The sequence below is a fragment of the Gloeomargarita sp. SKYB120 genome, assembly GCA_025062155.1.
Taxonomy (GTDB): domain Bacteria; phylum Cyanobacteriota; class Cyanobacteriia; order Gloeomargaritales; family Gloeomargaritaceae; genus Gloeomargarita.
On the sequence record JANXAM010000013.1, the window covers coordinates 5,179 to 60,363 of the forward strand.

The 55,185-nt window shown below is 57.8% G+C and carries 56 protein-coding genes, 1 tRNA gene and 2 pseudogenes; 33 read left to right on the plus strand and 26 right to left on the minus strand.

Annotated elements, in window-relative coordinates; genetic code table 11:
* From NZ705_06275 to NZ705_06285, 3 genes and pseudogenes are all read right to left on the minus strand, one after another.
* A pseudogene (locus NZ705_06275) lies at positions 1 to 645 on the minus strand (sulfite exporter TauE/SafE family protein).
* Entirely contained in the window at positions 633 to 1,196 is a 564-nt protein-coding gene (locus tag NZ705_06280) for a rhodanese-like domain-containing protein (GenBank protein MCS7292566.1), read from the minus strand. Before NZ705_06280 ends, NZ705_06275 begins: the two are co-directional and overlap by 13 nt.
* A gap of 13 nt (positions 1,197 to 1,209) precedes the next feature.
* Positions 1,210 to 1,902: an MBL fold metallo-hydrolase gene (locus NZ705_06285; GenBank protein MCS7292567.1), complete on the minus strand. Its 693-nt coding sequence runs from the start codon at positions 1,900 to 1,902 to the stop codon at positions 1,210 to 1,212.
* Positions 1,903 to 2,012: 110 nt separating this feature from the next.
* On the opposite strand from NZ705_06285, the gene NZ705_06290 reads away from it, so the two are divergent.
* Positions 2,013 to 2,363 carry a metalloregulator ArsR/SmtB family transcription factor gene (locus NZ705_06290; GenBank protein ID MCS7292568.1) on the plus strand — a complete coding sequence of 117 codons (351 nt, stop codon included), beginning with the start codon at positions 2,013 to 2,015 and terminating at the stop codon, positions 2,361 to 2,363.
* Here NZ705_06290 and pth read toward each other — a convergent pair.
* Both pth and nrdJ read right to left on the minus strand, forming a co-directional pair.
* On the minus strand, positions 2,356 to 2,925 hold the full coding sequence (gene pth, locus NZ705_06295; protein ID MCS7292569.1) for an aminoacyl-tRNA hydrolase: 570 nt from the start codon (positions 2,923 to 2,925) through the stop codon (positions 2,356 to 2,358). The two genes, NZ705_06290 and pth, sit on opposite strands and share 8 nt — an antisense overlap.
* Positions 2,926 to 2,930: 5 nt before the next feature.
* Positions 2,931 to 5,216 carry a ribonucleoside-triphosphate reductase, adenosylcobalamin-dependent gene (gene nrdJ / locus NZ705_06300; GenBank protein MCS7292570.1) on the minus strand — a complete coding sequence of 762 codons (2,286 nt, stop codon included), beginning with the start codon at positions 5,214 to 5,216 and terminating at the stop codon, positions 2,931 to 2,933.
* 156 nt (positions 5,217 to 5,372) lie between these two features.
* Here nrdJ and NZ705_06305 point away from each other — a divergent pair, with 156 nt between their 5' ends.
* The 7 genes from NZ705_06305 (at position 5,373) to NZ705_06335 (ending at position 10,149) form a co-directional block, all read left to right on the plus strand.
* Entirely contained in the window at positions 5,373 to 5,579 is a 207-nt protein-coding gene (locus NZ705_06305; GenBank protein ID MCS7292571.1) for a hypothetical protein, read from the plus strand.
* Between the two features lie 40 nt (positions 5,580 to 5,619).
* Positions 5,620 to 6,243 carry a DUF3318 domain-containing protein gene (locus NZ705_06310; GenBank protein MCS7292572.1) on the plus strand — a complete coding sequence of 208 codons (624 nt, stop codon included), beginning with the start codon at positions 5,620 to 5,622 and terminating at the stop codon, positions 6,241 to 6,243.
* Between the two features lie 104 nt (positions 6,244 to 6,347).
* Positions 6,348 to 7,103 carry a response regulator transcription factor gene (locus NZ705_06315; GenBank protein MCS7292573.1) on the plus strand — a complete coding sequence of 252 codons (756 nt, stop codon included), beginning with the start codon at positions 6,348 to 6,350 and terminating at the stop codon, positions 7,101 to 7,103.
* Positions 7,104 to 7,134: 31 nt separating this feature from the next.
* Entirely contained in the window at positions 7,135 to 7,698 is a 564-nt protein-coding gene (locus tag NZ705_06320) for a photosystem I assembly protein Ycf4 (protein ID MCS7292574.1), read from the plus strand.
* Positions 7,699 to 7,796: 98 nt separating this feature from the next.
* On the plus strand, positions 7,797 to 8,417 hold the full coding sequence (locus NZ705_06325; GenBank protein MCS7292575.1) for a peptidylprolyl isomerase: 621 nt from the start codon (positions 7,797 to 7,799) through the stop codon (positions 8,415 to 8,417).
* Positions 8,418 to 8,422: 5 nt separating this feature from the next.
* A complete protein-coding gene (locus tag NZ705_06330) occupies positions 8,423 to 8,758 on the plus strand; it encodes a hypothetical protein (GenBank protein ID MCS7292576.1) in 336 nt (111 codons plus the stop codon).
* A 41-nt stretch (positions 8,759 to 8,799) separates the two neighbouring features.
* The gene (locus tag NZ705_06335) at positions 8,800 to 10,149 is read left to right on the plus strand and encodes an LCP family protein (GenBank protein ID MCS7292577.1); all 1,350 of its coding nucleotides are present in this window, start codon (positions 8,800 to 8,802) and stop codon (positions 10,147 to 10,149) included.
* Here the strand turns inward: NZ705_06335 and NZ705_06340 are convergent.
* Genes NZ705_06340 through NZ705_06350 form a run of 3 tightly spaced genes read right to left on the minus strand, consistent with a single transcriptional unit; the run spans position 10,146 to position 13,153 of the window.
* Complete coding sequence (locus NZ705_06340) at positions 10,146 to 10,562, minus strand: tetratricopeptide repeat protein (GenBank protein ID MCS7292578.1); 417 nt, start codon at positions 10,560 to 10,562, stop codon at positions 10,146 to 10,148. The two genes, NZ705_06335 and NZ705_06340, sit on opposite strands and share 4 nt — an antisense overlap.
* A gap of 39 nt (positions 10,563 to 10,601) precedes the next feature.
* Entirely contained in the window at positions 10,602 to 11,711 is a 1,110-nt protein-coding gene (locus NZ705_06345) for a CO2 hydration protein (protein MCS7292579.1), read from the minus strand.
* Positions 11,708 to 13,153, minus strand: a complete 1,446-nt coding sequence (locus NZ705_06350) for an NADH-quinone oxidoreductase subunit M (GenBank protein ID MCS7292580.1) — start codon at positions 13,151 to 13,153, stop codon at positions 11,708 to 11,710. Before NZ705_06350 ends, NZ705_06345 begins: the two co-directional genes overlap by 4 nt.
* Positions 13,154 to 13,200: 47 nt before the next feature.
* Between NZ705_06350 and NZ705_06355 the strand changes: the two genes are divergently transcribed.
* Entirely contained in the window at positions 13,201 to 14,493 is a 1,293-nt protein-coding gene (locus NZ705_06355; GenBank protein MCS7292581.1) for a hypothetical protein, read from the plus strand.
* Here the strand turns inward: NZ705_06355 and NZ705_06360 are convergent.
* Both NZ705_06360 and NZ705_06365 read right to left on the minus strand, forming a co-directional pair.
* Positions 14,471 to 15,694, minus strand: coding sequence for an ABC transporter substrate-binding protein (locus tag NZ705_06360; protein ID MCS7292582.1), 1,224 nt, complete (start codon positions 15,692 to 15,694; stop codon positions 14,471 to 14,473). The genes NZ705_06355 and NZ705_06360 overlap by 23 nt on opposite strands.
* Before the next feature lie 44 nt (positions 15,695 to 15,738).
* A complete protein-coding gene (locus tag NZ705_06365; protein ID MCS7292583.1) occupies positions 15,739 to 16,668 on the minus strand; it encodes a hypothetical protein in 930 nt (309 codons plus the stop codon).
* 85 nt (positions 16,669 to 16,753) lie between these two features.
* On the opposite strand from NZ705_06365, the gene NZ705_06370 reads away from it, so the two are divergent.
* Positions 16,754 to 17,980 carry a hypothetical protein gene (locus NZ705_06370; GenBank protein ID MCS7292584.1) on the plus strand — a complete coding sequence of 409 codons (1,227 nt, stop codon included), beginning with the start codon at positions 16,754 to 16,756 and terminating at the stop codon, positions 17,978 to 17,980.
* Here the strand turns inward: NZ705_06370 and gatC are convergent.
* Genes gatC through rsmH form a run of 6 tightly spaced genes read right to left on the minus strand, consistent with a single transcriptional unit; the run spans position 17,966 to position 23,364 of the window.
* Positions 17,966 to 18,259 (minus strand): Asp-tRNA(Asn)/Glu-tRNA(Gln) amidotransferase subunit GatC, encoded by a 294-nt coding sequence (gene gatC, locus NZ705_06375; GenBank protein MCS7292585.1) that lies wholly within the window; start codon positions 18,257 to 18,259, stop codon positions 17,966 to 17,968. The genes NZ705_06370 and gatC overlap by 15 nt on opposite strands.
* A gap of 1 nt (position 18,260) precedes the next feature.
* Complete coding sequence (locus NZ705_06380) at positions 18,261 to 18,779, minus strand: photosystem I assembly protein Ycf3 (GenBank protein MCS7292586.1); 519 nt, start codon at positions 18,777 to 18,779, stop codon at positions 18,261 to 18,263.
* A 5-nt stretch (positions 18,780 to 18,784) separates the two neighbouring features.
* Complete coding sequence (locus tag NZ705_06385; GenBank protein ID MCS7292587.1) at positions 18,785 to 20,125, minus strand: glycosyltransferase family 2 protein; 1,341 nt, start codon at positions 20,123 to 20,125, stop codon at positions 18,785 to 18,787.
* Positions 20,126 to 20,151: 26 nt separating this feature from the next.
* Complete coding sequence (locus NZ705_06390) at positions 20,152 to 21,333, minus strand: glycosyltransferase family 61 protein (protein MCS7292588.1); 1,182 nt, start codon at positions 21,331 to 21,333, stop codon at positions 20,152 to 20,154.
* Positions 21,330 to 22,478 carry a citrate synthase gene (locus tag NZ705_06395; protein ID MCS7292589.1) on the minus strand — a complete coding sequence of 383 codons (1,149 nt, stop codon included), beginning with the start codon at positions 22,476 to 22,478 and terminating at the stop codon, positions 21,330 to 21,332. The genes NZ705_06390 and NZ705_06395 overlap by 4 nt, the downstream gene beginning before the upstream one ends.
* 40 nt (positions 22,479 to 22,518) lie before the next feature.
* Positions 22,519 to 23,364: a 16S rRNA (cytosine(1402)-N(4))-methyltransferase RsmH gene (gene rsmH, locus NZ705_06400; protein MCS7292590.1), complete on the minus strand. Its 846-nt coding sequence runs from the start codon at positions 23,362 to 23,364 to the stop codon at positions 22,519 to 22,521.
* Between the two features lie 73 nt (positions 23,365 to 23,437).
* Between rsmH and NZ705_06405 the strand changes: the two genes are divergently transcribed.
* From NZ705_06405 to NZ705_06425, 5 genes are all read left to right on the plus strand, one after another.
* Complete coding sequence (locus tag NZ705_06405) at positions 23,438 to 23,776, plus strand: P-II family nitrogen regulator (GenBank protein ID MCS7292591.1); 339 nt, start codon at positions 23,438 to 23,440, stop codon at positions 23,774 to 23,776.
* Positions 23,773 to 25,266: a hypothetical protein gene (locus NZ705_06410; GenBank protein MCS7292592.1), complete on the plus strand. Its 1,494-nt coding sequence runs from the start codon at positions 23,773 to 23,775 to the stop codon at positions 25,264 to 25,266. The genes NZ705_06405 and NZ705_06410 overlap by 4 nt, the downstream gene beginning before the upstream one ends.
* A 40-nt stretch (positions 25,267 to 25,306) precedes the next feature.
* A complete protein-coding gene (locus NZ705_06415; protein ID MCS7292593.1) occupies positions 25,307 to 26,602 on the plus strand; it encodes an efflux RND transporter periplasmic adaptor subunit in 1,296 nt (431 codons plus the stop codon).
* A complete protein-coding gene (locus NZ705_06420) occupies positions 26,602 to 27,861 on the plus strand; it encodes an ABC transporter permease (protein MCS7292594.1) in 1,260 nt (419 codons plus the stop codon). The genes NZ705_06415 and NZ705_06420 overlap by 1 nt, the downstream gene beginning before the upstream one ends.
* A 174-nt stretch (positions 27,862 to 28,035) precedes the next feature.
* Positions 28,036 to 29,688, plus strand: coding sequence for a hypothetical protein (locus tag NZ705_06425; GenBank protein MCS7292595.1), 1,653 nt, complete (start codon positions 28,036 to 28,038; stop codon positions 29,686 to 29,688).
* A 13-nt stretch (positions 29,689 to 29,701) separates the two neighbouring features.
* Here the strand turns inward: NZ705_06425 and NZ705_06430 are convergent, their stop codons facing one another.
* From NZ705_06430 to NZ705_06445, 4 genes are all read right to left on the minus strand, one after another.
* On the minus strand, positions 29,702 to 30,514 hold the full coding sequence (locus NZ705_06430) for a thiazole synthase (protein ID MCS7292596.1): 813 nt from the start codon (positions 30,512 to 30,514) through the stop codon (positions 29,702 to 29,704).
* Between the two features lie 37 nt (positions 30,515 to 30,551).
* Positions 30,552 to 31,352, minus strand: a complete 801-nt coding sequence (gene pstB / locus NZ705_06435) for a phosphate ABC transporter ATP-binding protein PstB (protein ID MCS7292597.1) — start codon at positions 31,350 to 31,352, stop codon at positions 30,552 to 30,554.
* A 117-nt stretch (positions 31,353 to 31,469) separates the two neighbouring features.
* Positions 31,470 to 31,958, minus strand: coding sequence for a hypothetical protein (locus NZ705_06440; protein ID MCS7292598.1), 489 nt, complete (start codon positions 31,956 to 31,958; stop codon positions 31,470 to 31,472).
* 2 nt (positions 31,959 to 31,960) lie between these two features.
* Positions 31,961 to 33,022, minus strand: a complete 1,062-nt coding sequence (locus NZ705_06445; protein MCS7292599.1) for a ParM/StbA family protein — start codon at positions 33,020 to 33,022, stop codon at positions 31,961 to 31,963.
* A 71-nt stretch (positions 33,023 to 33,093) separates the two neighbouring features.
* Here NZ705_06445 and NZ705_06450 point away from each other — a divergent pair, with 71 nt between their 5' ends.
* From NZ705_06450 to asnB, 6 genes are all read left to right on the plus strand, one after another.
* Complete coding sequence (locus tag NZ705_06450) at positions 33,094 to 33,513, plus strand: ATP-binding protein (GenBank protein ID MCS7292600.1); 420 nt, start codon at positions 33,094 to 33,096, stop codon at positions 33,511 to 33,513.
* Positions 33,453 to 34,157 (plus strand): cofactor assembly of complex C subunit B, encoded by a 705-nt coding sequence (locus tag NZ705_06455; protein ID MCS7292601.1) that lies wholly within the window; start codon positions 33,453 to 33,455, stop codon positions 34,155 to 34,157. Before NZ705_06450 ends, NZ705_06455 begins: the two co-directional genes overlap by 61 nt.
* The gene (locus NZ705_06460) at positions 34,154 to 34,558 is read left to right on the plus strand and encodes a hypothetical protein (GenBank protein MCS7292602.1); all 405 of its coding nucleotides are present in this window, start codon (positions 34,154 to 34,156) and stop codon (positions 34,556 to 34,558) included. The genes NZ705_06455 and NZ705_06460 overlap by 4 nt, the downstream gene beginning before the upstream one ends.
* Positions 34,559 to 34,633: 75 nt before the next feature.
* Positions 34,634 to 35,692 carry an N-acetyl-gamma-glutamyl-phosphate reductase gene (argC, locus tag NZ705_06465; protein ID MCS7292603.1) on the plus strand — a complete coding sequence of 353 codons (1,059 nt, stop codon included), beginning with the start codon at positions 34,634 to 34,636 and terminating at the stop codon, positions 35,690 to 35,692.
* Positions 35,692 to 37,287, plus strand: coding sequence for a glycosyltransferase family 39 protein (locus NZ705_06470; GenBank protein MCS7292604.1), 1,596 nt, complete (start codon positions 35,692 to 35,694; stop codon positions 37,285 to 37,287). The genes argC and NZ705_06470 overlap by 1 nt, the downstream gene beginning before the upstream one ends.
* On the plus strand, positions 37,288 to 39,210 hold the full coding sequence (asnB, locus tag NZ705_06475; protein ID MCS7292605.1) for an asparagine synthase (glutamine-hydrolyzing): 1,923 nt from the start codon (positions 37,288 to 37,290) through the stop codon (positions 39,208 to 39,210).
* Here asnB and NZ705_06480 read toward each other — a convergent pair.
* Complete coding sequence (locus tag NZ705_06480; GenBank protein MCS7292606.1) at positions 39,185 to 40,768, minus strand: TolC family protein; 1,584 nt, start codon at positions 40,766 to 40,768, stop codon at positions 39,185 to 39,187. The two genes, asnB and NZ705_06480, sit on opposite strands and share 26 nt — an antisense overlap.
* A gap of 61 nt (positions 40,769 to 40,829) precedes the next feature.
* Positions 40,830 to 42,230 (minus strand): serine/threonine-protein kinase, encoded by a 1,401-nt coding sequence (locus tag NZ705_06485; protein MCS7292607.1) that lies wholly within the window; start codon positions 42,228 to 42,230, stop codon positions 40,830 to 40,832.
* 238 nt (positions 42,231 to 42,468) lie between these two features.
* Here NZ705_06485 and NZ705_06490 point away from each other — a divergent pair, with 238 nt between their 5' ends.
* Both NZ705_06490 and NZ705_06495 read left to right on the plus strand, forming a co-directional pair.
* Complete coding sequence (locus tag NZ705_06490) at positions 42,469 to 42,996, plus strand: DUF2808 domain-containing protein (GenBank protein ID MCS7292608.1); 528 nt, start codon at positions 42,469 to 42,471, stop codon at positions 42,994 to 42,996.
* Positions 42,997 to 43,051: 55 nt separating this feature from the next.
* On the plus strand, positions 43,052 to 44,323 hold the full coding sequence (locus tag NZ705_06495; GenBank protein MCS7292609.1) for a valine--pyruvate transaminase: 1,272 nt from the start codon (positions 43,052 to 43,054) through the stop codon (positions 44,321 to 44,323).
* On the opposite strand, the gene NZ705_06500 is transcribed toward NZ705_06495, so the two are convergent.
* Entirely contained in the window at positions 44,313 to 44,780 is a 468-nt protein-coding gene (locus NZ705_06500; GenBank protein ID MCS7292610.1) for a L,D-transpeptidase, read from the minus strand. The genes NZ705_06495 and NZ705_06500 overlap by 11 nt on opposite strands.
* A gap of 35 nt (positions 44,781 to 44,815) precedes the next feature.
* Between NZ705_06500 and NZ705_06505 the strand changes: the two genes are divergently transcribed.
* Positions 44,816 to 45,136, plus strand: a complete 321-nt coding sequence (locus NZ705_06505) for a phasin family protein (GenBank protein MCS7292611.1) — start codon at positions 44,816 to 44,818, stop codon at positions 45,134 to 45,136.
* Here the strand turns inward: NZ705_06505 and NZ705_06510 are convergent.
* A complete protein-coding gene (locus NZ705_06510) occupies positions 45,133 to 46,251 on the minus strand; it encodes a response regulator (protein ID MCS7292612.1) in 1,119 nt (372 codons plus the stop codon). The genes NZ705_06505 and NZ705_06510 overlap by 4 nt on opposite strands.
* A 401-nt stretch (positions 46,252 to 46,652) precedes the next feature.
* On the opposite strand from NZ705_06510, the gene NZ705_06515 reads away from it, so the two are divergent.
* Both NZ705_06515 and NZ705_06520 read left to right on the plus strand, forming a co-directional pair.
* Complete coding sequence (locus tag NZ705_06515) at positions 46,653 to 47,540, plus strand: pentapeptide repeat-containing protein (protein MCS7292613.1); 888 nt, start codon at positions 46,653 to 46,655, stop codon at positions 47,538 to 47,540.
* A gap of 45 nt (positions 47,541 to 47,585) precedes the next feature.
* Entirely contained in the window at positions 47,586 to 47,723 is a 138-nt protein-coding gene (locus tag NZ705_06520; GenBank protein ID MCS7292614.1) for a photosystem II reaction center protein K, read from the plus strand.
* Here NZ705_06520 and eno read toward each other — a convergent pair.
* Positions 47,720 to 49,018 (minus strand): phosphopyruvate hydratase, encoded by a 1,299-nt coding sequence (gene eno, locus NZ705_06525; protein MCS7292615.1) that lies wholly within the window; start codon positions 49,016 to 49,018, stop codon positions 47,720 to 47,722. The two genes, NZ705_06520 and eno, sit on opposite strands and share 4 nt — an antisense overlap.
* Before the next feature lie 102 nt (positions 49,019 to 49,120).
* On the opposite strand from eno, the gene NZ705_06530 reads away from it, so the two are divergent.
* The 7 genes and pseudogenes from NZ705_06530 (at position 49,121) to NZ705_06560 (ending at position 54,814) form a co-directional block, all read left to right on the plus strand.
* A tRNA-Pro gene (locus tag NZ705_06530) sits at positions 49,121 to 49,194 on the plus strand.
* 18 nt (positions 49,195 to 49,212) lie between these two features.
* Positions 49,213 to 49,791 (plus strand): Uma2 family endonuclease, encoded by a 579-nt coding sequence (locus NZ705_06535; protein MCS7292616.1) that lies wholly within the window; start codon positions 49,213 to 49,215, stop codon positions 49,789 to 49,791.
* The gene (locus NZ705_06540; protein ID MCS7292617.1) at positions 49,788 to 50,219 is read left to right on the plus strand and encodes a DUF29 domain-containing protein; all 432 of its coding nucleotides are present in this window, start codon (positions 49,788 to 49,790) and stop codon (positions 50,217 to 50,219) included. Before NZ705_06535 ends, NZ705_06540 begins: the two co-directional genes overlap by 4 nt.
* 161 nt (positions 50,220 to 50,380) lie before the next feature.
* Entirely contained in the window at positions 50,381 to 51,271 is an 891-nt protein-coding gene (locus NZ705_06545; protein ID MCS7292618.1) for a cytochrome c oxidase subunit II, read from the plus strand.
* Positions 51,272 to 51,299: 28 nt separating this feature from the next.
* Positions 51,300 to 52,949, plus strand: a complete 1,650-nt coding sequence (gene ctaD, locus NZ705_06550; protein MCS7292619.1) for a cytochrome c oxidase subunit I — start codon at positions 51,300 to 51,302, stop codon at positions 52,947 to 52,949.
* Between the two features lie 52 nt (positions 52,950 to 53,001).
* Positions 53,002 to 53,559, plus strand: a pseudogene (locus tag NZ705_06555) (heme-copper oxidase subunit III).
* A gap of 55 nt (positions 53,560 to 53,614) precedes the next feature.
* Positions 53,615 to 54,814, plus strand: a complete 1,200-nt coding sequence (locus tag NZ705_06560; GenBank protein ID MCS7292620.1) for an NAD(P)/FAD-dependent oxidoreductase — start codon at positions 53,615 to 53,617, stop codon at positions 54,812 to 54,814.
* Between the two features lie 7 nt (positions 54,815 to 54,821).
* Here NZ705_06560 and NZ705_06565 read toward each other — a convergent pair.
* On the minus strand, positions 54,822 to 55,185 hold a 364-nt coding region (locus NZ705_06565), incomplete at its 5' end, for a WecB/TagA/CpsF family glycosyltransferase (protein ID MCS7292621.1).

Consider the following 55,185-nt stretch of genomic DNA (forward strand, 5'->3'; position numbering starts at 1 on the left):
CAAAAGCGTGAAATTGACCGTCAAATGCCAGTCCAGATGCACATGCCCTAGATAACCCGCTAAACCGGCTAGGGAATTAGCCGCAATGATTAACAACGACGTGCCAATCGCCTGTTTTACGGGGATGTTGGCCAGTAACACTAACGCCGGCACAATGGCAAAACCACCGCCCACACCTACCAGCCCAGTTAGCATACCCACCAGCAACCCTTCCGTCGGCAACCACAACCAGCAGTAGGGACAAACGGGCGGGACATAGGGGCCGGTGAGTTCCGGAGCAGGAGGGCGACGCCGGATCATCAACCCTGCCGCCACCAGCATTGCCACGGCAAAGAGGGTCGTCTGAACCGTATCGGTGATAAACGGCAAGGTAGCTAAGCGCGCGCCCCCGTAGGCTCCCACCATTGTCGCACCGCCAAACGCCACCCCGGCCCGCCAGGTGACATTACCCCGGCGCATGTGGGGAATTGCTCCCAGCAGGCTCACAGCACCGACAACTACCAGGGTCATGGGGACAGCGACTTTAGGAGCAATGCCCACCACGTACAGCAGTACCGGTAAGGCCAGTACCGAACCGCCGCCCCCGAGTAACCCCAGGCTTAGGCCAAAGAGTATCGCTAGGGCATAGCCGACTAGGACTGCCACGATTGACCTGCTCGCTTGTTATAGGGCAACTGCGCCAGGAGCATCCCTAGCGCACAGGTGTTGGTCACCCCAGCGAACACCAGCCCTGCTCCCACAAACCCGCTGAGCAGCAGGAACCAGGGCGAGACCGTAGCCCCCAGAATTGTCCCCAGCAAAACTAGCGAACCGGCCACAATCTGCACCTGGCGGAACAAGCTAATGGGGGCTTTGGGGTTACGCTCCACAGGATAGCCCTGTTGTTTCCAGGCCATGATGCCGCCCTGCAAATGGGTCACCTGCGCACACCCCGCCGCCAGTAACTGCTGCGCCGCCCGGTAGGAACGATTCCCTGACCGGCAATACAGCACCAAAACCTTATCATCGGGGCATTTGATTTCAGCGGGATTGAACTTGGACAGGGGATGGCAAATCGCCCCTGGAATCCGCTCCTCGGCGTACTCCACTGGTTCCCGCACATCCACCAGCCACACCCGCCCAGCGTCCCATTCCGCCTTCAGGGTGGCCGCATCCCAGCACTGAATTCCTGGTGTAGTCGTTTGCACTTGCGTCATGGCGTGCACCTCCCTACACACTCACCAAACCGCAACGTTCATTCGCCGGCACCGCCTCGGCAATCTTTTTCGGGTCCGGCAGGTTCAAGCTGTTCATGAGAGCAATGAACTCGTCGCGCGACTTCCCAGCCAGGCGCGAGTTCCAGCGTTTTTCTTCACCAATGGTAGAAACCGTGTGACCCCGGTAGTCATGCCCTGGATACACCAGCGTTTCCTCCGGCAAGGTAAATAGGCGCTCGGTAATCGCATCGTAGAGCAATCCTGGGTTGCCGCTTTGGAAGTCCGTCCGCCCACAGCCCCGGATAAGCAGGGAATCGCCCGTGAGCAGGTGCGTGCCGTTGACCAAGTAGGCCATGTGGCTGTCGGTGTGCCCCAAAGTGGCAATCGCTTGAATCGTCACTTTCCCCACCTGGAGTACCTCTCCATCGGCGATGAACCGGTCGGCACACTCGGCTTTGGACCCCACCGGCACCACTGTCTGGCAACCCGTGATTTCCCGTAACTTGCCCGCGCCGGTGATGTGGTCAGCGTGGACATGGGTCTCGATGGCATAGCGCAGAGTCAGCCCTAGCTCCCGCAACAACTGCACATCCCGCTCCACCTGCTCCAACACTGAGTCCACCAGCGCCGCCTCTTTCGTATCCGGGTCGGCAATTAGGTAACTGTAGGTCCAGCTCTCCCGGTCGTATAACTGCCGAAATAACACCGCTTTTGCCCTCCCTTCCGTCTTTATCATAAATTGTATAACTATATAATAATTTATGCAAGCCACAGATGGGTTATGCTGAGGTTAAGGAAGCGATGGCGGGGCAGTGTATGGCAACGATGTCGGTGGCGGTCCTGGAGCAAGTGGCCGACTACTTCAAAGTGTTATCGGAAGTGAGCCGGCTGCAGGTGCTCTGTGCGCTCAAGGACGGTCCTAAAAACGTATCGGAGATCATGGCGGCGACGGGATTGGGGCAAGCGAATGTGTCCAAGCACCTAAAAATTCTCACCCAGGCGGGGATGGTGCAACGGCAACCCCAGGGAGTACAGGTGTACTACCGGATCAGCGACCCGATTATCCTGCCCATGTGCGAGTTGGTGTGCCAAGGGTTGCAAAACCGGTTGCAGGCGCAACTCCAGACCTTCGAGGGGGAGAATAAAGGCGCATTGCAGTTTAGGTAATGACCAGGGCGTTGCCGATATTCATCGCCTGGTCCAGTCCTTCCCGCAACGCCAGCTCAACAACGCGCACCACTTCGTTTAGGAGGCGGGGCAAAAGCGCCTGCTGTTCAGGGCTGAAGGGTTCCAATACGTAGTGGGCGCTCTCTCCCACCACTGGACGACCGATGCCGATGCGCAACCGGGGAAATTCTTGGGTCCCTAGGTGAGCAATGATGGATTTCATCCCGTTGTGCCCGCCGGCAGAACCCTGTTTACGCAGGCGCAACCGGCCAAAGGGCAAGTCCAAGTCGTCGTAAATAACTAGGATTTCGCGGGGAGTGAACTTGAACCAGCGACAGACCGCCTGAACCGCCTGGCCAGAGTGATTCATATAAGTATTCGGCTTCAGCAGCACAATCCCTTGGCCTTCGGCGACCCAACCGTGCCACTGGGATTTTTCCCGCCACGCCAATCCCCACCGGCCCGCCAAGGCGTCCACCGCCATAAATCCCACGTTGTGTCGTGTGCGCTCGTACTTGGCCCCTGGATTCCCCAAGCCCACCATCAAGCGCAAGGGGGACATGGTTTCTAGGTCGCTGGTGGCTGACTAGGTGTCTCGCAGGTCATCCCTTCGCAGGCGGCCACCTCCGGCGTCAAGGGCACCTGGGGTTGGTCGTACTGGCGCAACAACGCCCCGAAGTCATCCGATTTGCGTCGTTGGAGCACCTGTTGCATCAGCGCTTCGTAGCGTTCTTTGCTGATCGGTTCAAAGGGCAACCGGGGAAAGGTTTGCAGCGCATCGAACCGGGCCAACAATGCGGCGCTGATATAGCCCTCATCGTGCTGAATTGCCTGGTAAATCCGGTCGGCGAGTTGCTCAATCTCATGCTCGCGAAACTCAATCGTCGCCGATGTGTTGTGGGTAGTGTAATGGCGCTGGACATTCATGTAGAAATCGAATTGGGCTAGGGCGCTGAATTGACTGATGTCCACCCCCGCCTCGTCGGCAATGTCCGCCCAGGAGACCGCCACCGGAATTTCCACCAGCCATTCGGTGCAGCGCGGGTCAAAGGGGTCATTGAGTAAGTGCCCCTGCTCGTCCTTATCGGCTTGACCTGGCACCACGCTATAGCCGTAATCCATGCAGGCCAGGGCCACCGGGTCATTTTTGGCAAAGGTGATGCGACGGATGTAGCGCTGGGCTTTGGGGGGATGCCACCCCGGCGACGCATTGGTGAGCAAACTTTTCGTACCCGCCGGTTGCACTGTGGTGCAGCGATTGGGCCGCCGTAACCCATGCCGGTCGCAGTAGTCCCACACCACCCGATGCACAACTTCTTTCCAAAACGTGAGATAGTCGGCCTCCTTCTGGCGCAAAATCAAGCCTAGTTCGCTATCCGGTCGTCCCGCCGCCCACCACTGGAGCCATTCCTTGCCAAAGGCATGCACAAAGAAATCAAACAACCCTGTAAACGACACCCCCACAATCGGGTCAATCTCTCGCGAGTATTGAAAACGCGGCTCCACAAACCGGTGGTGCAACAGGGCGGCTACTGTTAGAGCGCCAGCGGTAAAGGCTTTTTCCTGCTCTTCAAAGTTATGGGGATCAATCCGGTTTAAGTGAATTTCAGATAGGTTACAGTGAAAATCAGCACCGATAATTTCGCCGCAGTTATGCACAACCAACCCATTGGCATCAAAACGATTAGCGCCTGGAACAGAGCAGTCGTAAACCAGCTCCTCCCCATCTGGAACCAAGGCCATGACGGTTGCCGTAAATCGCTCACGGTTCAGGTGCCGTTGGTGGCGTTCAAGTAACGTGGCTAAACGAGTTGCTTTGTCGGGGTCACGAAACCCAATCAACCGCTGAAACTCCTGCAAATTGTCACCGCTAATGACCAGTTCGTGTTGCGCCCGACAGGGATAGGCAACCAGTTGTCGTTGGGAATTAGGCAATAAACGGGTATGGGCTGGACGCCGGTTGATGGAGAGCGTTGAAACAATGCCCAACCGGAGCAACATGCGCTGCACCGCCCGCAACCGTTCCAGGTCGCTGTGGGCTAACCGCACGCTGACCCCTTTGGTCTGGTCGCCTTGGACACTGCCATCAGCATCAAAAAATCCCCCTAGAAAGCCCCGGTAGAATTCATAACTGGCGCGTTCAATGGCTGGTGTAATAATTTTGCGGCCTTCACCTAATCCGTAAGATGCAGCCAGATGGAATAAACGAGCGCTTCCTACTTCACTGTAGCGGTTCTGGGGATGATTTCGTAAAATTTGGCTGGAAAAATCAGGGAAAACTGATTGACAAAGGGCTTGGGCAAACTCAGCCATCATGACTTGGTGTTCGCCCCAGTAACGCCAATGGCCTCGCCGTCCATGACTGGGTACATATTCCGACAAACAACCATCGCCCATCAAATTGCCTAGTAACCAGCCCTCGGTCCAGGTACCTATGCCCGACCAAGGCAACATCCCCCGGTGGTTGTGCAAGCAGATGAGGTCACCCGGCTGAAGATGCGCTGCTGCAACCCATGCACAGTCCTGGCGTTGCGTCGTTTGCCGAATGACCTTGAGCACAGGGTGGTTGGCGGTCAAGCGCAGGCAGTAACCCTCCCACGTGTGGAGCCGAAACACAGGTTGCATCCCACTGCAGAAGAAACCCGCCGGTGTCGTTTGGAACAGCTTCCCATGCACATACGTCCCATGCGGCTGACCGATGAGTTCCTTGACCTGTCGCGCTCCCCACTCGGTCTGCACCCAAGTATCGGCGGTGACGCAGGGATTCAAGCCATAGCGGCTCATGCGGTGGTCGAGTTCCGCCTCCAGGGCGCTTTCGGTCATGGAAAGGGAACGTTCAGGCGCTTGGGTCATCGTCGCGTCCTAGGCAAGTCCAAAGTCATGATATAGCTAAACCACCTTTAGAGAGCAAACTTAACAACAGAGCTTCGCCCTGCGACCGAGGGGACACCCCGCTACCGAGCGATTTGGTCTAAGATAAGAGTATCGGGGATGTGCAAGATGACCGGGATGCCCACCCTGCGAATCCTGCTGAGTGACCAGGTGTTGGAACCGGAAGTGATTTGTCAGAGTTGCCCGCTGGCCAGCCAGAGGGGAACACCCCGATGGTCAGGGGGACGGTTGGGATGCGGTTATCCGGCGCAGCGAGGAGAAGCCCAGGAACCGCTGGCCTTTGAATGCGCGATGGGATTTCGAGTGGTAGCCCTTCGCTCCTAGACAAAACTAAGATAGGCAGGGGAGAACGCGAGGGACTGTTATGCCGACAAGTGCCGCTACCGATGCCTACCAAGGTGAATTTCGCCGCCTGCAGGGCCTATTGCCAATGGAAATGCGCGGCTGGGTCACCATTGTGCCCAGTACAGCCATGAATCCGCCGGTAATCACCAGCGAAGAAGTGGACAAGGACCAGGTGGAGATTCAAATTGACCCGGTGCGGTGGGACCAACTGGCAATTGACCAGCGGAATTTGCTCTTCTGGCACGAGGTGGCCCGCATCCAGAGCGATACTTTGCCCAAAGAAGGCTGGGAAATGGCAGCCCTAGCGATTGGCCTGGGGGGAACGGTCGGGGAATTGTGGGTGCAAGACACGCTGTTGCTGTTGCTATCCCTGGGACTGACGGGGTTTGCGGGGTATCGGCTGTGGCGGCGACACCAGAAACAAAACGCTTTGAAGTGGGCGATTCAGGCCGATGAACGGGCGATTCAACTGGCAGTGCAACACGGCTATACCCTCCCAGCCGCCTATAAAAGCTTGGGGAGCGCCCTGAAACTGCTGGCGGAACAGACCCCCAACAAGGGGTTGCGCCGTCGCTACGAAGCCCGTCTCGATGCCCTCAAACGGAGCGCCCAACGGGCCAAGCAGAGCCGTTCCCGCGAATAAGTTGCGCCCCTTGACAACGCCCTATAATAATGGGTAGGCCTACTCATCAATATGGGGAACGCCCTTGCCTACTATAGAAAAGTTGTTTTTATTGCTGTTTTATTATGCCACGCATTTTGGTGATTGATGACGACGCCGCCATTACAGAATTGGTGAAAGTGAATTTAGAATTGGCGGGTTATGATGTCAGCGAAGCCAACGATGGTGTAAAGGGACAGGCGCTCGCCATCCAATTGCTGCCGGATTTGATCATGCTGGATTTGATGTTGCCGCGGGTGGACGGGTTAACGCTATGCCAGCGCCTGCGGCGGGACGAGCGCACCAGCCACATCCCCATCCTGATGTTGACGGCCTTGAGTCAAACCCAGGACAAGGTGGAAGGGTTTAACGCGGGCGCCGACGACTACCTGACCAAACCCTTTGAGGTGCAGGAGATGCTGGCGCGGGTGCGGGCCTTGTTGCGGCGGGCGGACCGGGCACCCCAGGCAGCCCCTGGGGAAATTCTCAGCTACGGCCCGTTGACCCTGATCCCGGAGCGCTTTGAGGCGATTTGGTTTGACAAGACGATTAAACTGACCCATCTAGAGTTTGACCTGCTCCATTGCCTGTTGCAACGGCACGGGCAAACGGTGGCCCCCAGCGACATCTTGCGGGAGGTGTGGGGCTACGACCCGGACGACGACATCGAGACAATCCGGGTACATGTGCGGCATTTGCGCACCAAACTGGAACCGGACCCCCGCCATCCCAAGTACATCAAAACGGTGTACGGGGCGGGCTATTGCCTGGAGCTGCCGCCGGTGGATGGGAAATTGCCCACAGGCCGGAGTCAAACGACGACGTCTCCTTCCCAGAGCTGATAGGATCAAACCAGCGAGTGCCTTTGGGTTTATGGCGACGGAGACGGTGACGCCAACTCGTTACCGGGAATCTGTTCAGGGTGCGCGTCGCCTGAGCAACTACTGGTGGGCAACGGTGACGGGCTTGGGTGGTCTGGGATTTCTGCTGGCTGGGATTTCCAGCTATACCCGGGTGAATTTGTTGCCCTTTGCTGACCCCACCCAGTTGCTGTTTATCCCCCAGGGCATCGTGATGGGCGCTTATGGCGTGGCGGGTTTACTCCTGAGCGGGTTTTTGTGGTTGTTGATTGTCTGGGATGTGGGCGGTGGGTACAACGAATTTGACAAGGAAACCCAACGGGTGACGATTTTCCGGTGGGGCTGGCCAGGAAGAAACCGGCGGGTGGAGCTGGTGTATGACCTGGCGGAGGTGCAGGCCATCCGGGTGATGGTCCGGGATAACTTCCTCAATCCCCGGCGGGCTTTGTATCTGCGGCTGCGAGGTAAGCGGGATATCCCTTTGACGCCGGCGGGACGACCCCTGGCTCTGGGGGAACTGGAGGAACGGGCGGCGCGATTGGCGCGATTTTTGGGTGTGCCAGTAGAGGGATTGTGATGGGACGCGTTGTGTGGCTGGCATTTGTGCTATTGTGGCTGGTGGGTTGCCAGGCCAACGCCGACAGCCTGAATCCATCTCGCCCGGAGCCTGGAGCGATGACATCTTCCCGGTGCAACATCCCCCCCGAACTGGTGCAACCATTGCGCGGCTATCCCTGTCTTAACGGCAAAGCGGTTGTGGAACTGGTGGTCAACGGCCAGACGATCCTGCTGGAGGTAAATGGGGAAGACGCGCCAGTGACAGCGGGGAATTTTGTGGACTTGGTACAGCGCGGGTTTTACGACAACTTGACGTTTCACCGCGTCGTGCGGGAGCCCCAACCGTTTGTGGTTCAAGGTGGCGACCCCAAGGGCAACGGCACTGGCGGGTTTGTGGACCCCCAGACCAAGCGGGAGCGGGTCATTCCCTTGGAGATCAAGCCGGAAGGGGCCACCCAGGCCTTGTATGGGCGCACGTTCCCGGAGCAGAACATCCAGCAAGCCCCCAAGTTGCGCCACCGGCGGGGTGCCCTAGCGATGGCCCGTTCCCAAAATCCCAATTCCGCCTCTTCCCAGTTCTACATCACCCTTGCCGAGACCAGCTTCCTGGATGGGAACTATGCAGTTTTTGGTTACGTGACCAAGGGGATGGAGGTGGTGGACCGGATCAGGCAGGGAGACCGGATCACCCGAGCGCGGGTGGTGCAGGGTGCTGAGCATTTGACCACGATCCAGTGATCGCGATGGAAACCCCCTCGCGCTGGCGGTTGCTCGTGTACCTGTTGCCGGTGGTGGGTCTTGTGCCGGCGCTGTGGAACCTGGCAACCAATCGCCCACGTTCGCGGCGGGAACGGGAATTGAGCCGTAGCGTCGTGACTCTTACCGGCTTGTGGCTGGTCGCCTACGGGTTGTTGGGAACCGCCGCCCAGCAGGAGTCGTTGGCGCTGCCCGCCTTGGTGGTGAACAGCTTCGTGACGTCGGGCTACTTCGTCTTGCAGGTGTGGTTGACGCTCCGGGTCTGGCGAGGCGAATCCCCGTCCTTGCCGTGGCTAGGGCGTTTGGCTCGCCGTTTACCCTAGGGGCGATGTACGCTAATCTAAATGAAGCGCTGAGGTGACCTGTGTCTGTGACGCCCACACCCACTCGAATTGCTCCGGCGCGAGTACGGGCGCGACATTGGCCGCGATGGAGTCTGGCCCTGTTTATCCTACTCGGGGTCAGTTCAGCGGCGGTGGGCGGTGGGCTGGCCTGGTTTTTGCACAGTACTCCCCTGCAACAGCGGTGGTTGAGCCAGGAAGAAGCCAAAACCTTTTTTGGGGAACCCATTGCCGGGGGATTTTGGGGCGTGCCGGAACTACGCCGCCCGGTGAATATCTTGTTTTTGGGGATCAAGGTGCTGGCGTTGGACCCCCAGGCGGGTTACCAGAAGCGGGTCAACGATTTTGAGGGGCTAACGGACACGATGATGCTGTGGCGGTTTGACCCGGATAGGGGAACGGTGACCGTCCTTTCCCTGCCCCGCGATACCCAAGTGCTGATTAAAAATGACCCCTACAGCAAGTTGAACGAAGCCAACGCCAAAGGAGGGCCGGCGCTAGCCGCCGAAACCGTCAGCGGCCTGTTGGGAGGAGTGGTCATTGACCGCTACGTGCGGGTCAACCCTATGGCGATTGAAGCGCTGGTGGATGCCGTGGGGGGCATTACCATTAATGTCCCCAAAGATATGAAATATCAAGACGACAGTCAGCACCTGTACATCCATCTCAAGGCGGGACCTCAGAAACTGAACGGCAAGCAGGCGCTGCATTTTCTTCTGTATCGCCAGGACGGGCTAGGGGATATTGGCCGGATTCAGCGGCAACAGATGTTCATGCGGGCCTTTCAGGAGCAAGCGTTGAACCCCCAGACTGTAACCCGCTTGCCCCAAATATTCAGCGCCATCAAGCAGTACGTAGATACCAACCTGACGGGCGAAGAACTGGTTGCCCTGGTGCGGTTTGCCCAGCAGACGCCGCGGGAAAAATTTCACATGATGCTGTTGCCGGGCCAGTTTGGGACACCAGGGCGCTTGTCCGGCTACTGGATTCCCGACCCCATCCGGATCCGGCAGATGGCGGTGCAACATTTTGGTTTGCCGGCAGATACGACCTGGCGCGGGGAACTCCAGCTTGCCCAGATGGAGGTGGTGTTGCAGGACAGCACGGGTGAGCAAGGAGCCGTTCCGGCGGTGACCGAGCATCTCCTGAAGGCCGGATTCCGGCGTTTGTACCGCGAGGTACCCTGGCACGAGACGTTAAACCAGACAGTGATTATTGCCCAGCAGGGGAATGTGCAGGCGGCGCAAGCGGTACGCGACGCCCTTGGATTTGGCGAAGTTCGGGTGGACAGCACCGGCGTGCTCAACTCCGATGTCACGGTGCGGATTGGACGGGATTGGCGGTTCCATTTGAGCAGGGCTACTTCCCTCTAACCCGGATTGTCAGTGGGTGGGGTCTGTTCCGCCTGTTGACGTGCAGCGCAACTCTGCAGGACTTTGGTGTCTTTGGTAACTTCCGCCGCCCGGCACAAGTCGGCATTGCCCTGATCCGGCTTCCCCATCCCGAAGTAGGCAATGGCCCGGTGGCGCAAGAGCACGGGGTTATCCGGCTTGCCCTCCAATGCCTTGGTCAAATCCCGCACGGCCTCCCGGTATTCCCCCAACTTCAGATAGGCAATGCCCCGTTGTTCGTAGGCCTCCAGGTAATCGGGGCGCAGGCGAATCACCTCATTTAGCTTGGTCACCGCCTCCTGGGGACGGCCCTGCTTGAGCGCTCGCACGCCTTCTTCGTAGATTTTGTTGGCATTGGGGGCGCAACTACTGCTCAGCAACAGGATTGCTATCAACCCTCCCCACAGGCACCATCTCCTCACGTTTCCACCTCCTCATTGCACCGCCAACAACCGGGATTCCGCTAGCCGCTGTAACCAAGGCTCCAGATAGCGCTCGTTGGCCGCCCGTTCCCGCGGGTCTGTACTCGTCAAGGGATAGGGCGCTAGCGCTTGCATCGCCGCTGTCGTCACGCAGAACATGGCCTTTTGAAAACTCACACAAATTTTAACCCGCAGGTCGCCCAAGCCCCGGGGTGTTTGTCGGTAGCGCGCTAGCAGGTAATCCGGTAAATAATGGCGCATATCTTGCATGAGTAAGGTGGGGGGAATGCCCGCGCCGCCAATGGGTAACGGGTCCGCGTACAAAGCGCCGTAGTTAAAGTCCGCTTGGTCGGCGGGAATTTGGTACGCCTGGGCGTTGTAGGACACAGTGCCCATGAAGGGAAACGACCGGAAAAATACTGCTTCCACGTAGGGCACCGCCGCCGCCGTGAGAAAGTTCAATCTAGCGCTTTCAGGAACCAAGGGATAGGCTTCTCCCCGGATTTTAACCGCATAAGTAATCGGCTGGGATGCGGCGTTGACTAACCCCGTGCGAATGTGGTCCACCACAGCAGCAATGGAGGCAATTTCACCCCGGTCGTAACGGTCAGATAAATGTAGAAATAGGGGACTCATTACCCGCCAAAACTGCCCTAGTACGCTGGTGTAAACCATTTGTTTGACCTGTTCCGGGAGAAAGGTGGGAAAAAGGGCGTGCAGGATTCGTAAAAGCCAGTTCCCCTGGATTTTGGCTCGAATAGCGCGCTCAGCGTTTTGGGCAAATTCGGGCGAATCTAAGTAGGCATCCAAGGGGGGACTCCCATGCCACAACATCGCCCGCATGCAGTATTCGGAAAATTCATAGTTAATCCGGTCGTGGTTCCAGTGGCGCCACAGTTTTTGCCAGGTGATTTCCCCGTTGAAGTATTTGAAAAAGGGAAAAATCACGAGGAACTGGTCCTGGGCCATGTAAAGCAAGTTTTCCCAGTAATACTTCAGGACCACGCCGTAGCTTTTGAGAATGCCCACCACTTCCACCACATTTTCCGGCGTATCTGGCAACAGCGCCTCGCCCTTGAGCAAGCGTTCTTTGACCGTTTCCAACGGCGTTGCCAGTTTCATCCCAGCCCCCAATGACTCACTGTCACTTCACTCCAGCGAACCAACCAGCTTGGTTGCAACCCCAACATCACCACTAGCCCGGCCAAGACCACGGCTGGCAGGCGTTGGCCCCAGGTAACCGGCGGCAGTTCCGCCAAAGCAGGGGTCAATCGCCCAAAAAACGCCCGGTTCACCAGCAGTAAAAAATACACCGACGTCAGGGCAGTTCCCAGCATCGCCAGCACTGTTGGCACCGGAAACACCGGAAAACTGCCGCGAAACACCATGAACTCGCTAATGAAACCGACCATCCCCGGAATGCCACTGCTAGCCATCACCGCCAGGATCATCAAACTGCCCACTACCGGCAAGCCCCGCTCAGGCGTGAGCAACCCCTGCAATTTCGCCAAATCCCGTGTGCCCGTGACCCGATAGACCACCCCCACCAGGAAAAACAATAGCGCCGCAATCAACCCATGGCTTACCATCTGGGCCACCGCCGCCACCAGGGACAAGGGGGTTGCCGCCGCTGCCGCCAGCAAGACATAGCCCATGTGCCCAATCGAGCTAAAGGCCACCACCCGTTTCATATCCTGCTGCCCAATCGCCATCAACGAGCCGTACAAGACGCTCACCACTGCCCAGACCGCCAGCACCGGCGCTAGCACCCGCCACCCCTCTGGCAGCAACTGCACCCCAAACCGCAATAACCCGTACGTTCCCAGCTTGAGCAAGACGCCCGCCAACAACATGGAAACTTCCGTGGACGCTTCCACATGGGCATCCGGCAACCAGGTATGCAGCGGCACCAATGGAATCTTGATGCCCAGCCCCAGCAGCAATAAAACCAACAGGCCGATTTGCGCCCCCAAACCCAGCGTTTTCGCAGCCATCACAATCACTTCGTAATCAAAGGACCCTGCGCCGCTGAGCACCACCAAACCAAAAAACGCCGCCAACAGGAGCAACCCCGAAATGGCCGTATAGACCAAAAACTTGACCGCTGCGTAGTCCCGCCGTGGCCCACCCCAGATGGCAATGAGTAGATACAGGGGCAGCAACTCCAGTTCATAAAACAGGAAAAACAACAGCAAATTTTGGGCCAGGAATGCGCCCGCTACCGCCGCACCCGCCAGCAGCACCAAGCTGTAGTACAAACGGGGACGAGATGCCGGATGAGGGCTGGCAACCACCAGCGCCACGATGAGACTGTTTAATCCCAGCAGGGGCAATGACAGGCCATCCACCGCCAAGCGATAGCTCAACCCCAGGTTGTCTAACCAGGGGAGCGATTGCACCATTTGCCAGCCAGCCGTGTGGACATCAAACTGGGCCAGCAACACCCCCGTCCAAATTGCTACGACGGCAACTGTTGCCAAGGCGACTGAACGCACCCACCGCCCCGGCGCCAGCCACAGCAACAGCACCCCCAGCAACGGCCAGCCAATCAAGCCACTTAACATGGGATAGGGAAACGCGCCAGCCTGAATTCATTCTAGGGAACTTGGTGATGCTGCTTGCCTATTTAGACCCAGACCAGCGGGCGTTCTTGACTCGCACTGCCCAGGCCGTCGCTGCCATGGGTGGGCACGTGTACTTGGTAGGGGGCGGGGTACGGGATTTGCTGCTGGCCCAATCCCAGGGGCAGACCATCACCTTGAGCGACATGGATTTGGTGCTCGATCAGGTGTCTCCAGATGCCATTGGCGAATTGGCGCAACAGATGAGTCGCTGGCGTCCTGGTGCCCTGGTGCAACCCCATCCCAAGTTCCACACCTGCGACTTGCTCTGGCCGGATTTGGCCTTGGATTTAGCGCTGGCGCGGCGGGAGACCTATCCCCATCCAGCGGCCAACCCCCTGGTCACGCCAGCGGACATCCACCAGGATTTACACCGCCGCGACTTTACCATCAATGCCATGGCGCTGGGTTTGCATCCCGCAGGCGTTTTGCTGGACCCGTTCGATGGGCAGGGGGATTTGCAGCGCAAGTCTTTGCGGGTGTTGCATGAACGGAGCTTCGCTGATGACCCCACTCGGCTATGGCGGGGCGTGCGCTATGGGGTGCGCTACGGGTTGCAATTTGCCCCGGAAACCGTAGCCCAATGGCATGCGACGTTAGCCAGTGGTGTGTATGAATACTGGCGTCAACAACCAGGGCAAGCGCCGGCGCTGCAAACCCGCTTGCGGGCGGAATTGCACTATCTCTGGCAAATGGCGCAGTGGGTCCAGGCGGGACGGTGGTTAGAAGCGCTAGGCGCCTGGGCCTGCATTCACCCCGAACTGCACTGGACGCCGGCGTTGGAACGCAGTCTGCGCACTGCTAGTTACGTCCTGCGCCACCATCCCCACCGGTATCGGTGTCTCACCGAATTACTAGTCAGCTACGTCCCACCGACGGATCGCTATGCTGTGGCGCATTGTCTGGATTTACCTTTGGCCGCCCAGAAACGCTTGGCCCAATTGGAGCGCTTGGAAACGCAATTGCCGGCATTACCCGCCTTGCCCGTGAGCCGCATTTGCCAAACCTTGGAGCCTTACGAGCCGGAACTTCTCTGGCTGGCCCTGTTTCGGCAGCGGGGAAACATCCGCAACATCCTACGCAACTATTTACAGCACTGGTCCCACGAACACCCGCCCTTGAATGGCAAAGATTTACGGGAACTCGGCTATCAACCTGGACCCCAATTTCGCCAGATTCTTTCCCGTTTGCGTTCCGCCTACCTAGACCGAGAAATTACCGACCGCACGGAAGCCATTGCCTACGTCCAGCGGTACTTCCCTAGGGTTTCACCCGGTCAATGACCCGAATTTTGCCATCGGGCGTCACCTGCCACACATCATAGCTCCCCACCACATCCCCAAATGCATCAAAATCCACATTGCCGCTGGCACCCTGGTAATTAATGTCCTGGCCCTGTTTGAGCAGTGCCAAACCCTGACAGACATCCGTAACCGGTTGACCTGGTGGATTGCCAATCTCGCGAATCTTGGGCGCAATATCCACCCCGCGATTGCTCTGGGCCGCCTGCGCCGCTAAGATAATCACCGCCGCCGCATCCCAGGTTTGGGCTGTAAAAGGGGGCAAGGCCGTACCCCGTTTCTCGCGCCAGAGTTTCTCCAAGGCCGCCAGTGCTGGTCCATCCGCCCCCGGCACCGTGCCAATCGCTCCCGCAATAATGAATTGCCCCTGGGGATTTTTGCCCACACTGGCGACGAACTGCTCCGACTGCACCGCATCCGTCAGTAACAATTGCACCCCTGGCAACAGCCCTTGCTCATAGGCCGATTTCAACAACAGCGCTCCCGTTTCCGCATAGACGGCTGCCATCACCGCCTGGGGTTTATTGGCAAAGGCGCTGCGGGCTTCACTTTCCAAGGTCGTGGCATTGGGGTCGTAGCGGGTGGGACGATTAACAATCTGGCCGCCTTTTTGGGTGAAGGCTCGGGTAAACTCCCGTTCAAACCCCAGGCCATAGCTGTTGTTAATCACCACCGTGCTGACGCGCCGGAGTCCCCGTTTCAAGGCCAAGGCCGCCAGCGCTGCCCCCTGGTAGGTATCCGGCGGAGCTGTGCGGTACCAAAAGCCCTTGTATTCGCCTTTCTTGGCCCGTTCGGTGAACTCGGGACTGGTGCTCCCCGGCGACACCAGCGGCACCTGGTTACGCACCGCCACATCCAACGCCGCCTGGGACACGCTGCTGGCAAAAGAACCCACCACGCCCCCCACCTGGTTGACTTCCGCCAGTTTGGTCATCGCGGCGGCCCCTGCGGTTGGTTGCGTCTGGTCGTCTTCTTGGAAGACCTGCACCGGCTGGCCGTTGACCCCCCCGCAGGCGTTCACCTGTTCCACCAGCAGATTCACCGCCGGAATCATCTCTTGTCCCAAGGGCGCCAAATCCCCGGTTGCCGGCAACAGGACGCCCAATTTCAACCCCTGGGGCGCTGGTTGACAACCCGCCAACAACCCCGTCAATGCCAGTCCTGGAATCACCCACCGTTTCATGAACTCCCCACCCCTGCGATGGCCTGTTGCATTGAAATTCTAGTTTAAGGGTCAATGCGATGGTCCACAAAATAGGTAATCCGGCGGAACTGGGACAACGTCAACGCTCGCATATCCTGTTCCAGGCGTTGCCGGCTGGCAGCTAAGTCATGGCAAACCGGATCAGGGGTATGCAATTTCACGTAGCCCACCTGACAGATTGGCACTTGACCATAGAACGCCGCCCAGTTGCTGTAAGTGCTGGGGACGCCAACCAGATAATCACAGCGAGCCAAGGTGTATAAATCCTCCACCACATGCCCAGGGCCGAAATACACAGGAAAGTCTTGGAATCGATGCGCCTGGTCACGGAAATCCTCATCCGAACACAGGATAAAAGCCACCCGCTGGCCGGCTAATTGTTCCGTCATCCGTTCCATAACAATTCGCCACATTTCCAGCCCGTGGAACCCACCATACAACCGATAATCTCCCGCCCGAATATGCAAGCCGACCAGCGTATCGTAGGTATCCCGTAAGGGTTGCACAAAGGCATCAATGCGTTGCTGATGCAGGGGTATTGGTGTAAACCATTCCCGCAGCGTCTGTTGATGCTTGACAAAGCAACGGGGCGCCCGGATATACCACGCTCGCACACACAAGGCGGTCTTCACCACCAAATCATCAATGAGCAACGGATTGCCCCAGTGTTTTCCCGGTTCTGGCAGGACTTGGATATGGGACTTCAATACGGGATAGGCATTCACTAGCTTGCGTAGGACACGTACCCCGGTATAAACCACTTTGGGCACCCAGGGACGGTAGGGCCATCGAAATACATTGGGGTTCGATGCTGGGCCGACAAAATAGGGGGTATATTCTGCAAAGCCCCAGTCCCATAATTGGTGGTTTTTCTCTAGGGCATAGGCCAACAGGTGGGCGGAGATTAATAAACGGTTCCCCAGGCGTCCGAAGCGGTGCGTCAGGATAATCATGGGTTGGCCACGGCGTTTCGGCGATAATCGTACAGGAGACCCAGCAACGTGTCAAATTTCATTGGGTGAAAGTTCTCCAACATCTATGCTCCATCCATTTAATCCCCAAACCTGGCCATTTGCCCTTACCGATTTACCCCCTCACGGTTACTTGGTCGGCGGCGCAGTGCGGGATGGATTACTAGGGCGTACAAAAAAGAGCTGGGATTTAGACCTTATTTGTCAAACGGATGTCCTGCGGCTCGGTCGCCATTTATCCCGTAAATACCGCACTGGTTTTGTGGTGTTAGATGCCGACCGCCAAATTGCCCGTCTCGTTTTCCCCCAGGTCACCGTAGATTTAAGCGCAATGCAGGGGCCAGATATTGAGAGTGATCTGCGCCAGCGAGACTTTACGATCAATGCCATCGCTTGGGATTACACCGCCCGCACCTTTTATGACCCCTTTAACGGGCAAAAGGATTTACAGGCCCAAACGATTCGCATGGTACATCCCGATAACTTGCGCCGGGACCCCTTGCGAGTTTTACGCGCCTATCGCTTGGCGGCCCAATTGCACTTTGCCATCGAACCCCTCACGCAACAAACCCTGAAAGATTGCGCGCCCTATTTGGCCCGGGTCGCTCCTGAACGAGTCCAAACAGAATTGAACCTACTGCTGGCGGAACCCCACAGTTCTCATTGGCTTTTTTGTGCGGAACAAGACGGCGCGCTCAAACCCTGGTTTCCTAACATTCAACCCGCATGGTTGACGCTACTCCCCCGTTGGGATGAAGTTGTGATGACCTACCCCCAAATTAGCCCTTATCTAGCGCGGGAATTGCGGGCCGACCGTTCCGTGTTACAGACGCTGAAATTGCGCTGTTTGTTGAACGACAACCCGGTGGATGTGGAACAAACCTTAACTCGCCTGCGCTACAGCCGCGCTGAAGTTGAGTACCTGGTAAAATTCGTGCGCCTGTGGCCGCGTTTTGCTGCGTTACTCCAGCTATCTCCCCCCGCCATCGCTGACCAATTCGAGATGTTCCAACAGGCAGGGGACGTCTTGCCCGGATTAGTGGCGTTGGCGCTGGTGCGGAGCTATCCCGAAGCGCAGGTATGGCCCTGGTTAGAGCGCTACAGCGACCCCAACGACCCCGTGGCCCATGCTTTGCCCCTGGTAACGGGTCACGACTTGATGGAACATCTCAACTTGCCACCTGGCCCTCAGATTGGCGAGCTACTGCGGGCGCTAGCATTGGCCCATGCGCAGGGAGAAATTGCTAACCGGCAAGATGCGCTGGCGCTGGCCCGAAAATTAGCTCTCCCGTAGAATTTGCGGCACTTGGAAAAAGCGGTCTTCAGGCGCAGGGGCCGCTTGCAGGAGCGCGTCAGTCAAGGTTGAAGGAATGGGTTCGTCGGGGCGCAGTACGTTGGATGTATCCACCGCGTGCATGGTCGGGGGCACATCCCGCAGGTCAAATTGCTGGATTTGGGCCATGTAGTCCAGGATGGACCCCAGTTGTTGGCTAAATGTCTCAATTTCTTCTGGGGTTAAAGCCAGCCGCGCCAGGTGAGCCAATTGCGCCGTTTCTTCGGGGGTCATGGTCATCTCAAAACACCTCGATATTGCCGCGTCCAGTGGTTTTTAACCAGTTCTGAGCTTCGATGTAGTTGTTGGGGGCTAAACGAATCGCCTCGCGCCAGTATTCCGCCGCTTTGTCGAATAATTCCTCTGCTAATTCGGGTTGATTAGCGGCTTTCGCCTGCTCCCCCTGGTAGTGATAAATAACCGCAATGTTGTTGAGCGCCTGGGGCATGCGGGGGTTGAGTTCCAACGCTTGATGATAGTATGCCAGCGCTTTTTCGTGGTCGCCGTTGCTGGTGTGAATCAAACCAATGTTGTACAGGATAAAACTGCGGTCGTAGGGGTCGTCTTCGAGCGCCAGGGCCTCTTCATAATTTTTGAGCGCTTCCGCATATTCCCCTTCCGCCTGGGCGTTCATCCCATCCCGGTAATAGGCAAACGCCGCTTTTTCCTTGGGACTGGCCGGCAATAGCTTGAGCAACAAATCCGCCAGTACCGTAAAGGTTTTGTCAATGAAATTATCGTTGCGCTGCGAGCGGGGCATAGGGGCTAGGATTCCACCGTGTACTGAACATGCACTGTCTTTACCCATTTTAACCGCTTGGGCCGGACCGCCACGCGCATCATCATCGTCGCCACTACCGGCAGCCAGTGCAGCATATACACCATCATCCGCAACGACGCGCCAAGCAGTCGCCAGCGGGATGTTTTGCCCTCCAGTTGTGCCAATCCCCGCCAGGTGGACCCGCAAAACAGTAGCAGCATGACGCCCGTCAAAGGCCAGAGCAACGGTGGGTGCTTTGTCCACAACGCCATCAGCCCATCGGGAATAGTGGCCGCCGGCAGCAGGTACTGGCTGACGTAGGACATGCCGCTATCCCAGCGTTTAACCCAGCCCCAGGGCCACAGCAGCCAAGGCCGCCAGTAGTCCAGGTAGCGTTGATACCCCCCTTCCGCCCAGCGATTGCGTTGATGCCACAGCGCCCGGAATGTGGTCACACCCTCTTCCAGCACGCTGGGGGTAAACAAGAACTCAATATCCCAATCGTCCAGGTGCAGCCGGAATGTTAGGTCTAGGTCATCGGTGAGCGTCGCCTCGTTCCATCCCCCCACCCGTTGCAGCGCCGACCGCCGCACAAATTGCCCATTGCCCCGCAGCTCGGCTACACCGCCCAGCCGCCGCCGTTGTTGTTGCAAAAACGCATCCAACACCATCTCGATTTGCTGGCCGCGCAACCACCAGTTTTTGGGTCCTGGCGCAATCGCTTTGCGCACCTGCACAGCGCCGATGTGGGGCTGGCGAAACAGGGGCACAATCCAGCGCAATAAATCGGGTGACACCTGGGCATCGGCGTCAAACACCCCGATAATTTCGCCGCGACTGAGCCGCAATCCCTCGTTCAAGGCCCCTGACTTACCGCCGCCAGCCTCCGGTCGCCGGTGTAATACATGGAGTTGGGGGTATTCGGCGCACAACTCATCCAAAATCCGGCCTGTGGCGTCGGTGCTGGCATCGTCAATCACCCACACTTCGTAATCGGGGTAGTCCAACTGGCACAAGGACCGCACCAATCGCTCAATCACTGCCTCTTCATTTTTAGCCGCCACTAATAGGCTCACCAAGGGCATTTCAGCATCATCTTCCAGCGCCGGTGCGGTCGGGGGAGATACCTTGGCCCACAACAGACGTAGCGCCTGCACACCCATCACTGTCGTCAATAGCCAGACGACCCAGGAACCCCAGGATACCCAGTGCAGGGCAATCGTCCCGCCCCAGACTAGGGAGAGCACCACCACCGCCTTGCGCCGCCGCCCTTGCCCATAGCGATTGAAATCACGGGGAGCAGGGTCGTAGCATTCCGGTTGTTCCCAGACCTGTTCGATGGCCATCCATCCCTCCTGCACCTTTGCCCTCACTATAGCCCGTCCGATTCCAACCACGCTAGGGCTTGCGCCAGTGCTTGGCTGTCTATCCGAATTGAGTGTTGCCGGTGGTCGGAATGGGTCATCGCCGCTTGCCCAATCAAACACCCGTAATCCAAACCCATCTGCCGCGCCATGACCCAATAACATTCCGGTTGATACGTGGGCGAAAAAAACTCCAGCACCTTCGCGCCTGGGGAACACCAAACCAGATTGGCGAGACCGGCGCCATGGGGAGCAATAATCCGTCTGGCCTGCTGAAATAAGCCCACCTGCTCAGGAAAACTCAAATCCTCTAACCACACAGGTTGATAGCCCCACCGGCTGAGCACCTCCAGCACTTCTGGCTCGTTAATCACCCGGCGAAAATGCGCGCGCGACCGACTGATGTAGATGCGGGGTTGGGGTTGGGCCGGTAATTGCGCCTGGGGTAAATAGGTAGCTCGCAAAAACTCAAACACCCAACGCGGTTTGAAGTAGGACATCCCTGGCAAGCCCGTTAGCGATGTAGCCACCACCGCCTGCGCTTGTACATGACTGTGCTGGTCCGCCCAAAAAACTTGTTTATCAGTTAAACCGGCAGCAGCCAAAACTGGGCACAACTTTCGCAATCTCGGCGACAGGCGATTCACATAACACACTTGAATCTCTGACCAGAACTGTGATTGCTTGAGCAGGTAAAGGCGCGGCAGAACATCCACCAGAAAGTGGTAATAATTGGACCCGCCTTTGACGCCCGCAATTACGCCTAGTGTTTGGTGCAATTGTTTGGGCTGTGGAAAGTAAGATGTGCAGACCGTGTGTTCTTGGGGCCGTCGTTGTGGTTCTTCCCAGTTGTCATAAATTAACTGTCCATCTGCAGCAATCACATCTCCGTACTGACTCGCTACTCGCCCATTGTTCACTCGATAACAAACCGCATCCGGCACCTGGAATTCCGTTTGCTGAAAAGTGGGTGGAAGCGTCACGCCAGGCAATGTCCAGGGTGGCTGGATGGTTTCGGAGTGTCCAGGAATGATGATTTGATACTCCGCCTGGTCGGGATGATGCTGCTGATAGGTCTGGACTGATTCCCAGTACCCATGCGCCGGAACTTGTCCCCAGGTGTTCAGAGCCGCTCGGGTAACATAGCGTCGCAGGGGTCGCCAGACTTGCGCTTTGAAGGTGGCAATCATTCCGACCGTTCTTCGATGGGAATGTAGGGGCGGTTATGTTCACCCACATAGATTTGGGTGGGCCGGAAAATGCGATTGTGATTGAGTTGTTCTTTCCAGTGAGCCAACCACCCCGCTACCCGCGCAATGGCAAACACCGGCGTGAATAAATCGTTGGGAATCCCCAACTTCCGATAGACCAAACCGGAATAGAAATCCACGTTGGGATAAATGCCTTTATGACCCAAGCGGTCCACCACCACCCGCTCAATTTCTAGGGCAATGTCGTAGTATGCATCGGCCCCAAACTCATCAAACAATTCCTTGGCGAGATTTTGCAAAATAGTGGCGCGGGGGTCTTTTACCTTATATACCCGGTGTCCAAATCCCGGAATCCGCGCCTTTTTCTCCAACAACCGGTCAATGTAGGGTTCTACGTTTTCCACGGAGCCGATTTCTTCAATCATCTGCATCACGTCTTCATTAGCTCCCCCGTGCAACGGCCCCGCTAGCGTCCCCACCGCTGACGCCACTACGGCGTAGGGATCGGTTAGCGTTGAAGCCGTCACCATCGCCGCAAAGGTGGACGCATTGATGGTGTGTTCAGCGTGGAGAATGAAACAGGCATCTAACACGCGCGCTTCTAAGGGATGGGGAACTTGTTCGCGCAACATGTAGAGAAAATTGGCCGCGTAATTCTGGTCGTCGCGGGGTTGCACGGGGTCATTGCCTTTGCGGATGTGTTGAAAGGCCGCCACCATCGTGGGAATTTTTGCCAGTAACCGCACCACCGCCGCGCGAATGTAGGCTGGATCATCTAACGCTCGCCGCGAGTAAAACAAGCCCAACGCCGCCGCCGATGCCTGGAGCGCATCCATTGGGTGACCGCTTTCGGGAAAACATTTCATCATGTCCCGGATGCGATATTTCACCCGCCGGTGATAGGTAATTTCCCGTTCAAACGCCTGCAACTCACTCGCGGTTGGCAAGTGCCCCCAAATCAACAAATAAGCAACTTCTAAAAAACTGCTTTTGGCCGCCAATTCTTCAATGCGAATCCCGCGATATTCCAAAATGCCGTTTTGCCCATCCACATAACTGATGCTAGATTGGGTTACCGGCACCCCTTCCAACCCCGGACGGTATTCACAGGCTAGCGTGGTCATGCAACGTTACCTAGTCGCCCATTTCAATTCGCCCATTATATTATCGCCGCACCGCCGCCCGTAGTTTCGCTGACCGAGAACGGGGGTTGGACTGTCGCTCTTGGGAATCAGGGGTCACGGGCTTGGGCGTCACAATCTCCAGCCGCTCATCCCGGCGAAACGCCCATTTCACCAACCGGTCTTCCAGACTGTGAAAACTGATGATGACCAGCCGTCCTCCTGGTTTGAGCCAGCCCGGCGCCCGCTGTAAAAACCGTTCCAAACTCTCCAACTCCCGGTTGACGGCAATGCGCAGCGCCTGAAACACCTGGGTCGCTGGGTGAATCCGTCCGTAACGAGCAGACGGGGGAACCGCGTACCAAATGACGTCCGCTAGGGCTTGGGTGTCGTGAAACGGGCGCTTTTGCACCATCTGGCGAGCAATCCGGCGCGCGTAGGGCACTTCCCCGTAGCGGCTCAACAACTCAACCAACTCCGTTTCGCTGGCGTGATTGACCCAATCGGCGGCGGTTTCCTGTTGTTGCGGGTCCATGCGCATATCCAGCGGCCCGGCGTGACGGAAACTAAAGCCCCGTTCCGGTGTGTCCAACTGCAACGAACTCACCCCCAAGTCGGCCAAAATGCCGTCGAATTCACCCCCCGGATAATCTGCGTAATTCCCATGCCACCAGGTCACGTCATACCCCCGCAACCGTTGTTGGGCTAGCGCCAGCGCTTGGGCATCCCGGTCTATCGCCGTCAAGCGTATCCCCGGCGTTTGCAGCAGGAGTTCGCTGTGGCCTCCCAAGCCCACCGTCGCATCCAAAAAATGCTGGCCTGGTTGCGGCTGCAAGTAGGTCAACACCGCCTGGGGCAGTACGGGAATGTGACCAGCATCCGGTATCATGAGTTACAAGTTACTCCTTCCGGCCAATGCTAAAACAGCAAGGTCAAGGTCAGCAGCGGGTTGATAGGTAGCTATGAAAAAGATTGAAGCGATCATCCGTCCCTTCAAACTCGATGAAGTAAAAATTGCGCTGGTGAATGCGGGTATTGTGGGCATGACGGTTTCCGAAGTGCGGGGCTTTGGCCGGCAACGGGGACAAACCGAACGATATCGCGGGTCGGAATACACCGTGGAATTTTTACAAAAACTCAAGTTAGAAATTGTGGTCGAAGACGACCAGGTGGACCTGGTAATTGACAAGATCATGGCGGCGGCCCGGACGGGAGAAATTGGCGATGGCAAGATTTTTATTACCCCCATCGAAGGCGCGATCCGCATCCGCACTGGGGAACGCGACGGCGAAGCGATATGACCCTCAAAGCTGGGATTAGCGGGTTACGGGGAACGATAGATAACCAGGCGGAAAACCTGACCCCGGCGACCCTTCTCAGCTACGTGCAGGCGTTTGGGCAGTGGTTGCGCGCACAGCATAGCCGACCGGCGGTTGCGCTGGGGCGGGATGGCCGGAATTCGTCCCCTATGATAGCTGATTTGGCACGAGCGGGCCTGCTGAGTGTCGGTTGCCAAGTGGTGGATTTGGGATTAACCCTGACACCAACCCTGCAATTTACCGTGAGTCGGGGAGCAGCTTTGCATGGCGGTGTCATGGTCACAGCCAGTCATAATCCCCCCCCTTGGAACGGTCTGAAATTTCTCGATTCAGCAGGATTTTTTTTATCCGAATCGGACTGGCGCGCCTTAGAAAGGCAACGGCAAAAATTACACACCCCGGAAGTTCCCCTCGACCAGGTGGCAACGGTAACCCCTTGTCCCGATGCGTTTATCGCCCATCAAAACGCGGTACTGAGCATCCTACCCGTCGAGCAGATACGGGCGCGGCGGTTTCGGGTGGCGTTGGATGCCTGCAACAGCGGGGCGGTGCTGTGGCAGGGGTTTCTCCAGGCGCTCGGCTGCGACGTGATTGCCTGTCACACGGAATTGCACGGGTATTTCAGCCGCGAACCGGAGCCGTTGCCCACCCATTTGGAGACCTTGAGACGGCTAGTGCGCGCAGCCCATTGTGATGTGGGATTTGCCGCTGACCCCGATGGTGACCGGTTGGTGCTGGTGGATGAGCAAGGCAACGCCGTTAGCGAAGAGCATACCGTGGTCCTCTGTGCGCAAGAACGACTCCATCGCTATCCTGGCGGCCCGATTGTGGTCAACGTCGTCACCACCCACGCTCTAGAGTCCCTAAGTCCCCACGCCAACATCATCCGCACAGCGGTGGGAGAACGTCACGTAGTCGCAGGTGTGCAAGCGCATCAAGCGATTTTGGGGGGCGAAGGCAGCGGCGGGGTGATTGTGCCCCAGGTGCATCTCGCTCGCGATGGCTTGGGGGCAATGGGCTTGATTCTCAGTTGGCTGGCGACGACAGGGCGCACGCTCTCGGAACTGGTGCAAGCCCTTCCCCCTTGGCAGAGCGTGAAACTCAAACTGGCCCCTGCTGGAGCCTCTACGGAACCCCTGCGTCAACTGTTCCAGCAATGGCAACAGAAATTGCCACCAGTGACAACCCAACCCCAACGCCTTGTCATCGGGCAAGGTCAGCAGGCGATTACCCTAGCGGTCAGCGGGGAGCAACTGGTTGTAGAAATCCACTGCGGCCCCTCACCTGTCATAGCCCAGGCGCACCATCCCCGTCTCTCCCATCTGTGGCAAGCGCTGGATTTTTCCGCCTTAACGCTCGACACAACGGATGGGATTAAACTCGCGACCCCCAATGCCTGGTTATCGTTGCGCCCCTCCAACACGGAACCCATCTTGCGGGTTATCGGCGAATATCGGTGCGCTGACGCCTGAGACTGTCTAAAATGCAGGTGGGGTGCTCGGGAAGCAAATTGTGTTCAAAACCCTCAAGCCAGTCAAGCGCGTTGTACCGTTAGTGGGCGTCGCTGCCCTAATTGCCGGGGGTCTCTGGTGGTGGATAGCTCGCCCTCGGCCTAAACCCAAATCACCTTTGAAAACTGCCGTTGTCACCCGCGAGACCTTACCTGTCACCGTCCAGGTCAACGGCGAAGTCCGCCCCGAACGCACCATCAACATCAGTCCCAAAACGGCTGGGATTGTCAAGGAGTTGCGCGTTCAAGAGGGCGACCGGGTGGCAGCGGGGCAAATCTTGGCGGTAATGGACGACAGCAATCTGCGCGGGCAATTGACGCAAGCGCAAGCCCAGGTGAAAGCGGCCCAGGCCAATCTCCAGCGGCTTCTGGCGGGCAACCGGCGCCAGGAAATTGCCCAAGCCCAGGCCCAGGTTGCCGAAGTGCAAGCAGCGTTGCAACGGGCAGAGTTCGACTTTCTGCGCTCCCAAACGCTCTGGAACCAGGGGGCAATCTCGCGCCAGGAGTTTGACCGGGCACGCACGGAACGGGACCAGCTCCAGGCTCGCTTGCGACAGGCCCAACAGCAGTTGGATTTATTAAAAGCCGGTTTTCGCCCCGAGGAGATTGCCCAGGCGCGGGCGCAATTACTCCAGGCCCAAGGGGTGCTCCAGGTGGTCCAAGCCCAACTCAACGACACAATCTTGCGGGCGCCCTTTGCGGGTGTAGTGAGCCGGATCTATGCGGAACCAGGAGCCTTTGTCACTCCCACCACGTCAGGGAGTACGGTGGCGTCGGCTACGTCGTCGTCGGTGTTGGCCCTGGTTGCTCCCAACCAGGTGGTTGCCAAGGTGCCAGAGACAGTCTTGCCCCAGTTGCGCTTGGGTCAAACAGCCAAAATCATTGCCGATGCTTACCCAGATACCCCCTTTACTGGGCGCGTGACGCGGATTGCGGTGCAGTCGGTGCTAGAGCAGAACGTGAATAGCTTTGAAGTGCGTTTGGCTGTCCGCGACCCCCAGCAAAAGCTACGGGCAGGGATGAGCACGTCGGTGCTTTTTCAGGTGGGCACGCTCCGGAATGCCCTGGTAGTGCCGACCGTGGCGATTGTCCGGCGCGAGCGACGCACGGGTGTATTCCTAGCGACCGACCCGCCCCAATTCCAACCCATCCGCACCGGCATCAGTGTGGGGGACAAGACCGTGGTGAAGGAAGGACTGCAAGCGGGCGACCGGGTGCTGTTGAGTTTTCCCAGGGGTGAACGCCCGCAGACCCAACTGGCTCCCTTGATTCCGGGATTAGGCCCGCCGCGTCGCTGATGAAGTCCTGGCTCAAGCAACCGCCGCCTGTCAGTGGGTGGGATGTACTCCAGATGGCCTGGCGTTCGCTGGGAGCGCACCGGTTGCGGGCGTTTCTGACCATGCTGGGCGTGGTGATTGGCATTGCATCCGTCATGGTGGTGACCTCGGTCGGGCAAGGGGTGCAGTTGGCCACGGCGCGGGAAATTCAGAATCTGGGGACGAATTTGCTCCAGGTGCAGGGGACGCCGCCACGGGTGCGCGGGATTGCCCAGGCGGGTGGAACCACCAGCACTTTGACCTGGGAAGATGCCCGAGCCGTTGCGGCCCAAGCGCCATCGGTACAGCTAGTGGCGCCCTATCTCACGCGCCAGCGCCAGGTCACCTACGGCACGGAAAACACCTTCACCCTGGTCAACGGGGTGGATGAGCACTTCTGGGAGGTCCGCCAGTTTGAAGTGGCCCAAGGACGAGTGTTTACCCCGATGGAGTTGGACACGGCCCAGTCAGTGGTCGTGCTGGGGGCAACGGTCGCGCGGGATTTGTTTGGGCGGGAGTCGCCTCTGGGCAAATCGGTACGGATTCAGGGAGACCGCTACGAGGTGATTGGTGTGCTAGCGCCCAAGGGCACCACCGGCGGCTTTGACCAGGACGATCAGGTGTTTATCCCCCTGAAGAACATGGCCGCTCGCATCGTTGGGCAAAACGCGCTCCAAGGCATCGCTATCAGTGGGTTCTGGGTGCAGGTGGCTGATGAATCGGAAATGGAGGCCGCCCAGTTTCAGATCACTAATCTCTTGCGCATTCGCCACAACATTTACCCGCCCCAGCCTGATGACTTTCGCATCAACAATCAAGGGGACATCATTAGCGCCTTTACAACGATTACGGGCCTGCTGACTGTGATGGTGGGAGCCATTGCTGCTATATCGCTGGTGGTGGGAGGTATCGGGATTGCCAACATCATGCTGGTATCCGTCGTGGAACGCACCCGTGAGATTGGTATCCGCAAAGCGGTGGGGGCAACGCAAGCGGCAATCCTGCAGCAGTTTTTAGTCGAAGCCGTGTTGGTTTCGCTGGGCGGGGGAATCGTGGGACTGCTGCTGGGGGTGGCTTTGGCCTATGGGGCTGCCCAAGTGCTGCGGATTCCGTTTGTGTTGGCACCCTGGGCGATTGGCGCATCGCTCGTGCTGTCAATCGCTGTAGGATTGGTAGCTGGTGTGGCCCCCGCCCAATATGCAGCCCGCTTGGACCCAATTGTGGCCCTTAGGACGGAGTGATATTGAAGTGGACTTTCACACCCGCAGCCGTTATAACTATGGGTAAACCCGTTGCCAGCTATTTCAACAATGCCCGCCTCAGGACGTTGGCAATTTCTCAGGCAGTTGTTTAATCCATTTAGCTGGCGGGGACTCGTGGTTATAGTGGCTGTAGCAGGAGGTGGCAGCTATTTCATGTACCGCCTCCATGACTACCACTGGAATGAATTAATGTTTCAGGTCCAGACGGTAGATTTTAATATCCTGAGTCACACGCTGCCTACTAAGCTTTCCCTTGATCTACTGCGGGGCGACCTAACGGAGCTGCAACGGACACTGGACAGTGGCTACGGCTTTTTTGGGCTGGTGGTCACAGATGCCGATGGTCGCCAAATCATCGCCATGTCCAGGAGCGAAGACCGTTGGACCAGAAATTTACAGTTAGACCATCACCCCTACGACCTGCTGTTTGACCCTCCACCTACCCAACCCCAAAAGTTTTACACCAGCTATGCAGCCAAAGCGCCGACGCCCTACCCAGTTCAACCCCAAGGTCGCGTGATTGGCCGAGTCTATTACGTTAGGAGAGTGCCTCGTTCATTTATCGAAGATTTAGCGATATGGTCCCAGAATCCTTTTGAGCTGCGGGATGACCGTTTTCTCTATACATTGACCTGCATCAGTGCTGTGTTCCTAGGGGCAGTTGGGATTATTGGTTGGAATGCTTTTCACCTTAGTCAGCAGCACTACAGGCAGGAAAAGCAACGGCTCGAAAAAGAGCGACATCAGGTCGCTGAAGCCCTAGCAGAATCACGGCAACAGCTACTCCAGACTCAATGTGAGAACTGTGAATTAAAACGGGCACTTGATGAACTGGAAAGAGCCATATCTAATTATCGAAATGAAATCCGCGAGTATCAAAACAAAATCCAAACTCTTCAGGAACTCGAAAATACTCAAAATACACTTCAAAGATTGATTGCTCAGAAGGAAGTTCATGAACGTGCTCAGCAGGAGCAGATTATCCGCCAGTTAACCCGAGGTTGCGATTCGGTGGGCTATCTCAATACCCAGTTACTTCTGAAGTTGTACATAGCCTACATCATACCTCACTACGACCCTGCAGCTAACCATCTCACTTCTGGCGGATACTTGTCTCCCTTGCGGAGAATTGCCAGGTCACTGGGCGAGAATTTTGATAGACTCAAGGGAATTTATCGAGAACTTAAAAGAGCCTGTCAAGTAGCAGATAGAAGATTCAGCTATAGATATCAAACTACCGATGATAGGCAGTGTATCAACAACTTTCTTGGCACGTTGAGAGCTAGAGGCTATATCACGGGGCTAGGTCCCCTAGCTCAGGCAAGGTCTGTTCAGGGTCAGCTAAACGACAATTTTGAGTTCATCAACTTCTTGAATGGTAAATGGCTGGAGATGTACGTCCATAACTTTATTACTGAGCACTACCGCGTGGAGGATGGCTGGTTGAAAAACTTGAAGTACACGTCTTTAGGTGGGCAACAGGGCGAGTTTGACCTGATTCACTTGCCCCAAGCACCAAGTTCAAATTTGGACCAGACCAGTCAGCACTGTGGATTGGTCGTTATCGAGTGCAAAACCGGTGACTACGCAGAGAGAATCAGAAAGTATCAGGACTTGCGACAGTCCTTGGGCATACCACCTGAGCAATTTATCATGCTGGCGGTTGACGTTGCCGATCAGGACCTGGAGAATTTGTCTCAACGATATGAACTAACGTTTGCGAATCTGGGTCATCTGAGGCAAGCGTTTGAGCTGGCTATCAAATCCGCCACCGGGGGCAACCCTCAGCAACGGGGGGTTGCTTAGCTGTCGCAGCAATTCACTCCACCCGCTGGGTCATGGGCGAGCTGGGTGTGGCGTAGGACTTGACGGGAATGCGCCCCGCCAAAAAGGCCAAACGTCCTGCTTCCACCGCTAAACGCATCGCCGCCGCCATGCGGGGAGGGTCCTGGGCCTGGGCAATGGCTGTATTGACCAGCACCGCCTGCGCACCCATTTCCATCGCCTGGGCCGCTTCACTGGGAGTCCCAATCCCCGCATCGATTACCACCGGCACTTTCGCCTGCTCAATGATGATGGCGATGTTACTGGCGTTGCGCAATCCTTGACCCGAGCCAATCGGCGACCCGAGGGGCATCACTGTGGCACAACCAATTTCCTCCAACTGGCGGGCCAACACCGGGTCGGCATTGATGTAGGGCAAGACGGTAAAGCCCTCCTTCACCAGTTGTTCCGCCGCCCGTAACGTGCCAATCGGGTCCGGCAACAGGTACTTGGGGTCGGGAATGACCTCTAACTTGACAAAGTTGTTGTCTTCCTGGCCAAGTACCTTGGCCATTTCCCGTCCCAGGCGTGCGATGCGAATCGCCTCTTCCGCAGTGCGACACCCCGCTGTATTGGGCAATAGCCACAGCCGACTCCAGTCTAATGCCTCGACTAGCCCGATGTGACCGGGGGCTTGGTCCTGCACGCGCCGCACCGCCACCGTTACCATCTCACAACCACTGGCGGCCACACTCGCCTGCATTTCCGCCACACTCCGGTAACGCCCTGTGCCCGTGAATAAGCGCGACCGGAAACACTTGCCCCCAATCCACAGCTCATCCACCGCTGGGGCTGCTGCAACGACCATGCCCAACCTATCTAACCAATGGCTCTATTCTAGCGGGTTAGCCGAATCGCCCGCCGACGTAGGCTTGGGTTGCTTCGTGACTGGGCTGCTGGAAGATTTTGGCCGTCACGTCGTATTCCACCAACTGACCGGTGCGACTCCCCTCCTTCATCTCCACGTTGAAGAAGGCGGTATAGTCCGACACCCGCGACGCCTGCTGCATGTTGTGGGTCACAATCACAATGGTGTACATGTCTCGCAATTCCTGCATCAGGTCTTCAATCCGCCGGGTGGAAATAGGGTCTAGCGCTGAGCAGGGTTCGTCCATCAAGATTACTTCCGGCTGCACCGCCACCGCCCGCGCAATACACAACCGCTGCTGCTGACCGCCCGAGAGGGCCGTCCCTGGTTTCTTCAACTTGTCCTTCACCTCGTCCCACAAGGCTGCCTGGCGCAACGCCCGTTCCACTAGCTCGTCCATGTCCCCCTTGTAGCCGTTGATGCGCGGCCCAAAGGCAATGTTTTCATAAATACTCTTGGCAAAGGGGTTGGGCTTTTGAAACACCATGCCGATCCGCCGCCGCAGGGCCACTGGGTCCACCGACGGGTCGTAAATATTCTTGCCATGGAACAAAATTTGCCCCTCCAGACGGGTGCCCTTGATAAAGTCATTCAGCCGGTTGAAACACCGCAGCAACGTGCTCTTGCCGCACCCCGACGGGCCGATAAATGCCGTGATCCGGTTGCGCTTAATGGGTAAGTCAATGTTGCGGAGCGCCAAGAACGTACCGTAGTAGAACGCATCCACCTTGGCATGAAGAATAATGTCACTACCTGGTGCTCCTGTTTCTGCCCCCATTACTGGCTCCTTGCAACGCTGCAATAAACGCAATGAACCTGTTTAGATTCAAGTGACTCGTCCCTAGTATAAGAACCAATGCCACCCACCCATGGTTAAGCTCCGGTTAAATTTAGGTTAAAAATCGTCCCCGAGTAGCGCGCCCAGCTCGGCGATCAGGGGGTCGGCAACGGTTGGCGGGGGAGGCGGCGGTGGTTCGACGGGCTTGGGGGGCGGAGTCACGTGTTGCCGGATCAAGGCTTCCACATCGGCTCGGGTCAGCCAGGGGCGTTGTTGCAATTCCACAACTGCCTGCTCTAACCGTTGTAGACGCCGCTCCAGGTCACTGGGTGGGGAGGCTTGCAGGCGTTGTTTGACCCAGTCACTGAAACTAATCCCCTGGGCGGCGAGTTCGGCATCTAATTGTTGTTGCAGGGCTTTTTCTTCGGGGCCAAACGTGACGCTGTAGGAATGCCCTGCTCCCTGGACAAATTGCCGCAGCGCGATTTTGCACAGTTCACCAAAAGCAATTTGCTGAGCTGCTGCCCGGCGGTCAAGTTCTTCCAGGAGTTCATTATCCTCCGGGGTCGGGTAAAAGGTAATCGAGCGACTCACTCGTTTGCTCAACCCTACGCCCCTTTATCTTTACTCAACTGCACTTGCCCATAGATATATTGTCCCAAAGCGTTGGCTGTACGGGTGGGTTCAGCCAGGTGGGGCGTTAAACCATATTCCCGCAGCAGAGGCGCGAGGTCATTCCAGAAAAACTCCCCGCCGCCGCCAGTGATGATCACATCGGTCACTTGGCTGGGCAACCACTGGCGGATGCGCTCCCACAGTTCCCTGGCGAAATTGGCCCGGATGCGGGGGAGAATGTCGTCTAGGTCAATCGGTTTTTCGCCCCGGGGCCGGTAGAACCGCTGTCCCTCGGGACGATGGACGGCTTCGATCAGAGTCAAATCTTCGCTGTCTGCCCCTTTGATTTGAGCGGCCAGTTGCTCGTAAAACTGGCTCATGCCGAACTGCTCGCTGCGGGAAGTGCCCCGCGCAAAATGAAATTTATCCACCTTGAGCATGTCCGTTGTCTGGTGACCAATGTCAATCACCGCCACGTGCAGGTTGATCAGGGATTCGGTCTTCTTCCCAGCGGCTTTTTCCTTGTCCAGCGTTTCTTTTTCTTTTTTGTGACACCAGACCAGGCTGCCATAGCCCTCTGGCATCACCCAGACCTTCACCACATTGACGGTAAAGCTACGACCGCGGTAGGCCAGGGCGTGGGGCGCTTGCAGTTGGGCCACCAGTTGGCGTTTTTCCGTGTCGAATTGCTCCTGCGACAAGTAGGGCAACCCCAGGGAAATGGCTAGGTCGCCGCTCAACTCGAAATACCCGATACAGGCGAAGGTTTTGACCAGGGCGTCCTCGATTTTGGATTGCCCAACCCCTAACCCTGCGCCAAAATCTGCCGCCAAATGGCCGATGGCGTAAGCGCGCCCTTGGTATTCTACCCACATGTCCCGCAGCGGGTCGCCCCCTTCAAACCGTCCCTGCCGGACTTGCTCCAGGGTAAGTTTGGCAACGTTGGCGGGAATGACTAATACTTCATCCGGGTCACTGCTGATACAGGTCTTGATGGCGGTGCGCCCCAGGTCCACACTCAACAGGGTAGGGGGACCGATATATCTACTGGTCATAGCCGGAAACACCATTTACAGCTAAGGATAGCACCCAGCCGCCGGAATGCTAAGCTAAGCATAGCACCCTGTTGTCCTTTGACCCAATCCCTGTGCGTCCCCGGCAACTGACGTTGAGTTTTCCCTCCACGTTGTACCTCAGTCCGGTGTTGGATTTGCTGCTGGCCGATGTCCCGCCGGAACTGTTACCGCTCGTCCGCCTAGGCTTGCAGGAGGCGCTGGTCAACGCCGCCAAGCACGGGAATAACTTAGACCCCCGTAAGACCATCCGTGTGCATTACGAAGGCCGCACCGATGGGTGGTGTTGGGTCATAGAAGACCAGGGGCCGGGGTGCCCTAGCGATTGTGATTGCCGCCCAGAAGGGCCGGAGTGGTCCTGGGAATCGGGCCGGGGCTTGTATATCCTGCATCAGGTGTTTGACCGGGTGGAATGGTGCGACCGGCGACAACGCCTCCAGTTGACCAAGCACCTGTCGGTGACCCGCCGCTGAAAGTACGGATGCGGGATTGGCGCTGGTTGCCGTTGGTCGTCGGAAGCCTGGGAGCGCTGGCGTTGCTAGTCAATCGCAGTTTGACAGAAGTGCTTACCCCCGCCCAAACCCGCGCTGATGCCCTGGGTATTCTCCTGAGCGCTGTACTCATCCTCACCGGTCTCCTGTGGCGACAAATACAACCCAAACCAGCCGAAGCAGTTGAATTGGTGGGGGTCCATGGCTTTGAGATGCAACCGGATTTGCCGACGTGCATCCAACAGGAACTGGCCTGGTTATCCCACACCCTCCTCACCACAACGCCGACCAAAACGGTGGTGGTCTATTGGGATGGTCAAACCTTGTTGCGGCGGGGCATCTTGGGGCCGCAGGCGCAGGTGCAACCGGGGCCGATCCTGCAACGGGTCCTGGCGCAACAAAAACCGGTGTATCTGGTAGACTTGAAGCTCTATCCAGGGCGGGTGGAATTCGATTATTTGCCCCCGAATACCCAGGCGGTGATTGTGCAGCCAATGGCTGGCCGGGGGGTGCTGGTGGTGGGCGCAGACCGGCCCCGCTGTTACACGCGACAGGAAGAAAGCTGGATGGCGGCCTTGGCTGATAAACTGGCGGTGGTGCTGGCGACCCAGGGAGCACACTCATGAAGCAAATCGGGCTGTCTATCAGTCTAGTGGCGGGGTTGCTGTTGGGCTGGCCGACTGTGCTGGCTGGGGGTTCTAAACCGACATCGCTAGTTGCCAACCAAAATCCCCGAGGACTGCGGGTAAGCAATCGCAGCAAACAACCCCTGCGGCTGGTGTTGCTGGCCCGCAAACCGGGCGGTGGTTACCAGGAACCAGTCCATTGGGACTTTGCGCCGGGGGAAGGGGAGCGCGAGGGATTGATGCTCAGCCTGCCGGAAGGGCCGTTGGCGCTGCAACCGGGAGATATTCTGGTGGCGTTTAGCCTGGATGGTTCACGGCGGTACTGGGGACCGTATGTGGTGGGCAGCACCAGTAAACCGACTCGCCCTAGCGACAACAGCGATTGGCAACTGGTTTTGTAATAACTTTGTCCCCAATTTTTCACCTGGACGAGGAGATGGCATGTTAGGCTAACGGCAGGAGCGGGGGAGAGCGGCGTGACGGAGACGACCAAGGTTCCGGTAGCGGTGGTGGGGGCATCCGGTTATGGCGGGTTACAGCTTGTGCGCCTGCTGCTGGAACATCCGCACCTGGAGTTGGTGTACCTGGGGGGCGATACGAGCGCGGGGCAAGAATACGCCGATATTTACCCGCACCTGGGTCACCGGTTGCATCGGGTCGTCGAGCCGGTGGATGTCTCTGTCATTGCCCGCAAGGCGCAGGTGGTGTTTCTTTCGCTGCCCAATGGCGTCGCTCCGAAACTGGTGCCGGATTTGCTGGCTGCCGGCTGTCAGGTGTTGGATTTATCCGCCGACTACCGGTTTCGGGATTTGCAAACCTATCAAACTTGGTACGGCATCGAACGCAGCGATAAGGAGGTCGCAGCCAAGGCGGTGTACGGCCTGCCGGAACTGTACCGGGACGCCCTGGTGGATGCCCGTTTGGTGGGATGTCCAGGCTGTTACCCGACGGCGAGTTTGCTGGCGTTGGCCCCGCTGCTGCGCCAGGGGTTGGTGGTGTGGGACAGTATTGTGATTGACGCGAAATCGGGAACGTCGGGGGGCGGGCGGCAGGCGAAGACTCACCTACTCCTGGCGGAAGCGGACCAGTCAGTGGCGGCTTATGGGGTGGCGCGGCATCGGCATCGTCCAGAAATTGAACAAGTCTGTGCGGATTTGGCGGGTCAGCCGGTGAAGGTGCAATTTACCCCCCATCTGGTGCCGATGGTACGGGGCATCCTGGCGACGGTTTATGCCCAGATGCGCGACCCAGGTCTGACTACGGAAGATTTGCTGATGATTTACCAGGCGTTTTACCGAGGGAAACCGTGGGTGCGGGTGCTGCCGCCGGGGGTGTATCCCCAAACCAAATGGGCTTGCGGAACCAACATGTGCTACATCGGGCTGGAGTTGGACACCCATACCGACCGGGTGGTGGTGATGAGCGCCATTGACAACCTGATTAAGGGTCAGGCAGGACAAGCAGTACAATGTCTAAATATCAGTCGGGGTTGGCCGGAAACGCTCGGACTGCCCCAGTTGAGTTTCTACCCCTGATGCCCCTGGTGCGCTGGCGTGCTTGGCTACCCTACGTAACGTTGTTGGCGCTGGTCTTGCCGTTACTGGTCTGGCGCGGGCCGGAGCAGAGTTTTTTGCCCTACGACGAGGGGTTGTACGTCTGGCGGGCGCGGGGGATGCTTGTATCGGGAGACTGGCTGGTGCCGCGCTCCTGGGATGCGGTGCATTACCACAAACCGCCGGGGTTTTACTGGGTGCTGGCAACGGTTTTTCAACTGGCGGGGCTGAGTGAATGGACGGCGCGGCTGCCATCTCTACTGGCCAGTGTGGTGACGACGTTGACGCTGTACGACCTGGGGAAACGGTTGGTGGCGCCGGCGGCAGCCTGGTGGGGGGCGTTGTTGCTCAATCTGCACTTCCTGTGGTTTTCCTACAGTCGGCAGGCGACACCGGATGTGCTCACGGTGATGCTAGGGGTCGTCGGTGTGTGGGCATTGGTGCAGGCGGAAGAATCCCCCAAGCAGGCGAATCGCTGGCGACTGGGAGCGGGGGTGTGTCTGGGATTGGGATTGATCCTGCGCAGTGCGATGGGATTGATTCCCTTGTTCGCGCTGCTGCCTTACCTGTGGTTGGAACGGAAACGGCACAGGCATTGGGGCAATCCTTGGCTGTGGGCCGGGGTGGGACTAGGCGCAGCGCCGATGCTCATCTGGCTGGCTCTGGTTACCGTCAAAGATGGCTGGCAACCCCTACAGGCGTTAGTGGGATTCGTGGGACGGGCGGTGGTACGGACGCGCCAGGGGAACGGGCCGCTATATTACCTGTGGAATCTACCGGTGCAGGGGTTCCCGTGGCCGTTGCTAGCGCTGGTGGGGCTGCCGGCGATTCCCGCTGCTAGACGCAGTTTACTGGTGGGGTATCCGCTGGTGGGGTTGGTGGGCTTGAGCGCCATTTCCACACGGTTGCCCCACTACAGTCTGGCGTTGTTGCCCTGGCTGTCGCTGTGGGCGGGGCTGGGGCTGGTACGCACCGGTTGGATGTTTGCCGGCATTGCCAAACGTCGTTGGGTGGCGCAGACATGGGCCTATGGGCTGGGTGTGCTGGGTGGGACGCTGGTGCTGTTGACCACCGTGCTGTACCCCCGTTTGGTGGCGCAGGCGCCGGAGGAGGTCACACTCTACCGCTGGCCGGCGTTGGCGTTGGGGGTGAGCTGGGCGCTACTGCCGGTGTGCTGGTTGGTTCGGTATCGCTGGCGCCAGGTGTGGCCGGGGGTGCGGGTGTGGTTCCTGTTGACAGTGGCGGGGCCGTGGTTGACGCTGGCGCTCTTGGGCGGCATGGGACTGGTGGGGAACTACCGCCCTGAGGTGAAGGCGTTCTTGCAACAGGAACCGGTAGCAACGGTCTTGGCTCAGGAGCGGGTTCATTTCGTACGGCAAGGGGAAGGGGATGAGGCGCAAATTTTGCTGAGCATTTACACGCCCCATCTGGGCCGGTGGTATCCGGAAGCGGCGGCGCTCCCCCCGGGAGACTGGGCCTGGGTGCAACCGGGATTGACGCTGCAACCACGCCGGCGTTATCGGGTGGTGGCGGTGTACGAGGGCTGGCGACTGGTGCAGGCGCGGGCCAATAGATAGATGTGTGGCATTGCCGGGTTGTGGTTGCATAAACAAGCGGCGACTCTTGGGCTGGCTGTACGCCAGATGACCGCAACGCTCGCCCATCGTGGGCCGGACGGGGAGGGCGTGTGGGTGGATGAGACGGCGCAATTGGGCTTGGGACACCGACGTTTGGCCATCCTGGACTTGTCGCCACAGGGAGCGCAACCCATGCAGTCAGCGGCGGGCAATGTGCTGGTTTTGAACGGGGAAATTTACAACTACCGGGAATTACGCCGGGAATTGACCGCCCAGGGCGACCGGTTCCAGAGCCAGACCGATACGGAAGTGTTGCTAGCAGGGCTGGAGCGGTGGGGGATCGAGACCTGTTTGCAAAAATGCCGGGGAATGTTCGCGTTTGCTTTTTGGCACGCCCAGGAACGCTGCCTGTACCTGGCGCGGGACCGGATGGGAGAAAAACCGCTTTACTACGGGTGGACGGCAACGGGCTTTGTTTTTGCATCGGAATTAAAAGCGCTGCGGTGTAGTCCAGGTTGGCGAGGGGAACTGCACCGGCCAGCGCTGGATGTGTTTTTGCGCTATGGCTACATTCCCAGCCCCTACAGCATTTACCAGGACATTTACAAGTTGCCGCCGGGCACCTGGTTGCGCCTGGAGAACCCCCACCATCGCCCGGAACCCCAACCCTACTGGTCGCTGGTGAATGTAGTCGCTCCTAGCCAGGAACCCTGGCGTCTCTCACCGGCGGCTACCGTGCAGGTCTTGGATGAATTGCTCACGCAGGTGGTGGGGGAACAAATGGTGGCGGATGTACCGCTGGGGGCGTTTTTGTCGGGGGGGATTGACTCATCGCTAATTGTCGCCCTAATGCAAAAGCAGTCGCCCCAGCCGGTCAAAACCTTTACGATTGGGTTTACCGAAGTGGCCTACAACGAAGCGCCCTGGGCCAAACGGGTGGCGCAGCACCTGGGTACGGACCACACCGAGTTAATCACCACGCCCGCGTTGGCGATGGCGGTCATTCCCAAACTGCCCCAGATTTATGACGAGCCGTTTGCCGACAATTCCCAAATCCCCACTTTTTTGGTCGCCGAACTGACGCGCCAATCCGTGACGGTGAGCTTGTCGGGCGATGGGGGCGATGAATTGTTTGGGGGTTACCGCCAGTATGTTTATGCGCGCCGGATTTGGCGGTCGCTGGGTTGGTTGCCCCCCAAGATACGCCAATCCTTGGCTCAGGCGTTGCAACGGCTGCCAGTGGAGCGGCTCAATCACCGCCTGCGCACCCCTTACTATTCCTTAGCGGACAATGTAGCTCGCCTGGTCGCCGCGCTGGGGGAATCCCATCCAACCAAGCTCTACCGGCACCTAATGGCCCGCTGGCTGGCATCGCCCTTGATCCCCACCACTGAACCCCTGCCCACCACGGTTTTTGAGCAACTGGCTGAACAGTTTCCTGCATCGTGGGGTGTGATTCCCCTGCTGATGCTGACCGATGCGCTCATGGAGTTGCCCGACGACATCTTGGTCAAGGTGGACCGGGCCACGATGGCGGTGGGGTTAGAATCCCGAGCGCCCTATCTCGACCCCCAGGTGGTGGCGCTGGCTGGGCGATTGCCGCTGCCCTACAAGGTGCGGGGGAACCAAACCAAGTGGATACTGCGCCAGGTGCTCTATCGTTACGTCCCGCCCCGACTGCTCGAGCGCCCGAAACAAGGGTTTGTCCTGCCGCTGGGGGAATGGCTACGCACGCCGCCGTTGCGGGATTGGGCCGAAGAGCTATTGCGTCCCCAGCGATTACACCAGCAGGGGTACTGGGATGTTCCCGCGATTCAACAAAAGTGGCAGGAGCACCTAGCGGGAGTAGCCAATTGGCAAGCGCTGTTGTGGCCGGTGCTGATGGTGCAGGCGTGGCTCAGTTCGCCGGCGCACCAAAGCTGAAGGGGGGGTCGCCCACAGCGCGTTTAAGAGCCGCCAAGGCCCGGTTGTAGCCCAGCACGGCGTTGACTAGGTTCCCCTGCGCCTGAGTCAGGGCATTTTCCTGGTTGATCACGTCGGTTTGCGTGCCCACCCCCGCCTGAAACCGCAACCGCGCCAGCCGCAGGCTTTCGTTGGCCTGTTCGAGCGCCAAAGCCGCGGTCTTGATATTGGCTTCGTTGGCCCGCAGGTCGCTCAAGGCCCGCTCGATTTGGAACCGCACTTGGTTACGCACGTTGGCATAGTTAATATCCGCCGCGGCAATGTTGGCTTCAGCCTGGCGCGCGCCAGCAAGTGCCGCTCCCCCGTCAAACAACGTCACACTGAACTGCAGACCCACAGCGTAACCCTGGCCGAAACCACCCCGGTCTAGATTGGCGGGACTCTCAAAAAACCGCAGGAAATCGGTTTGGGCGAACAGGGCGATGTTAGGGCGAATCCCGGACAGAGCCAGTTCCCGCTGCGCCTGCTGGAACCGTCGCTGGGATAGGGGGATGAACAATTCTGGTCGCTGCTGGAACCCCCGTAGGATACTCTCTTCTAAAGACAAGGTCCAGACCCCTGCTACTTCAATGGGGTCGGCGGCGGTCACGGTCACCTGGTCGCCTAGACTAAGAAGCTGCGCCAAATTCCGCTGGGCCACTGCTTGGTCCCGCTGGGCATTGGCCAGCTGTTGACGCGCGTTGGCTAACTGCACCTCGGCCTGCAACACGGCAAACTGGGTCCCTACGCCCGCCCGCAACTGGGCCTGGGCATCCCGCAAGCTCACCTCCGCGTTGCGCACCGCTGACTGGGCAATTGCCACCTGGGCATCGGCGTTTTGCAGGTCGTAGTAGGCGTTGGTCACCGCCAGTTGCACCTCCTGGGCCACCCGCACCCCATTCAAAACCGCCTGGCGCAATTGTTCTTGGGCCTGTTGAATCCGTGCGCCCCGTTGTCCACCCGCGTAGATGCTGTAGGTCAAGCGCAACGTCCCATCCCAGGTGGTCGAAGGCCCATCACTCCGGCTTGGACGGAGCAACGTCCCCAGGGGGCCTACCGCCTGCGCCCGTACCCGGTCTGAGATTTCCGCTTGGGCCGATTCACTGCGCTGGAAATTGGACTGAAACGTGAGGCTAGGAAATAACGCCGCCTGCGCCTGCCGCAATCCCGCTCGCGCCGCTTCAATCTGGGCACGGGCTGCCTGTAACTCGCGGTTGGTGCGGGCCGCCAGTTCCAACGCCTGTTGTAGGGTCAAGGCTTGGGTGGTTTTAATTTCCACTTCTGCCGGTTGCGTGGGCGTCGCCAGGGGATTTTCATTCGGCAGTAAGGGCGCTAGCAAGGGGGGTAAATTGCGAAAATCTTGAGCGCCAGGAGAATTGGGCGGTACAGGGGTCACGGCAGGTAAATCGGGCAATCCTGGTACCTGACCAGGCCGTTGGGCTTCTCGGGTTGTCGGTTCTGCTCGCAATCCCACACCAGCCACCCAAAAGCTCGCACTTAATAGACCACCGAGCCACCAGCGCACGGGTTTCCCAGGCATTTTGCTTCTCACACCACCCGCCTTCCACCATAGCCCCTAGGTTCTGGACTTGACAATCCAGCTATAGGGGCCACCAGGTACCCCGGCGCATGCCTACCGGTAATTTGGTTGCCCAATTCGTGCGGGCCATCGCTAGTTGTTCCTCCGCCACCAGCGCCCCCTCCAGGTTTGCCCCACACAGGTTGGCATCCCGCAGGTTGGCATTGCGCAGGTAGGCTTCCGTCAAATCAGCGTTGCGCAGGTCCGCCCCTTGGAGATTAGCAAAGCTGAGATACGCCTTATGCATGTTAGCCCGTTGGAGGTTGGCCCCTTGGAGATTCGCTCGCCCCAAATTCGCTTCTTCTAAAATGCACTCGCGCAAATTGGCGTTGGCTAAAATCGCCCCTGTCAAAATACAGCCCACCATGACCTGACCCTGCAGGTCGTACCCCCGCAAATCGTAGCCGGCAAAATCCTTTCTCCCCTGGCGCAGGGCCTGCTTAAACTGGGCGGGGCTAAGCCTTGTGCTTTCTGCCCCCCCCGTCTCGATGGGTGTGGCCCGAGCCTTGCGGGCGCGAATGGCCGCCGCTAGACGACTCAGATGGCTTTCTGGATCACTCAGTGGTTCCGGCAGGGCAGGAGAAGGCGGTGGAGTCGCAGCGGCGCGCCGCCCCTGAGCCAGAGTGTCGTAATAGGGTTCCAGGTCCAAAGCGCGCAGGACAGCGTTAGCGGTGGCGTAGCGTTGCTTAAGGGAAATGGCCAGCATCCGGTCCAGCACCTGGGCAAAGGCGTCGCTCACCCGCACGTGTTGCCGCCAGCGAATTTCCCCAGTTTGGGGGTCAGTTTCCAACTCCTTAGGGGATTTGCCCGTCAGGAGATATAGGCAGGTGCACCCTAACGCATAGATGTCACTGGCATAGACCGGACGCATAGACAGTTGCTCCGGGGGCGCGTAACCGGCGGTGCCAATGGCAAACTGGGTGAGTTCATTCTCCGCATCGGTGGGAATCTGTCCTACTTGCTTCACGGCGCCAAAATCAATCAAAATCAAGGCCCCATCGGCTTTGCGCCGGATAATGTTGGCCGGTTTGATGTCCCGGTGGATGACCCCCTGCTGGTGGATGTACTGCAAAACTGGAAGTATCTGCCGTAAAAACAACTTCACCGCCCCTTCCTCGTAGGGACCCTTTTCCCGCACCTCCGCCTGGAGCGTCTGCCCGTCAATAAATTCCTGCACCATGTAGAAGTAGGGCGCTTCGGTGAAGTAGTCCCGCAGGCTGGCCAACTGGGGGTGATTCCCCAAACGCCCCAAAATTTCCGCCTCCCGTTCAAACAGTTCTTTCGCCATCTGGTAGATAGGGTCGTTGGCGTTGTCCACGGGCGGGCGCAGTTGCTTGATCACGCAAAGCGGGCGTCCCGGTAGGTTTTCCTCCACCGCCAAAAACGTGGCCCCAAACCCGCCATAACCTAGGCATTTCTTCATCCGGTATCGGCGGCCCTGGTGTGTCAGGATAAGACTGGCCCCGCAGTTGCTACAGGTCAAGGCACCCTCGGGATTCTGGGGGCGAGTGCAGGTTGGGTTAAAACAGTAGCTCACTGGGGATGCACAAGTTTCGCAACAGTCCTACTCCAGTTTAGTCCAACTCCCGGTCCCTGCATCTTGGGAAATTTGCCTAAGGCGGGAACTTTCGGAGGTGGTGTTAGGATCAATCAGCAATGACATGATGGAGGCAGCCAAACCCATGGGACAACGATGGCTACTTGGCCTGGTGGCGGGGTTTGTCGTTCTCTTGCCGCCCGGTATCCTGCGGGCACAGGGGTCGGGTTGGACGCTCTGGGGCGGGCCTAAGAAAGAACTGCGCTACAGCGCCGACTCGGGCCGGATTGGCGACTGGGACCGCTATTACCTGCAAGTGCCCCGCCAGCGGGTCGCCGTGGCTGAGTACTACATCAGCTATCCCGAGAACTTCCGAGGTGAATTTGACCCCAAGGCGGTGGAAGTGGTACGCAGCCGTACCCGGCAGAAATTCCGCATCGGGGAGGTGGTGTGGGACCGGGAGAACCGGGAACTGCGGATTGCCCTTGCTGAGCCGGTGCCGGCGGATACCCCGATAGAAATCATCCTGTCGAATGTGCGCAATCCCCGCAATATTGGGATGTTTTTTTTCAACCTGCGGGTGCTCAGCCCAGGGGACATTCCCCTACCGCGACCGGTGGGCACCTGGGTGATCATGGTGAGTTCCAACTAGGGTACCCGCGGCGATAGGCTAAAATAAGCAGTATTTGGCCTTGGTGTCGTTGCTCATGCTCAACCCGCGACTGAGTGACTTTGGCGCCACCATGACCCGGCTGACGGGAGTGCGGGCTATTATGAAAGACATTGTCGAAACGCTCCAGGCGCGGGCGGGCGAGGATTTAATCAACCTCAGCGCGGGCAACCCCGTCATCTTGCCAGAGGTGGAACAGTTGTGGCGGGATTGCACCCAAGCCCTGCTGGCGAGTGACGATTACGGCGAGGTGGTCTGTCGCTACGGCGCTAGCCAGGGATACCAGCCCTTGCTTGAGGCGGTGGCGGCGGATTTTAACCAGCGCTACGGGCTGTCGCTGACTCCCCGCAACGTGCTGGTGACGCCAGGGAGCCAGTCGCTGTACTTTTTTGCGGCGAATGCCTTTGGGGGGGTGGGTCGAGAGATTGTCCTGCCCCTGAGTCCTGACTACACCGGTTATGGGGGAATTTGCCTGGTGCCGGAGTCCTTGCGGGCGGTGCGACCGACGCTGGAAGTGGACGAGCAAGCCCATGCGTTCAAATACCGGCCTGATTTCGACCAGCTGCATTTTGACGACCACACCGGCTGCGTGATTTTTTCCCGCCCCTGCAACCCGACGGGGAATGTGCTGTCGGAAACGGAGGTGCGGCAAATTGCGGCGTTAGCGGCCCGCTGGGATATTCCGGTGTTTATTGATTCGGCCTACGCCGCGCCCTATCCGGCCCTGAACTTTACCCCCATGACGCCCGTGTTTGCCCCTAACATTGTGCATTGCATCAGCCTGTCCAAGGCGGGGCTGCCGGGGGAACGGGTAGGGATCGCTCTCGGCGACGAGCACATCCTGCGGGTGCTGGAGGGATTTCTCACCAACGCCTGCATCCATGCCTCGCGGTACGGGCAAGCCCTGGCGGCCCAGGCGATTCGCTCTGGGAAACTGGCCCACCTATCGGAAACGGTGATCCGGCCCCACTACCAGCGCAAGTTCGACGTCCTGGCGGCGGGGTTACGGGCGGGATTGCCCAACGACCTGCCCTGGTTTTTGCACCGGGGGGAAGGCGGAGTATTTGCTTGGCTCTGGCTGCGGGACTTGCCCATCAGCGATTGGGAGCTGTACCAAGCCCTCAAGCAGGTCGGCGTGATTGTCGTCCCTGGTCACACCTTTTTCCCTGGTCTGCGTCAGGAATGGCCCCACACCCGCCAGTGCCTGCGCATCAGTCTCACCGCTACGATGACTGAAATCGAACGGGGGGTTGAACGGTTGACGCAGGTGGTGCGCCGCGTCTATCAGCGCTTGCCGGTCAAGGTCTAACCCGCACAGGCGTGCCAATTTGCACCCACTCAAACAGCTCAGCGATGTGGTGGGGATGCATCCGTACACAGCCGTGGCTGACGGCTCGGCCAATCGTTTCCGGGTAAGGAGTGCCGTGGAACCCAATCGCGTCCACGCCGTCGCTCCAAAACCCAATCCAGTGACGTCCGAGGGGGTTGCGGGGATGGCGGGCCGGGAGTTGCCGGTTATCGGTAAAACTTTGCCAGACCGGGTCTTTCACCTTCGTTTCCACCACAAAGTCTCCCTGAGGTGTCTCCCAACCGGGCTTGCCCACCGCCACGGGATAGCGACGCACCAGGCGATTCCCCCGCCAAACGTAGAGTTGCCGTTGATGCAGCACCAGCTCCAACCGCAGGGGTTCCGCCGCTACGACCCAGCCATGACTCCCCATCCAACCAGCCAGAACCAGCACCCCGATCCGTCGCCGCCAGCCCATCTGTCACAATAGGAACCGTACCCTCATCCCCGATTATGGAACAGGACAATTTGTTGCGGCAATTGCTGCTGCTGGGCATCGGCGCCACATCGCTGGTGGTGGACAAGGTGCGGGAAGTGAGCGACGAATGGGTGCAAACCGGGCGGCTGCGTCCCGACCAGGCTACGGCCTTGCTCAATGAGCTAGTAGGGCGGCTGACCCAGGGCGCCGACTGGGAAACGCGCCTGCGTCGCCAGATGCAGGACGTGCTCCGGGAATTGGGCCTGGCCAGCCAGCGTGAAGTGGACGAGCTGCGAGGACGGATTGACCGCCTGGAACGGCAAGTTCGGGATTTGGAAAACCGGCTGTGGCACTAGCTGGCGGCGGCCAACGGCGATGCCTGAGGCAACAAGGTTTGCACCACCTCGACTACCCGCTCCGCCACCGGTGGTTTCGCCAGGAAGTCACTCGCGCCGCAGAGTTTGGCCCGTACCCGGTCGATCACCGTTCCTTGCCCCGTCAGGATGACGATGGGTGTCCGTTGAAAGGCCGCCGACTTGCGCAGGAAGGCGCAGACTTCGTAGCCGTTCGTCTCCGGCATCACCAGGTCCAGGAAAATCAACACCGGCTGTCGCTGCAGGAGTTGCGACAGGGAGCGCAGGGGGTCCGTCACCCCCCAGACCTGGTAGCCCAAGGGTTCTAGGATTGGCCGCAGGGCTTGGGCCACCAGCGGGCTGTCGTCAATACAGGCAATCACTGGACGAGGTGGGCGCGGCGTCACCACCTGGACCACCGGTGCGGGTAAATCGGGGACGTCCTTCAGGATCACCACCGCATCGTGAATCAACGAGCGCAAGGAAGCCGCTACCTGCTCTACAGGCCGTCCCACCCGCTGGGCGATGTCCCAAAACGTGGATTGCCCGTCCAACACCTGCGTCAACTGCTGGTAGGCCGCCGGCGACACCAAATTCTTGAGCTGCCCCCGCCGGTCAATTACAGGCGCTTGCTCCCACCGAATGCCCCCCGCCGCCAGCCAGCGGCGAAACAGGGGTTGCACCTCCTCCCACCAGTAATCCACGTGCACCAGCATCCAGCGTTGCGGGAGCGTTTGCTGCGCCAGCCACTGCAACTGCATCTCTCCCGCCCGCCAGGTCGTCAGACACTCCAACAACGTCGCCTGGGACCATGCCTGTACGTAGGCCTGCGCCTGTTCCTTGGTCATGGCGCCGTGGGTCACTGCTTGGGCCACCAGGTGGTAATCCCAAGGGATGCCAGTCTCCACTCGCTGGGGCGCCGGCGTGTAGTTGGGGCAATACTGGGGCCATAAGCGCCGCCACCGTCGCACTGGATGCACACCCCCCGTCGCATAGACCAACCGGCCCAAGAACAGATAAAACCGCCAGACCACTTGCCCGAGCGTCACCGCCCAGCACCCTGTGCCCTGCTCCTGTTTCGTTCCGAAAAGCGCCCTGCGCAACTGCTCCTGTTCCATCGCCCTACAGCTCCCTACGCAAGATAGACTCAATCGTGTGCAAATCTTACGATTTAGCGAGTGATTTTAATTTAGCTAAAGAATATTTCCGCTCCTACCGCAAGCTCACCGAACCTCCGTAAAATCCGGTTCCGCACACTCCCGCAATTCCGGTGACTGTATCGAGCAATTTTCTATGAAACCTTGGCCCCAGAAAGTTTTCCATTCGGCCTAGTACGCTTCTGGTGTACTAACAAAAATAGTACAATTTTTGTTTGGTATTCGGCTTAAAATTTTGTGAACAAATTCGTAATCCGACACAAATCCGTAATCTCACAAGGTGATGGTTAGCACCGACGGCGATTGCAGAATCTGCTAGGGTGGTGGAAGCGATGCGCTGACTATGCTAGAGGGGATGATGGATGGAGCCGGAAGAGCTGTTGCGCCACTACCGACAGGGCAGACGGGACTTCGGGCGGCTTAACCTGAGTGAAGCGGTGTTGATTCACATGGACCTCAGCGGGATTAACCTGCAGGGGTGTGATCTCACGTGGAGCAATGTCAGTGGCGCTTGTCTGCGGGGCGCGAATCTGAGTCTTTGCAACTGTACCAAAATCAAGCTCATCCAGGCGGATTTACAAGAGGCCAACTTGAGCGGGGCCAACCTCAGCGGCGCAGACTTGAGCTGGGCCAATCTCAGCGGGGCGAATTTGAGCGGCGCTGACCTGAGCGAAGCCACGCTGAATGCGCCGGTTTTGGACGGGTGTAATCTCAGCCGAGTGAACCTGCGGGGTGCGAATCTGCGGGGTATTAACTTGCAGGGGGCCGATTTCAGCGGCGCTGACCTGAGCGGGTGCAATTTGAAAGACGCCCACCTGGCCCAAGCCACTATGACGCGGGTGTTGCTCAGCGAAGCCAATCTCAGCGGGGCCAACTTCACCGAGGCCAATCTCACCCGGGCTTGCATGACACGGGTGATCCTAATACGAGCTGATTTGCGGGGGATCATTCTCAACGCCAGTAACAACGTCCGCCGGGAGACCATCAGCGGTGCAATTTTGAACAACGCGATTTTTGTGGGAGCTTGTTTACAGGGAGCGGATTTATCAGGGGCCAACTTGAGTCAAGCCAACTTCAGCGGCGCCTGCTTGGAGGGGGCCAACTTGAGTGGGGCGAATCTCTCCCAGGCCAACTTGAGCGGAGCGGACTTGAGTGGAGCCGATTTGACCAAGGCCAATTTGGGCCGAGCAACGCTCGCGGGGGTGGATTTGAGCGGCGCCAAGATGCCCGACGGTTCGATCCGCACCTAGTCCCCTAGGTGGTAAGCTAGGAGGGACACCTTATTGCTGTGGACTATGGACCTGCTGCTGTTGTTGGCCAAACTCCCGGAAGCCTACGCCATTTTTGACCCCCTTGTGGATGTCTTGCCTGTCATCCCAGTCTTGTTTCTGTTACTGGCGTTTGTGTGGCAGGCCGCCGTCGGGTTTCGCTAACGCCGGGGTTGCGGGCCAAGTCCCACCTGGGGAGCGTAAATCGCCTGGTTGCCTAACTCATTTTCGATCTCCAGAAGCCGGTTGTACTTGGCGACCCGTTCACTGCGACACAGGGAACCCGTCTTGATCTGACCGGCATTGGTGGCCACGGCTAGGTCGGCGATGGTGGTATCTTCCGTTTCCCCGGAGCGATGACTCACCACGCAGCGGTAACTGTGGCGCATTGCAAGCTGCATAGTGCGCAGGGTTTCTGTCACCGTACCGATCTGGTTGAGCTTGATGAGAATGGCGTTGGCCACTCCTAGGTCAATGCCTTTTTGCAGGCGCATGGGATTGGTCACAAATAGGTCATCGCCCACCAGTTGCACGCGGTTCCCCAGTTGCTGGGTATGCCGGCGCCAGTGGTCCCAGTCGTCCTCAGCCAAACCATCTTCGATGGAAACAATCGGGTAGTTCTGCACCAGCTCCGCCAGATAGTCCATTAACTCTTGGGGGCTGCGAGTTTGCCCATCGTAAGTGTACTGACCATTTTGGTAGAACTCGCTCGCCGCCACATCTAAGGCCAGGGCAATTTGCTCACCTGGTTTGTAACCCGCCCGTTCAATCGCCTGTACCAGCAGCTCCAGCGCCTCCCGATTGGAACCCAAGTTGGGCGCAAAGCCGCCCTCATCTCCTACACCGGTGCTCAGCTTTTTCTCCTTCAACACCTTTTTCAACGTGGCAAATACTTCGGCTCCCCAGCGCAGGGCTTCCCGGAAATTGGGCGCGCCCACTGGCACAATCATGAATTCCTGAATATCCAGGTTGTTATCGGCGTGGGCACCGCCGTTGAGCACATTCATCAGCGGCACTGGCAAGACACTACTCAGCGGTCCCCCCAGATAACGGTACAGGGGCAGCCCCAGGGCATTGGCCGCCGCCTTTGCTACTGCTATGGAAACCCCCAGGATGGCATTGGCCCCCAGATGACTCTTGTTGGGCGTTCCGTCCAGGTCAATTAGCGTCTGGTCAATCCCTTGTTGGTCCGTCGCGTCCAAATCCAGCAATTCCGGCTCGATCACTTCCATCACGTTGGCAACCGCCTTGAGCACCCCAGCCCCACCGTAGCGTTGCGGGTCCCCGTCGCGCAGTTCGTGCGCTTCAAACGTCCCAGTTGAGGCTCCACTTGGCACCATGGCCACTCCCACGTCCCCATCGGCCAAATTCACCTGCACCGCCAGCGTCGGACGCCCCCGCGAATCGAGCACCTCCCAGGCGCGGATACTGTCAATCGTGGTCGCAGCGAGTACAGCCATTGGCAACTCCTTCAAGCTCCATTTGCATCCTAGGGGTATTCCCAAACCTTTTGCTGGAACTTTACCAAATCTCAAGCATCACTGGGTTAAGATTGAGATTGGCGGGATGTAGCGCAGCTTGGTAGCGCATCTGCTTTGGGAGCAGAGGGTCGCAGGTTCAAATCCTGTCATCCCGATTGAGTTCCTAAGTGACCATGAGCACTGTCCTAGAAACAAAACTGACGCCCGAAGAATATCTCGCCCAAGAAGTGGCGTCCGAACTCCGGCACGAGTATCGTCAAGGAGATTTAATCCCAATGGCGGGCGGCACAACAACCCATAACGAACTCATTCGGTCCTTAACTGTCATCTTGAGTCTGGCGCTCAAGGGTCAACCCTTTCAGGTTTTCATCACAGACCAGCGGTTATGGATTCCCCAAACCCAATCCTTTTATTATCCTGATGTGATGATTACTCCCAAACCCGTACCCCTTTTGGAGGGCCGTAGAGATACGGTTATGGAGCCGTTGCTGATTGCAGAAGTGTTATCCGAGTCAACTGAGGAACGCGACCGGGGCGCTAAATTCCTTGATTATCGGCAGATTCCCACCCTTCAGGAATACCTGCTGATTGACCAGAACAAACCCTATGTCGAGCAATACACCAAAAAAGCCGAACATCAGTGGTTGTTGACCATCTACACTGATTTAGCCCAAGCGATTCCCCTGGACTCGGTGAACATCCTGCTGAATCTCAGTGAACTTTATGAGAATGTCGTGTTTGGCGGCCTATGACCCAGAATTTGTACGAAACTGATTTCTACGCCTGGACGCAGCAGCAAGCGACTTATCTCCGCGAGCGAAAGTTTGATTTGCTCGATGTAGAAAACCTGAGTGAGGAGATAGAATCCTTAGGCAAACAACAACGACAGGAACTGCGCAGTCGCTTGAAAATCTTACTTGGTCACCTACTGGAATGGTATTACCAACCTGAGCGGCGCTCGAAAAGCTGGCTATACACTATCCGCGAACAGCGGCGGGAAATTCGTCGTCACCTGCAGGAGAATCCCAGCCTAAAGCCCTACCTAGCCGAGGCCATCCAGCTCAGTTACGAAAACGCGCTCGATTTGATTGGTCAGGAAACACCCCTTGACCCTGAAACCTTGCCCCAATCCTGTCCCTTTTCTCAAGAGCAAATCTTGGAAGAAGTTTTACAGCTATAGAACCGCTTGTGGTTGTAGCAGCAAGGCTTGGACAACAACCTCGATCAGCTCTCCCCAGGGGCAAGACAAGACAATCTTAAAAATACCTAGAGATTTTGCAGGCCCGCGGAAACGGCTGTGCTACAACCGGTATTGCCGGGACAGGTACGGGGTGACAAGCGATGGGACGGATACCGACTTCTATCTGGACGCTGACGGTCGGGGTTCTGGTCACGGTCATTGCTGTATGGGTAGGGAATCATGTCTCCCTGTTTCCAGAACAGGCTTCGCTGCAAGCGCCCCTGGTGGATGACTTTTTCAAGCTGATGTTGATGATTGCAACGGCGCTCTTTCTGCTGGTAGCGGGTACAGTTATCTTCTTTGCCATTCAATTTCGGCAACGGCCTGGCGATGAGGGGGATGGGGTACCCCTAGAGGGAGATTTTGCCCTGGAAGCCTACTGGACAATGATTCCAGCGGTCATTGTGATAGTCCTAGGTGTGTATAGTGTGCAGGTCTTTGCGGAAATGGGGGGATTTGCTGTGGGCGGCGCGGGCGGGAATCACCTGCTGGTGGGGCATCACCACCATCATCCGGCAGGTACGAGCCAGTTGGTTAGCCATGAGATGGCAAATCCAGCATCCGAATCTAAGGCCAAGTATGGATTTGGAGGCAGCGGCGAACCGGATGTGACCGTGACTGTAACGGGGATGCAATACGCGTGGATTTTCAATTACCCAGAGGGTATTACATCAGGGGAACTTCACATCCCCGTGAATAAAAACATTCAACTGAATATCAAATCAGCGGATGTGATTCACTCGTTTTGGGTGCCCCAATTCCGCTTGAAACAGGATGCCATTCCCGGTCAAAACACAGAACTTCGGTTTACGGCAACCAAGGTAGGAGAATATCCAGTAATTTGTGCGGAGTTATGCGGGGGGTATCATGGGGCCATGCGTACACGGGTTTATGTTCACACGCAGGAGGACTATGAAAAATGGTTAGCGGAGAATCTCATTGCTCAACGTCCTGATATGTCTCAAATGGTTGCCGTTAAAACTAGTCAGTAATTGTCTTGTTTCTTGTGAGGTGTTAGCGATGGCTCAAGTACAAATCCCTGCTACCGGTGATTTACCTGTCGTTGCCACGCAGCATCCCAAAGCGTGGAAATGGTATCACTACTTCACGTTTAACACTGACCACAAGGTCATCGGGATTCAGTATCTGGTTTTCTCCTTCATTTTTTACTTGATCGCGGGATTGATGGCGGTGGTCATGCGCACGGAACTCTACACGCCGGATCCCGACGTGATTGACCCAAATCTCTACAACGCGCTACTGACCAATCACGGCACCATCATGATTTTTGGTTGGGTTGTGCCGGCGGCAATTGGGGGATTCGGGAATTACTTGGTGCCGTTGATGATTGGGGCGCGGGATATGGCGTTCCCCCGGTTGAATGCGCTGGCGTTTTGGATGTTGCCCCCGGCGGGTCTATTACTCCTGGGCAGTTTTCTGTTTGGCGGCGCCCAGGCGGGTTGGACGTCCTATCCACCGTTAAGCCTCATCACAGCGCCCACCGCTCAATCCATGTGGTGTTTGAGTATTATCCTGGCGGGGACGTCTTCGATCCTGGGGGCGGTCAATTTCATCGTGACAATCGTGAAAATGCGCGTGCCGAGTATGCCCTGGGATAAGATGCCGCTGTTTTGCTGGGCAATGATGGCGACATCCATTTTGTCGTTGCTATCGACACCGGTGCTGGCCATCGGTTTAATCCTGTTGCTGTTCGATATTAACTTTGGCACGTCGTTTTACAAACCCGATGCGGGTGGGAATGTGATTATTTACCAGCACTTATTCTGGTTTTATTCGCACCCAGCCGTTTATTTGATGATACTGCCCATCTTTGGGATTATGTCGGAGGTGATCCCTGTCCACGCCCGCAAACCCATCTTTGGTTACAAGGCGATTCTCGGCTCCAGTATGGTGATTTGTTTTGTGGGCTTGTTTGTGTGGGTCCACCACATGTTCACCAGCGGAACGCCACCTTGGATGCGCATGTTTTTTACCATCTCTACGCTGATTGTGGCAGTGCCGACGGGGGTGAAAATTTTTAGCTGGACGGCTACGCTGTGGGGCGGTAAGATTCGTTACACCAGTGCGATGTTGTTTGCGATGGGCCTGTTAATTATGTTTGTGATTGGCGGGCTGAGTGGTGTGACATTAGGAACAGCGCCGGTGGATGTGCATGTCCATGACACGTACTATGTTGTGGCCCATTTCCATTACGTGTTGTTTGGGGGGTCGGTGTTTGGTTTGTACGCCGGGATTTATCACTGGTTCCCCAAAATGACGGGCCGGATGCTGAATGAAACGTTGGGGAAAATCCACTTTCTACTGACCATCATTGGGGCAAATATCACGTTCTTGCCGATGCACGTTTTGGGGACGCAAGGGATGCCCCGGCGTGTGGCCATGTACGACCCCCAATTTGCCACGCTCAATCAAATCTGTACGATTGGGGCGTATATCCTAGCGTTTTCGGTGGTGCCGTTTTTGATTAACGTCATTTGGAGTTGGCGGTGGGGGCCAAAGGCGGGCGGTAATCCCTGGCGAGCGTTGACGTTGGAGTGGACGACGGACTCTCCCCCGCTGATTGAAAACTGGGAGCGGTTGCCGGTGGTGACCCATGGCCCCTATGACTACGGCATGCACCACGCAGAAGCAACATCGGTTCAGGGTTAGGAGGAAACAGGCAATGACCACGGCACCGACGACTCCAGAATTGGCCGTAGCGCACGAACATCAGGATTTGCGGGTGTTTGGCCTGCTGACATTCCTGGTGTCGGAATTGTTGATGTTTGGGGCGCTCTTTGCCGTGTTTCTCATCTTTCGGTCGGAATTTCCGGCCTGGCCCCCAGAGGATACGGAAGTGGAGTTGCTGGTACCGGCAATCAACACCGTCATCCTGGTTTCGAGCAGTTTTGTGATCCACTACGGGGATGTGGCGATCAAAAAGGGGGATGTAGCGGGTCTGCGCAAGTGGTACTGGCTAACGGCATTGATGGGGGCTATTTTCCTAGCAGGTCAGGTGTACGAATACCTCACGCTGGGGTATGGGTTGACCACGAATGTGTTTGCCAATTGTTTCTACGTGATGACGGGGTTTCACGGTTTACATGTGCTGGTGGGGATTCTGTTAATCCTGGGGGTGATCTGGCGGTCGTATATTCCTAACCATTACACGGCGGAAAAACACGTCGGTCCGGCGCTGGCGGAAATTTACTGGCACTTTGTAGATGGAATTTGGGTGATTTTGTTTGTGCTGATTTACGTTTTGGCGTTTGTGGGCTGAAGTCGCTCCCCGGTCGCAAGTGCTAGGATAGCCTTGGTCGCTCACGTACAGGCCCATGGCTGGAAGTCGCATTGTGATTGTCGGGGGTGGGTTTGGCGGGCTGTACACGGCGCTAAACCTTTGCCAGTTTCCGTGGACCGATAGCACGCGCCCGGAGATTGTGCTGCTGAGCGACGAGCGGCATTTTTTGTTCTCGCCCTTGCTGTATGAGGTGGTGACGGGGGAAATGCAGAGTTGGGAGGTGGCACCCCCGTACGAGGAATTACTGGAAGGTACGCCGGTGCAGTTCCAGCAAGCAAACGTACAAACGGTGGATTTGGTGCAACGGCGGGTAGAGGCCAACGGCAAAAGCATCACAGGCGATTACTTGGTGTTGGCGGTTGGGGCCAAAACGCAAAAGCCGCCTATTCCAGGATTACGAGAGTATGCGCTGGAATTTCGCACGCTGACGGATGCGGAACGGCTGCGGGAACGGTTGCGGCTCCTGCTGGCGCGGGAAGGGGTCATCCGCGTGGTGGTGGTGGGGGCAGGGCCAAGCGGCGTTGAGTTGGCGTGCAAATTAGCAGACCAGTTGGGACCGCGAGGCCGGGTGCGGATTGTGGAACGGGGGCAAGAAATTCTGAAAACGTTTTCTCCCTTTGCGCGGGAGGCGGCACAGGCGGCTTTAGAACGGCGCGGGGTGTGGCTGAACCTGGCGACCACAGTGACGGAAATTACAGCCGATAGCATTACGTTGCACTACAAAGACCAGTTGGACGTGTTGCCGGTGGATTTGGTGGTCTGGACGGCTGGGATTACGACGCCGGGGTGGATTGCCGATTTGCCGACGCTGCATGACGACCAGGGCCGGTTGGTGGTGCGTCCGACGTTGCAGTTGCCGGATTACCCGCAGTTACTGGCGTTGGGAGATATTGCCGCGTGTGTGGATGAGCAAGGACACGCCGTACCCCGAACCGCTCAGGCGGCGTTCCAACAGGCGGATTATGCGGCGTGGAACTTGTGGGCGTTGGCTACGGGACGTTCGCTCTTGCCCTTCCAGTATTTCCATCTCGGCGAAATGCTGACGCTGGGGAAGGAAGATGCGGCGCTGTCGGGCTTGGGGTTACAGTTGCGGGGGCCGGTGGCCTATATTGCACGGCGGCTAGTGTACTTGTGGCGGTTGCCAACGCTCAAGCACCGCTTGCAGGTAGGGTGGCATTGGCTGGTTGCGCCCTGGTTGGATTGGGTCACGTCGGTGATGTCAGCGCGTCCGTAATGCCCGCTTAACCACCACCCCCCCATAGGGCCGGTAGCAACACGCGCCAGGCAAATTGGGGAAGGGCCAACATCCGTCGCCAGCGCCAGGGTTCCTGATACAGCCGAAACGCCCACTCCAGGTACAACCGTCGCACCCAGCGAGGCGCCCGTTTTTTCACACCAGCCCAGATGTCAAAACTGCCACCCACACCGACCCAAACCGCTTGGGGACAACAACGCCGGTGCTGGTAAATCCACAATTCCTGGCGCGGCACACCCAAAGCAACTAAAATCAAGCGCGGTTGTTTTTGAGTTATTTCGTCAACAAGCGCGTTCTCTTCAGCCGGGGTGAAATAACCGTGATGGTAACCAGCAATCACCAAGTTGGGA

Excerpts from the sequence above, each read along its gene's own strand:
- NZ705_06280 (MCS7292566.1), bottom strand. The coding sequence starts at position 1,196 with ATGACGCAAGTGCAAACGACTACACCAGGAATTCAGTGCTGGGATGCG.
- NZ705_06290 (MCS7292568.1), top strand. The coding sequence starts at position 2,013 with ATGGCAACGATGTCGGTGGCGGTCCTGGAGCAAGTGGCCGACTACTTC.
- pth (MCS7292569.1), bottom strand. The coding sequence starts at position 2,925 with ATGTCCCCCTTGCGCTTGATGGTGGGCTTGGGGAATCCAGGGGCCAAG.
- nrdJ (MCS7292570.1), bottom strand. The coding sequence starts at position 5,216 with ATGACCCAAGCGCCTGAACGTTCCCTTTCCATGACCGAAAGCGCCCTG.
- NZ705_06305 (MCS7292571.1), top strand. The coding sequence starts at position 5,373 with ATGCCCACCCTGCGAATCCTGCTGAGTGACCAGGTGTTGGAACCGGAA.
- NZ705_06310 (MCS7292572.1), top strand. The coding sequence starts at position 5,620 with ATGCCGACAAGTGCCGCTACCGATGCCTACCAAGGTGAATTTCGCCGC.
- NZ705_06315 (MCS7292573.1), top strand. The coding sequence starts at position 6,348 with ATGCCACGCATTTTGGTGATTGATGACGACGCCGCCATTACAGAATTG.
- NZ705_06320 (MCS7292574.1), top strand. The coding sequence starts at position 7,135 with ATGGCGACGGAGACGGTGACGCCAACTCGTTACCGGGAATCTGTTCAG.
- NZ705_06325 (MCS7292575.1), top strand. The coding sequence starts at position 7,797 with ATGACATCTTCCCGGTGCAACATCCCCCCCGAACTGGTGCAACCATTG.
- NZ705_06330 (MCS7292576.1), top strand. The coding sequence starts at position 8,423 with ATGGAAACCCCCTCGCGCTGGCGGTTGCTCGTGTACCTGTTGCCGGTG.
- NZ705_06345 (MCS7292579.1), bottom strand. The coding sequence starts at position 11,711 with ATGAAACTGGCAACGCCGTTGGAAACGGTCAAAGAACGCTTGCTCAAG.
- NZ705_06350 (MCS7292580.1), bottom strand. The coding sequence starts at position 13,153 with ATGTTAAGTGGCTTGATTGGCTGGCCGTTGCTGGGGGTGCTGTTGCTG.
- NZ705_06355 (MCS7292581.1), top strand. The coding sequence starts at position 13,201 with ATGCTGCTTGCCTATTTAGACCCAGACCAGCGGGCGTTCTTGACTCGC.
- NZ705_06360 (MCS7292582.1), bottom strand. The coding sequence starts at position 15,694 with ATGAAACGGTGGGTGATTCCAGGACTGGCATTGACGGGGTTGTTGGCG.
- NZ705_06365 (MCS7292583.1), bottom strand. The coding sequence starts at position 16,668 with ATGATTATCCTGACGCACCGCTTCGGACGCCTGGGGAACCGTTTATTA.
- NZ705_06370 (MCS7292584.1), top strand. The coding sequence starts at position 16,754 with ATGCTCCATCCATTTAATCCCCAAACCTGGCCATTTGCCCTTACCGAT.
- gatC (MCS7292585.1), bottom strand. The coding sequence starts at position 18,259 with ATGACCATGACCCCCGAAGAAACGGCGCAATTGGCTCACCTGGCGCGG.
- NZ705_06380 (MCS7292586.1), bottom strand. The coding sequence starts at position 18,779 with ATGCCCCGCTCGCAGCGCAACGATAATTTCATTGACAAAACCTTTACG.
- NZ705_06385 (MCS7292587.1), bottom strand. The coding sequence starts at position 20,125 with ATGGCCATCGAACAGGTCTGGGAACAACCGGAATGCTACGACCCTGCT.
- NZ705_06390 (MCS7292588.1), bottom strand. The coding sequence starts at position 21,333 with ATGATTGCCACCTTCAAAGCGCAAGTCTGGCGACCCCTGCGACGCTAT.
- NZ705_06395 (MCS7292589.1), bottom strand. The coding sequence starts at position 22,478 with ATGACCACGCTAGCCTGTGAATACCGTCCGGGGTTGGAAGGGGTGCCG.
- rsmH (MCS7292590.1), bottom strand. The coding sequence starts at position 23,364 with ATGATACCGGATGCTGGTCACATTCCCGTACTGCCCCAGGCGGTGTTG.
- NZ705_06405 (MCS7292591.1), top strand. The coding sequence starts at position 23,438 with ATGAAAAAGATTGAAGCGATCATCCGTCCCTTCAAACTCGATGAAGTA.
- NZ705_06410 (MCS7292592.1), top strand. The coding sequence starts at position 23,773 with ATGACCCTCAAAGCTGGGATTAGCGGGTTACGGGGAACGATAGATAAC.
- NZ705_06420 (MCS7292594.1), top strand. The coding sequence starts at position 26,602 with ATGAAGTCCTGGCTCAAGCAACCGCCGCCTGTCAGTGGGTGGGATGTA.
- NZ705_06425 (MCS7292595.1), top strand. The coding sequence starts at position 28,036 with ATGTACCGCCTCCATGACTACCACTGGAATGAATTAATGTTTCAGGTC.
- NZ705_06430 (MCS7292596.1), bottom strand. The coding sequence starts at position 30,514 with ATGGTCGTTGCAGCAGCCCCAGCGGTGGATGAGCTGTGGATTGGGGGC.
- pstB (MCS7292597.1), bottom strand. The coding sequence starts at position 31,352 with ATGGGGGCAGAAACAGGAGCACCAGGTAGTGACATTATTCTTCATGCC.
- NZ705_06445 (MCS7292599.1), bottom strand. The coding sequence starts at position 33,022 with ATGACCAGTAGATATATCGGTCCCCCTACCCTGTTGAGTGTGGACCTG.
- NZ705_06455 (MCS7292601.1), top strand. The coding sequence starts at position 33,453 with ATGGTGCGACCGGCGACAACGCCTCCAGTTGACCAAGCACCTGTCGGT.
- NZ705_06460 (MCS7292602.1), top strand. The coding sequence starts at position 34,154 with ATGAAGCAAATCGGGCTGTCTATCAGTCTAGTGGCGGGGTTGCTGTTG.
- NZ705_06470 (MCS7292604.1), top strand. The coding sequence starts at position 35,692 with ATGCCCCTGGTGCGCTGGCGTGCTTGGCTACCCTACGTAACGTTGTTG.
- asnB (MCS7292605.1), top strand. The coding sequence starts at position 37,288 with ATGTGTGGCATTGCCGGGTTGTGGTTGCATAAACAAGCGGCGACTCTT.
- NZ705_06480 (MCS7292606.1), bottom strand. The coding sequence starts at position 40,768 with ATGCCTGGGAAACCCGTGCGCTGGTGGCTCGGTGGTCTATTAAGTGCG.
- NZ705_06485 (MCS7292607.1), bottom strand. The coding sequence starts at position 42,230 with ATGAAGAAATGCCTAGGTTATGGCGGGTTTGGGGCCACGTTTTTGGCG.
- NZ705_06490 (MCS7292608.1), top strand. The coding sequence starts at position 42,469 with ATGATGGAGGCAGCCAAACCCATGGGACAACGATGGCTACTTGGCCTG.
- NZ705_06495 (MCS7292609.1), top strand. The coding sequence starts at position 43,052 with ATGCTCAACCCGCGACTGAGTGACTTTGGCGCCACCATGACCCGGCTG.
- NZ705_06500 (MCS7292610.1), bottom strand. The coding sequence starts at position 44,780 with ATGGGCTGGCGGCGACGGATCGGGGTGCTGGTTCTGGCTGGTTGGATG.
- NZ705_06505 (MCS7292611.1), top strand. The coding sequence starts at position 44,816 with ATGGAACAGGACAATTTGTTGCGGCAATTGCTGCTGCTGGGCATCGGC.
- NZ705_06510 (MCS7292612.1), bottom strand. The coding sequence starts at position 46,251 with ATGGAACAGGAGCAGTTGCGCAGGGCGCTTTTCGGAACGAAACAGGAG.
- NZ705_06515 (MCS7292613.1), top strand. The coding sequence starts at position 46,653 with ATGGAGCCGGAAGAGCTGTTGCGCCACTACCGACAGGGCAGACGGGAC.
- NZ705_06520 (MCS7292614.1), top strand. The coding sequence starts at position 47,586 with ATGGACCTGCTGCTGTTGTTGGCCAAACTCCCGGAAGCCTACGCCATT.
- eno (MCS7292615.1), bottom strand. The coding sequence starts at position 49,018 with ATGGCTGTACTCGCTGCGACCACGATTGACAGTATCCGCGCCTGGGAG.
- NZ705_06535 (MCS7292616.1), top strand. The coding sequence starts at position 49,213 with ATGAGCACTGTCCTAGAAACAAAACTGACGCCCGAAGAATATCTCGCC.
- NZ705_06540 (MCS7292617.1), top strand. The coding sequence starts at position 49,788 with ATGACCCAGAATTTGTACGAAACTGATTTCTACGCCTGGACGCAGCAG.
- NZ705_06545 (MCS7292618.1), top strand. The coding sequence starts at position 50,381 with ATGGGACGGATACCGACTTCTATCTGGACGCTGACGGTCGGGGTTCTG.
- ctaD (MCS7292619.1), top strand. The coding sequence starts at position 51,300 with ATGGCTCAAGTACAAATCCCTGCTACCGGTGATTTACCTGTCGTTGCC.
- NZ705_06560 (MCS7292620.1), top strand. The coding sequence starts at position 53,615 with ATGGCTGGAAGTCGCATTGTGATTGTCGGGGGTGGGTTTGGCGGGCTG.